We start from the raw sequence: 55,051 nt of genomic DNA, 5'->3' as shown, positions 1-55,051 counted from the left end.
CGCCCGGGTCGCGTGGGTGAAGTGTCGGTGATTGGTATTGTGCTGCTGGTTGCATCCATCTACTTCGGTGGCGTGATTGCGCACGACCCGTACTGGGGCCCGGCGCTGACCTTCAAGGACACCACCATCACCTTCGCGTTGATTGGGTATGCGTTTGTCTCCGCTCTGCTGCCGGTCTGGCTGATCCTGGCACCGCGTGACTACCTGGCGACCTTCCTGAAAATCGGCGTTATCGTCGGTCTGGCGATCGGCATCCTGGTGATTAACCCGGATCTGAAAATGCCGGCAGTGACCCAGTACATCGACGGTACCGGTCCTCTGTGGAAAGGTGCGCTGTTCCCGTTCCTGTTTATCACCATCGCCTGCGGTGCGGTCTCTGGCTTCCACGCCCTGATTGCTTCCGGTACCACACCGAAGCTGCTGGCTAACGAAAAAGACGCGCGTCTGATTGGCTACGGCGCAATGCTGATGGAGTCTTTCGTGGCGATCATGGCGCTGGTTGCCGCGTCCATCATCGAACCGGGTCTCTACTTCGCGATGAACACCCCTCCCGCAGGCCTGGGCATTACCATGCCAAACCTGCATGAGATGGGCGGTGATAACGCGGCGCTGATCATGGCGCAGCTGAAAGATGCGAGCGCACATGCTGCCGCAACCGTTAGCTCCTGGGGCTTCGTGATTTCGCCTGAGCAGATCATGCAGACCGCGAAAGACATTGGCGAACCGTCAGTCCTGAACCGCGCCGGTGGCGCACCGACGCTGGCAGTGGGTATCGCACACGTGTTCCACAAAGTGCTGCCGTGGGCGGACATGGGCTTCTGGTACCACTTCGGTATTCTCTTTGAAGCGCTGTTCATCCTCACCGCGCTGGACGCCGGTACCCGTGCGGGACGCTTTATGCTGCAGGACCTGCTGGGTAACTTCGTGCCGTTCCTGAAGAAAACCGACTCTCTGGTGGCGGGTATTCTGGGAACCGCGGGCTGCGTGGGTCTGTGGGGTTACCTGCTGTATCAGGGCGTTGTCGACCCGCTGGGCGGCGTGAAGAGCCTGTGGCCGCTGTTCGGTATCTCTAACCAGATGCTGGCCGCTGTCGCCCTGGTTCTTGGCACCGTTGTACTGGTGAAGATGAAACGCACCAAATACATCTGGGTCACCGTGATCCCTGCGCTGTGGCTGCTGCTCTGCACCACCTGGGCGCTTGGTCTGAAACTGTTCAGCGCCAATCCGCAGCTGGAAGGCTTCTTCTTCATGGCTAACCAGTACAAAGAGAAAATTGCCGCAGGCGGCGCGGACCTCACTGCCCAGCAGATTGCCAACATGAACCACATCGTGGTGAACAACTACACCAACGCAGGTCTGAGCATTCTGTTCCTGGTGGTGGTGTACAGCATCATCTTCTACGGCATCAAAACCTGGCTGAACGTGCGTAACGCCGACGGTCGTACGGATAAAGAAACCCCGTATGTCCCGGTACCGGAAGGCGGCGTGAAGACCTCTTCACACCACTAATCCGCCCTCGCAACCCTCTCCCTGCGGGAGAGGGTTAGGGTGAAGGGAAACTACGCCCGGCAGCCCCTGCCGGGCTTTTTCTATCTGGAAGGCACAATGTTTGGTAACTTAGGCGAAGCGAAAAAATACCTCGGTCAGGCGGCGAAAATGCTGATTGGCATTCCGGACTATGACAACTACGTTGAGCATATGAAGACCAACCATCCGGATAAACCGTACATGACCTATACCGAATTCTTCCGCGAGCGTCAGGAAGCGCGCTACGGCGGGAGTGGAGAAGGCGGCGTACGCTGCTGCTAAAGGAGAGACCATGACCCCGATTGCCGTCACCCTGCTGACCGGTTTCCTTGGCGCCGGTAAAACCACCCTGCTGCGCCACATTCTGAACGCGCAGCACGGCTTCAAAATCGCCGTGATCGAAAACGAATTCGGCGAAGTCTCGGTCGACGATCAGCTGATTGGCGATCGCGCCACGCAGATCAAAACCCTGACTAACGGCTGCATCTGCTGCACCCGCTCAAATGAATTAGAAGACGCCCTGCTGGATCTGCTCGACAGCCGCGATCGCGGTGAAATCGATTTTGACCGCCTGGTGATTGAATGCACCGGTATGGCTGACCCCGGCCCGATTATTCAGACCTTTTTCGCCCATGAGATCCTCTGCCAGCGCTACCTGCTGGATGGCGTCATTGCGCTGGTCGACGCGGTTCATGCCGACGAACAGATGAACCAGTTCACCCTCGCCCAGTCGCAGGTGGGCTACGCCGATCGCATCCTGCTGACCAAAACCGACGTGTCGGGCGACAGCGAAAAACTGCGCGAGCGCCTGACGCGTATCAACTCGCGGGCGCCGATTTACATCGCGACGCACGGTGATATCGACCTCTCGCAGCTGTTCAACACCAACGGCTTTATGCTGGAAGAGCATGTCACCTCAACGCCGCGCTTCCACTTTATGGCAGATAAACAAAACGACGTCTCGTCGATTGTGGTCGAGCTGGATTACCCGGTGGACATCAGCGACGTCTCCCGCGTCATGGAAAACCTGCTGCTCTCTTTTGCCGACAGGCTGCTGCGCTACAAAGGGATGCTGTGGATTGATGGCGAACCGAACCGCCTGCTGTTCCAGGGCGTACAGCGGCTGTACAGCGCGGACTGGGACAGACCGTGGGGAGATGAAACGCCGCGAAGCGTCATGGTGTTTATTGGGCTACAGCTGCCGGAAGACGAGATCCGGACAGCGTTTGCAGCACTGCGCAAATAACCGTACGAACGCAGCCCTCTCCGCAGTTGCGGAGAGGGCTGTGAGATTATTTCAGCGCCTCGGGCAGCGTCACAATCCACAGTTCGCTTTCTGACGCCGGCTTCGCCAGCGGCTTCACGGCGAGGGTGGTCGCAACCGGTTTATCATCAATCGTGAGCGCACCTTGCGAATTCACCCGATAATCCTTGAGCTTCTTGCCCTCAACCGGATTTTCCATCGCCACCTTCACGCCAAAGTCGTTATCGTTCGCGACCGCCAGCGTGTTGTTGTCAATCAGCGCTAGCCCTTCGGCCTTTTCCTGCTGCCAGCCAAGCGCGCGCAAATCCACTACCTGGGTTTTAGCCGCCAGCGTAATGCCGCGCTGGGCCAGCGTCTTCTCGTCATCAAACTCCGGGTATTCGCCCGGCTTATCGAAGCGTGTCAGATCGCTCGCCTTGCTGAGGTCCACCTTGTAGATGAGGTTGCGCATGCCATCGTTTTTATCGCTGCCCTGCTCAATCAGCAGCAGGTGCTGGTTATCAAGCGCCACAATATCGCCAATTTTGGCGTCACTGTTTTTGCTGTAGGCCGCGCTGTCGATGGGATAACCGTACATCGCGGTTTTCCCGGTCGCCGGGTCGAAGCTCACCAGGCGGGTAAACAGCGCCTGTTTTTTGCTTTTGCCGTCGATATCCAGCGTGCTTTGCACCGCGGCAATGATACGCCCGTCCGGCATACGGGTCAGGCCTTCAAAGCCCCGGTTTGGTTGACGCCATTTAATAATATTCGGCAAGCCGCCCGCGATGGATTTCTCGCCTTGCGCCGCCTGCGGACCGTGAATCGCCAGGATCTTGCCTTTGCTGTCGACGTTAATCAGGAACGGACCGTATTCGTCACACAGCCAGTAACCGCCTTTACCGTCCGGCGTGATACCTTCCGTATCCAGCCCGCGATTGTCGCCCTTCAGCACCTTTAACGTGTCACTGAACGCCACTTCATTGGTCGAGCCAATCACGCCGCTTTGCAGCGGCAGACCGTTGATCTCGCCTTTATCGTCATGCAGAGGGCGTGCATCGACGGCCTCCGCTTTGCCATTTTGTACGCGAATCGTCATCAGCAGCGGAGCGAAATCGGGCGTGACAAAGATTTTGGCTTCATCTTTCCCCACTTTCGGCGAATCCGCATTCGGACCGCGATCGGTCACGGTCGCAAACGTCAGGGTATCGCCCTGTTTACCGGTAAACAGCAGGCCAGAGCCGATCCCGACCGGGAGCCCCTTCGGGAACGCACCGGCAAACGCGCCGCTGTAGCTCACGCGCGTGCCTTCGGGGAAGCTGACAACATAGTGTTCGGCCGTGGGCTGCGCCGCCAGGCCAGAGAAAGAGAGCGCACAACCGATAAGCACAGGAATAATTTTTCTTTTCATATTGTTAGTATCCAGAAAGTGAAGCCAACAACGTAAAGAACAAACGTGTCAGTAAAATGACACCGCAGAGATACGCGGGCAGGCAATTGCAGGAGCATGAACCGCCAGAAATGTAAAACTAAACCACAAAGTGTAAAATTTGAAATGTTTCTGGAAATTATTAGAAAGCCAATTAATTCATGTCAAACGGTTATCCTCTGTCTCGTTCAGTGTCTATTTAGTCAAAAAACTAAACCTGTCCTAAACGTCCAGGCAATACATATTGACCCGGCGATAACTAAACATGAAAGCAACATTTCAAAAGCCAGCCATTAACAAAAACAGCATAAAAACACGATCTTAATCACATTTGCAGTCATAAACATCGCTTGTTAAGGTGGCCTCAGATGAAATTAATGACGAGGCACAAAACATGAAAAAACTGAATGTTCTTCTTCTTTCTGCTCTGACCGTCCTGTCGGGTTCCGCGCTGGCTATGGGCGGCACGATTGAGCAAGGTAAAAACTTTACTAACCTTAATCTGGAAATGGGTAAATCCTCATCCGGTGTGTACCTTGAAAGCAACTGGCTCAAAAACACCGATGACGGCACGCAAACAGGTGGCGTTGGCGCCGGTTACAACCTGGAAGTGGGCCCGGTGATGCTGAATGCCGGTGCCAAAGCAATCTACCTTGGCCCGAAAAAAGGCGATAACGGCGTGGCATTCCCCATCGGTGGCGGTATTAACGTTGCGCTGACGGACAGCATCCACGTGTTTGGCGAAGGGTATGCCGCACCAGAAGGTCTGAACAACAGCGTGAAAAATTACGTGGAAGCCAACGGCGGTGTGAGCTGGACGCCAATCACGCCTGTGACGCTGAAAGTGGGTTATCGTCACGTAAGCGTTGACGGCAAAGACGGTCGTCCTGGCCACACGCTGATCGACGGCGCATATGTAGGCGGTGGAGTCACCTTCTGATGAAACACCGCATTACCGCGCTTTGCGTTCTGAGCATCACGCTTCTGCTCACCGGTTGCGTCCAGTATAAATGGGTGAAACCGGGAGTCAGTGACGCTGAGATGAATAAAAAGCTCACGGAATGCGAAGCACAGGCCCTGATTGATCTGCCCCCGGACAATGTTGTGACCGGTTCGAGCTCGGAAAAAATGGACAAATCGAAAAAGAAAAAGGATATTTCCACGAGCTACACGGTTGAAGACGCGAATGAATATCGCCGGGATACCTTAGTCGACAGCTGCATGTTCAAAAGCGGCTGGGATAAGATTGAAGTGCAATAACCCCAAAAAAAACCTGCCGAATGGCAGGTTTTTTATTCGCGAAGTTACTTACGCACCACCACCAGCTTCTGGTTCACAAACTCTTTGATCCCCAGGTCCGACAGTTCGCGTCCGTAACCGGATCGCTTCACGCCGCCAAACGGCAGCTCTGGCGCGGTATCGGTGAGCCAGTTGATATACACCATGCCGGTCTCAATACGCGACGCCATTTTCTTCGCCCGCTCGATATCCTTGCTGAACACCGCGCCGCCCAGACCATAGTGGGAATCGTTCGCCAGTGCGACCGCTTCGTCATCATTTTTCACCACATAGATCTGCGCCACCGGGCCGAAGAACTCCTCAAAGTAGGCCGGGTTGTCGCGCGAGATATGCGTCAGGATCGTCGGCTCAAAGAAGCACCCGTCACGCTGCACCGGTTTGCCACCGTAATGCAGCGTCGCGCCGTTTTTCACCGCCTCATTGACCTGTCTGGTCAACGTGTTCAGCGCATCCTGAGAGGACAGCGGCCCCAGGGTGGTGCTCTCGTCCAGCGGATCGCCAATCTTCACCTGCTTAAATGCCTCGGTGAATTTCGCGAGGAAGGCATCCGCAATCTTCTCATGCAGGATGAAACGCTTCGCCGCCGTACAGACCTGGCCGGCGTTATTGAGTCGGGCATTCACGCCCGTCTTCACGGCCTTCTCCAGATCGGCATCATCCAGCACCACAAAGACGTCATTACCGCCCAACTCCAGGGTCGATTTTTTGATGTGCTTCGCCGCCTGCGCCGCGACCACGCTACCCGCTTTTTCGGAACCGGTCAGCGCGGCACCCTGTACACGATCGTCGGCGATGATGTTCGCCACCTGATCCGACGAAATAAACAGGTTGGTCCATGCCCCTTCCGGTGCACCGGCCTCGCGCACCAGATGTGCAAACGTCTCTGCACAGTGCGGCACGATGCTGGCGTGTTTGGCGATCACCGGGTTACCGGCCGCCAGGTTCGGGGCGAGGACACGCATCAGCTGGTAATAAGGGAAGTTCCACGGCTCAACGGCCATCAGCACGCCAATAGGGTGGTGCTCGACCCACGCTTCCCCGAGTTCGGAGTCGTACTTCACCGGGGCGAGGAACCGTTGGGCATTATCCGCGTAGTAGCGGGCGATTTGCGCGCACAGTTTCACTTCACCGCGGCTCTGCTCAATGAGCTTACCCATCTCCTTGCTGGCAATTTTGGCCAGATCCTCCGTACGTTCGTCGATGAGGTCCGCAAGTTTACGCAGTACCGGCAGGCGCTGGTTAATGTCGCCTTTTGCCCAGTCCGAATGGTAAAGCGCATCGGCCGCCTTCAGCGCCGCTTCAACATCCGCGTCGGTATGGGAGGGATATTCTTTGATGAGCTGGTTTGTGGCAGGATTTACTGTCTGGTAAGCCATGTCGAATCTCCTTGTTTTACCGCTTAGGGTATTAAGGGTAGACAATATGACTGGCGATGGACGTAAAGTTGGGTATATCCGGAAGGTTCTTAGCGTGGTACTGCAACATGTCGCGCGGGCATGGTATAAAAAACGTTCCTGACAGGAGTTCCCCATGACCGAGACCCGACACATCCGCCAGACCTTTCATCGCGCCTGCGGCCACGAGCTGCGCAGCACGTGGCAGAGCACCCAGGCGTATAAACGTCATTGTCACCCACAGCTCTCTATTGGCGCGATCCTGGAAGGCCAGACGTGCTGCACAGTCCATGACAGGGAGTATATCCTGACCCCTGGCGACATCATCGTCATTCCGGCGCATGCGCCCCACAGCTGCAACCCGGTGGCGGGACAGCCACGCAGCTACCACATGCTGTATATCGACACTGACCTTTCGCTGGCACTGCAGGTCATTCGCGACCAAACGCTGTTTAATCACTATCTTGGAGTGGTTGAGAACATGACCGCGGCCTCCCTGAACGCACTGCTTTGCGCCCTTCCCCCCTCTACAGGCCGCATAGATAAGCCCCATTCACTGAGTCAGCAGGTGCAAGAGGCGTTTCTGTCGAACCTCACCGCTCCGCCTTCCCTTGACGACCTTGCCCGGCGATTTTCACTGCGCAAAGAGACGTTAATCCGCACCTTTAAACAGGACACCGGCCTGACGCCAGGACGCTTTCTCAGCATCTCTCGCGTGGAATACGCCAAAGCGCGACTGCGTGCGGGAGATGATCTCGCCGATGTCGGTTACCAGAGCGGGTTTGCCGACCAGAGCCATTTCCATAAAACCTTCGTCAGCTACACGGCCGCCACGCCTCGCCAGTACGCGACGGGCCGATCAATATCAGACAATAATCAGGATACGTAACGCCGTAAGGTGATCTCCGTTTTTGCTCTGGAGGTCACGATGGAACTGTTCTTCCCTTCCGCTTTTCTCGCCCTGGCGCTGGCGCATTTTGTAGCCCTGTTAAGCCCCGGTCCGGATTTCTTTTTGCTGGTCGGTTACGCCGCGCGTTACCGGCTGCGCGGCAGTGCCGGGTTGTGCCTCGGTATCGCCGCGGGTAACGCGCTCTATATTGTGCTGGTGATTATCGGCTGGAGTGCCCTGCGCACGTTTTCGTGGCTGTTCACCCTTATCGAATTATCCGGCGCGCTCTACCTGCTCTGGATTGGATCGCGGCTGGCGCGCAGCCGCCCGCAGACGCTTGCGCTCAATGAGACTCATCAGCGGTGCCCCTCATTGCGTAAGCAAATCCTGCTGGGGCTCGGTTCGGCACTGTTAAACCCGAAGAATGCACTTTTTTATCTGGCGCTCATGACGGCGCTGTTAGGGCCGGATGTCACGCTGCTTCAGCAGTCAACCTGCGGTGTCTGGATGGTAATGGTGGTGCTGGTCTGGGATTTAGCGCTGGTGTCGCTGATGGGCTTGCCCGTGGTTCAGCGGACGCTCAGCCGTTCACTCTGGCTGATTGAGCGAACCGCTGGCGTGGTACTGATGGCGTTTGGTGGGTGGGTCGTGTGGCGTTTTTTGCATTTTCTTCCCGCCTCCCTCTATTCTTAAGCCATGGAAAAAATAGCTGAACTTAAACGCGCCAAGCTGCTGGCGCTGTCGCTGCTGCTGATTGCCGCCGCGGCGTTTATCACCACCCTGTTCCTGCCGCAAACCTTCTGGGTGCGCGGCGTAAAGGCCATTGCCGAGGCGGCAATGGTCGGCGCACTGGCGGACTGGTTTGCCGTCGTCGCGCTGTTTCGCCGGGTGCCCATTCCGTTTATCTCACGCCATACGGCGATCATTCCGCGCAACAAAGACCGCATTGGCGACAATCTGGGTCAGTTCGTGCAGGAAAAGTTTCTCGATACCCAGTCGCTGGTGGCATTGATCCGCCGCTATGAACCGGCACAGATGATTGGCACCTGGTTCAGCCAGCCCGACAACGCCCGGCGCGTCGGGCTGCATCTGATTCAGGTAATGAGCGGTTTTCTTGAACTGACCGACGACGGACGCATTCAGCGGCTGCTCAAACGAGCGGTGCACAAGGCCATCGACAAGGTCGACTTCACCGAAACCAGCGCGGTGATGCTGGAGAGCATGACCCGGAACAATCGCCATCAGGTGCTGCTGGACGCCATCATCAACCGCCTGATCGCGCTTATCCAGCGTGACAGCACGCGGGACTTTATCGCCGACCAGATTGTGCACTGGCTGAAGACCGAGCATCCGCGCAAGGCCATGGTGCTGCCTACCGAGTGGCTCGGCGATCAGAGTGCGGAGATGGTGTCGAATGCGGTGAATACGCTGCTGGATGATATCAGCCACGACCGCACGCACCAGATCCGCCAGGCGTTTGACCGCGCCACGCTGAAGTTTATCGACAACCTGAAAAACGATCCGGAAATGGCCGCCAAAGCCGATAACATCAAGCACTACCTGAAGAACGACGAGGCGTTTAACCGTTATCTGGGCGAGATGTGGGCCGACCTGCGTCAGTGGCTGAAAGCGGATATGCAAAGCGAGGACTCGCGCGTCAGGCAGCGCATCGCCAACGCCGGACTGTGGTTTGGTGAAACGCTGTCGAACGATGCCAGCCTGCAGGCATCGCTGAACGAGCATCTGGAGCAGGCGGCGCACCGCGTAGCACCGGATTTTGCCGCGTTCCTCACGCGGCATATCAGCGACACGGTCAAGAGCTGGGATGCCAAAGATATGTCGCGCCAGATTGAGCTTAACATCGGCAAAGACCTGCAGTTCATCCGTGTGAACGGCACGCTGGTGGGCGGGACCATTGGCCTGATCCTGTTTTTACTCTCGCAATTGCCTGCCGTGCTCGCGCATTAATTCGCCTCAGGCGGCGCGATCACATAGCGCGTAGGGGCAAAGCGATTGAGGATCAAATGCACCAGAAAGACCATTGTCAGGGTCGCCACCAGCGCAAAGGTCACCGAGGTAATGCGATAGAGATCGCTGAACACCAGGTCGCTGTCCGGGTGCATGTTCTGCCCGAACATAATGCCGATGGTGGTGATGCTGGAAAACCCGACCCCGGCGCCAACCTTCTCCATCACGTGCAGCCGCGCGCCAAATGCCAGCCCAAGGCCGATAAGCGGCATCATCAGCAGCATATGGCTGCTGTGATCGTAAAGGATAAGCTGGACGACCAGAATGTAGAGGCAGCCCAGCACCACGCCGACCACGCGCCAGAGGGAACTCATCACGGCGCCGCGATAGTGCATGGGAAACAGAATCAATACCCCGGCCATCAGCGCGGAAAGTGAGTCGCTCAGGTCGCTTATCTGGAAGATGACGAAAATCAGGGTGGCAACGGTCCCGGAAAGCAGCGACTCGTGGCGCACACGGGCGTCATCTTTTTCAATCAGCGGCGGCGGCTTGCGCGGCTCCACGTCCGGCAGCAGGTAATTCATCAGCGCGCTCAGGCACACCGCCATAACGCTCGCTTCGATATTGGAAAACAGCAACGTATGCCAGTCGGTGGTGGGATAGCTCATAAAGTTGAGCATCACGCTCTGGCAGACCACGCCCATCGAACCAAACAGAAACAGCGGTCCCTTACTCATAAAGCGAAAACGCATGACGTACAGGGCGAACACGACTAACGTCATGATCACCGGCCATTGCGACAGATAGCCGATGATAATGACCATTTCAACGCAGTTAAGCGAGGCGCTAAAGATAAATTGCTTCGCCACGTGGCGGTTAAAGACCGGTACCAGCGACAGCAGCATGATGGGGTAGACCACGAAAAACACGCCGTAGTGAGTGTTGTAAAAACTCGAAATGCTCAGCGCAATCATGCCGGCAAAGACGATGCGCAGGGTCTGGCGAAAGTCGTTTGCCGTATAGACGATGTTGCCGTGCGGGGTAAACACCCGCGCCAGAGTGTTAATAGACATAGTGCAGCAGGCTCACCAGGTGGATCTGCATCCCGGAGAAGAAGCGCGCAAACGGCCCTTCGCTGTTATAGAGCTGCACGGTGGCACGCGCACCGGTCGGAAGCTGCTTCGGCAGCGCCTCGTCCAGCGCCACGTGGATTCGCATACGCTGGGCATCACGAACCCACCGGTTGGAGGTTTCTGGCTCGGACAGCTCGCCGTTCACCGCTTCCTGTCCGGCGAGGATCCCCGCATCGCTGCTGGTCACATGCGCACGGAAGACGTGTCCCGGGAAGGCGTCAAACACCACGGCGGCATCGGTTCCCTGATGGGTATGGCGCAGGCTCTTCTCGCGGAAGTCGGCCACGATATCGGCCTGATTATTCACCAGCGCCAGCGCGGCCGAGCCGGAGGAGGCGTAATAGCCGGGGCTGAGCTGCAGGTTACTGACCGTGCCGTCCGCCTGGGCGTAAACCTTCGTCCAGCCAAGATTCAGTTCCGCTTCATCCAGCGCGTTGCGGTATTTCTGCAGGGTGACGTTGCGGTGTTCTTCCCGCTCACCGCGCTGAATGCGCAGGTTACGGATGTTCGCCTGCAGCGAACTGACGGACTGCTCGCTGCTCTGCCAGGTGGTCCGGACTTTATCCAGATCCGCCTGCGACACGTTCTGCAGCGTGCTGAGTTTCTGATAACGATCGTAGGTCACCTTGTCGTTACGCGCGGTCAGCACGGCGGTTTTCAGGCTGGCCTGTGCGGCTGCGATCTGCGCATCCAGCTGTTCGTTAGAAAGACGTGCCTGCTCCAGCGCGATTTGCGCTGCTTCCACTTTATTGCGAAACGGCGTGTCATCCAGCTCAAACAGCAGGTCGCCTCGCTTCACCTGGCTGTTGTTGTGTACATGGACAGCCGCCACGTAGCCGGAAACGCGCGGAGAAACCGGTGTCACCACGCGCATGACGGTGGAGTCCGGCGTCAGCGGGATCCAGATGTCCGCGACGACAAAGTAGACAAACATCAGCAGGAAAGAGGCAATACTTACCCTTACCCAGCGGGCAAACTTTTGTTCAGGAGTCATTATTTTTCGGTCTTGTTATCTTCTTCGCGGATTTTCCGCAAATTGCAGGCGATTTGATTCAATGTGGCGCTGAAAATATCGAGATGCTCCGGCGCGATGTTTTGCGATACGCGCGCCTGAAATGTCTCGATCACCCGGGAGAGCGTCCTGAGTACGGCGTTCCCCGCCGGCGTCAGCGTGAGTAGCCGGATACGCTTGTCATAAGGCGATACAGTGCGTAACAGGTAACCCTGTTTTTCCAGCTGTGTCAGCGTGCGCATCAGCGGCGGCAGTTCAATACCCTGCACCTCCGCCAGTTCACTCACCGAGACGTTATCCCCAAGCTGTTGAAGCTGCATCATCACCGTCCAGCTCGACTGGGTTAACCCGGTCTCGAGAATGGCGTCGTCAATCACGGCGCGCCACTGACGCACGATCATGGCCATCCGCATCCCCATCGGTCTGCGGCTAAACAGTTCTTCTTCACGCATGGGATATCCTCTCGTAACACGCGGTCAAGATAATAGTTACCAGGGTAAGTATCAAGAAACGAGAGACAAAAGAGCAGGAATTGCGAAAGACGAATGCCCTCTCCCGGTGGGAAAGGGCATCAAACCGCGGAGAATTTAGCGGCTAAAACGTTTTTTAATGGCAACGTTTCCCGACGCGGTGACCACCACGTCCCGATATCCCGTCACCCGCTGGATCCAGCCGTTGCTGTCCAGGTACGCGAGGAGCGCCGCGCCCGCCTCGCCCCCAAGGTGAAACCGCCGCTCGCTCCAGTCAAGACAGGCACAGCAGGCCTTACGGCGCGGATTGGCGCTTAATGAAATACCGAGCGTCAGGAACTGTTCGCGTCCATACACGGTCAGGGCTGATCCGTCCGTCTCCAGCCAGCCCTGCGCCTGCATAAAATCGTAGATTTGAACGGCCACCGTCCCTGCCAGATGGTCGTAACAGGTGCGGGCTTCACGCAGGGCTTTCGGGGCGGAGGTTTCCGGCGGGGTGATACGGCTCCACGACAGCCCCATCATCTGCTCGACCAGTTCCGCCACGTCGTGTCCTGCCAGGCGGTAATAGCGATGCCGCCCCTGTGACAGGCAGGTAATCAGCTTGCCGTCCAGCAGACGGGTCAGGTGCCCGCTGGCAGTGGAGGGGGCGACATCCGCCGCCGCGCTCAACTCGGTGGCGGTCCATGCCCGGCCATCCATCAGCGCACAGAGCATTTTCACACGCGACGGATCCGCCATGGCGGCGGCCACTGCCGCCATGGCCTGCTCCAGCAGCGCGCTGTTGTCAGGGGGTAAACGGGTCTTAAGCATGGACTGCCCATGGTCTGGTGATCTCTGCCGCCAGCTTATCATTATCCGTCAGCAGAATGAGGTGATTCGCATGGTCGCTGTACTGGGTCAGTACAGACACACCGTGAGCCGCTAACGCCGCGGCAATCTCGCCCAGCTCACCGGGGCGCGCCTGCTGCAGTTTTCTGATCAGCGGTTTACGGACTGATCGGACGTTAAACCCGCCCTCAAGCAGCACGCGATGGGCTTTTTCGCCCTCTTCCACCAGGAAATGGGCTTCGGTACCAAACACGCCGCCGCCCTCCAGCCCCACACCATTACACCCCAGCAGCTGGCCAAATCGCGCCAGTTCCCCTGGCGTAGCGTCGAAAATCACATGAACGTCATACATCCGCATGCCCTCCGGTTTCTGAGGCGTATTCCCGCACCACCTGCGCCACCCGAATGCGGTAGTAGGTAAAGATGGCCTCCCGCCCCTCCCTCTGCGCCGCCTGATGAAAGACGTTCTGCTTCCAGCGGCGGACCGCTTCTTCATCCCGCCACCAGGAGAGGGAGAGAATTTTGCCGTCGGTGGTCAGGCTCTGAAAACGCTCGATATCAATAAACCCGTCGATATCCGCCAGCAGGGGCTTGAGTTCGGCTGCGAGCTGCAGGTAACGCGCCTGGTGGGCAGGCGCGGCCTGGGCTTCGAAAAGGACTGCAATCATGGTTGTCTCTCCGTTGTGAGGGTGCGAAGAGCATGCAGGAAAGAAAATGCGGATGCTTCGGTGAAGGGCGAAGTATTGTCGCCCTCTTCCCGGGAGGGCGACAAACGGTTATCCCAGAATCGACTTCGGCTCCATAAACGCGCGGATCCCCCATTCGCCCATCTCACGCCCCACGCCGGAGTGCCTGAACCCGCCAAACGGCGCTTTAGGCTCATGGGCCAGCGTGTTCACCAGCACGCGGCCCGCGACAATCTGCTGCGCCACGCGACGCGCACGTTCGACATCCCTGCCCAGCACCATCGCACTCAGGCCATACTCGGTGTCGTTGGCAATAGCGACGGCTTCGGCCTCGTCCTGATAAGGGATCACACACAGTACCGGGCCGAAGATCTCTTCCCGGGCAATCGCCATCTGATTTGTGACATCAGTAAACAGCGTCGGGCGCACAAACCAGCCGTCCTGCGTGCCTTCCGGACGCCCTTCGCCCCCCACCAGCAGGTTTGCCCCCTCGTCGAGACCTTTACGAATATAGCCCTGCACCCGCAGCCACTGTTTTTCACTGACCATCGGGCCAATTTCTGTCGCATTATCGCGCGGATCGCCGGATTTCACGGCCGCGACGGCCTGCGCCAGCGCAGTTTCGATTTCCGCCTTACGCGACTGCGGTACCAGAATGCGCGTTCCGGCCACGCACGCCTGCCCGCTGTTCATAAACCCGGCCTGCACCACCAGCGGGATAGCCTGCGCCAAATCGACATCATCAAGCAGGATCGTCGGCGATTTACCGCCTAACTCCAGCGTCACCCGCTTAACACTCTGCGCCGCGTTGCGCAGTATCGCTTTGCCGGTAACGGTCGAACCGGTAAACGAAATTTTCGCCACGTCCGGATGGCGGCTGATGGTCTCACCGACCGTATCACCCCGTCCGGTGACAATGTTAAACACGCCCGGCGGTAACCCGGCATCGCGCAGCGCCTCGGTGACAATGCGGGTTTGCAGCGCGCTCATCTCGCTCGGTTTAATCACCGCCGTGCAGCCCGCCGCGAGCGCAGCCGCCAGTTTGCCGCAGATAAACCCCGCGTCGCTGTTCCACGGGGTAATAAGCCCGGCGACACCAAGCGGCGTCATCTGCACCGTTGCCGCCCCCGCCGTGGTCACAAACTCAAAGGCTTCCAGCGCTTCGATGGCCTGGGCAATGACATCTGCCGGGTAGCGGGCCATCCACGCCGAGCGCGAGGCTGGCGCGCCGTACTCTTCAATCACCGCGTCCAGCAGCGCGTCATGACGGGCGGCCACGGCGGCATGCATGCGTTTCAGCGCGGCAATACGTTCCTGTCGGGGGGTTTGCGACCATGCCGGAAATGCCGCTTTCGCGGCCGCGATGGCATGCTCAGCGTCTACCTCATCGGCCAGGCGAACCTGGCCAATCACCCGCGCCGTCGCCGGATTGTATAAATCAAAACGTTCGGTGCCGTGCGGGGTAACAAATTCGCCGTTGATAAAGATCTGTTCGATGTTGTGCATATAAACCTCCTCAGGCTGTATGGACACAGTCTGGCACGGCTTCTCCGTTGCGATAATCCACGCTATGCTGCAAGGGTTGTTTCGATTTTCAGGATAATCTATGCATCGTTCGGGTCTGACAGAGCTGGAAGTGGTTATGGCGGTGGTGCGGCGCGGCAGTTTTCGCGGTGCGGCACAGGAGCTGGGCATGTCCGCCACGGCGGTAAGTAACGCTATCGCCGGGCTGGAGAGCCGCCTGGAGACGCGCCTGTTTAACCGCACGACCCGCAGCGTGGCGCTTACCGACGCCGGGCAGCGCTACGTGGCCCGTATCGGCCCGGCACTGCAGGCGATACGCCAGGCCAGCGAAGAGATCCACAGTGATACCGGCGAACCTGCCGGCACCCTGCGCTTAAACGTACCGAACCATATCGGTGCGCTCTTTCTGGATCAATTGCTGATCGACTTTATGATCCGCTACCCGAAAATGCGCGTCGAGACGCTAAGCGAAGCACGGATGATCGACATCGTCGCAGAAGGTTACGACGCCGGGATCCGTCTTGAAGAATCCGTGCCACAGGACATGATCGCCGTGCCGCTGACCGGTGAAATCCGCCAGCTTGTCACCGCCACGCCGGATTACTTTGCCCGCCACGGCACGCCGCACACGCCGGAGGATCTGCTCTTACATCAGGGGATCGGTATGCGCATGGCGCACGGTGGGATCTACCGCTGGGAGCTGGCGCGTCGCGGGGAACAGTACGCCCTGGCGGTACCGCCGCGCTTTGCCACGTCCGATCTCTTCGCCTCGATCCGGGCCGTGAAGGCGGGATTAGGGATAGGGTTTTTACCGGAACTGTATATCCGGGAAGAGCTTGAAAGCGGGGAACTGGTGAGCGTGTTAAACGACTGGACGCAGCCGTTTGCCGGGCTGCGTTTGTACTATCCGGGGCATCGCCACGTCCCGCCAGGGTTACGGGCGCTGGTGGCGATGATCCGTGAGCGCGGGGTTATTCGAGGTTAGCTTTGTTCAGCCCGTAAGCCGCGTCCAGCGAGCCCGGCGCCATGCGGGACGTGATCCCCAGACGGTTCCAGGCGTTGATCGCCACAATGGCAAAGTTCAGCTCTGAAATCTCCACGTCCGAGAAGTGCTCCGCCACGCTGCGGTAGAGCGCATCGCTCACGCCATGCACGCTAATTTGCGTCAGCGCTTCAGCGAAGGCCAGCGCCGCTTTCTCACGGGCGCTGAACAGCGGGGACTCGCGCCATGCCGCGAGATGGTACAGACGCAGCTCGCGCTCTCCGGCGATTTTGGCCTCTTTCGAATGCATATCCAGGCAGAAGGTACAGCCGTTCAGCTGTGAGACACGAATGTCAATCAGGTGCTTCAGCGCCGGGTCGAGGGAGGTTTTCGCCACTTCCATGCTCAGGTTGGACAGCGCGTTGGCGAGGGCAGGTGTGATCTTATGGTGGTTTACGCGAGTGCTCATTGTCTTTCCTCTTTTTTGTGCGGCATATGTCATGCGATGAGGACAATGTACGCGGATAATGACATAGTAAAAAGACACAAAAATCGTCAAACGAGGTAGGACATGAAACCGGGCTATCACGCTATTTATACCCGCTATCGCGACAACATCACGCGTGGCGTGCTAAAGCCTGGCGACAAAGTCCCCGCCATTCGCGTGCTGGCGGAAGAGCTGAAGGTGGCGCGCAAAACCGTTGAAACCGCTTACGCCATCCTGACGGGCGAAGGGTATCTGGTAAGCCAGGGGGCACGCGGCACGCGGGTCAATCCGGACCTGTTACTGCCTGCACAGCACGCCCCTGCGGAGCAGACCACCGGCACGCTTCCGGCCTCGCTGATCGGCCAGCGCGAACGGGCAGGCTTTCTGCGCCCCGGCATTCCCTCCCTCGACAGCTTTCCCTATAAAAAATGGCTGCTGCTTTCAGGCCAGGCGACGCGCGCCATGCGCCAGGAAGAGATGCTAAATCCGCCCGTGCTGGGCTGGTATCCGCTGCGCCAGGCGATTGCCAGCTACCTTAATATTTCACGCGGACTCGCCTGCACTGCCGAGCAGGTGCTGATCACCAGCGGCTACAGCGGTAGCCTGCGCCTGATCCTCGATACGCTGGCCAGCCGCAGCGACAAGGTGGTGTTTGAAGATCCGGGCTACTTTATGGGCCAGCAGTTGCTCAAGCGGATCGTGCCGCGCCTGCACACCGTGCCGGTCGATCGCGCCGGGATCGATACGGAATACCTGCTGCGCCACCATCGCGATGCCCGCTTCGCCATCGTCACCCCGTCGCACCAGAGCCCGCTGGCGGTCACCCTTTCTCTGCCGCGTAAACAACAGCTTCTCGACTGGGCGAGTCAGAACGAGGCCTGGATTATTGAGGATGACTACGACGGGGAATTTCACTACACCCGCAAGGTGCTGCCGTCGCTAAAAAGCCTCGACCGGCACGACCGGGTCATTTTTATGGGTACCTTCAGCAAAACCATTATGCCGTCGCTGCGCATGGGCTACGTGGTGATGCCCGCCAGCACCCTCGGGGCCTTTACCGACTGCGCGGACATCGTCACCAGCGGCCAGCCGGTGCTGACGCAAAAGATCCTCACCGCCTTTCTCAACGAAGGCCATTTTTTTCGACATCTTAAGAAGATGCGGGCCCTGTATCAGACCCGGCGGGAGTGGATGATTAAGGCTTTACAGGAGGTGTATGGCGACCTGTTTTTCACCGAGCAAAACGACGGTGGGATGCACATCGTGGCATTCCTTTCGAAGGGGAGTTGTGACCGGGAAATCGCGCACTGCTGGCAAGCGCAGCAGCTGCAGGTTAACGCGCTCTCGGAGTGGTATCGCGGCTCCGGCAAGCGTTACGGACTGGTGATGGGCTATAACAACGTGCGCACGTATCAGGAGGCGGTGGCACTACTTGAAAGGCCAAAACAAGAAACGCTGGAATTACTACTCTGAAATCAGATAGCTATCCACGCCATAAAAGAACGTGATAAAGATACAATCTTGAGCCTTTTTTATATTTCTAAGGAAAAGAAAATGAAAGCCATTCTGGGATTTGACTACTTATTAACGCCACGCGTGCTGGTCTTCTTCTACTGGATCGTCATGCTGGTGATTTTGATTGCCGGCGTGTATTCCATGTTTACCGACCATCTGATCACCGGATTTATCGGGATGATTTTCAGCCTGATCGGCTGTCGCGTGACGTTCGAACTGATCATGGTCGCGTTTAAGAATAACGAATATCTGCGCCGCATCGCTGAAAACACCGCGGTGAAATCAGTCGAATAATCTCTCCGTTGCGCCGGGTAGGGGTTTCTCCTTACCCGGCCAGCGCCGACCCTGCCCGCTTACACATCATAGCGCGACAACCCGACATCCTTGAGCTGCTCGTCACTCATCTTGCTCAGGATGCGACGGGTGCGGTGAATACGGTACCAATTGCGTAGCGTTTTGCCGATCCAGACAAAAACAATAAACGGACGTTTTGAACGGTTCTCGTAAAATTCCATGATGCTCTCCTCACTGTGCCAGTAGCGTTATCATCGTGGAATTCAGGGCGTACAATACAGATTCAAAAACATCTTTTGTTTAACATACAGATCCGCTAAAAGTGTATCTGCATGCCGTTTTTTGCGGCAATCTGTACTGGTTTTACAATCTGTATGGTGAAAACAAAGGATACAGCATGACGCGCTACCAACATCTCGCCAACCTTCTGGCGGAACGCATTCAACAAGGGCTGTATCGCAGCGGTGAACGTCTGCCGTCGGTGCGCGCGCTGAGCCAGGAGCATGGCGTTAGCATCAGCACCATACAGCAGGCCTACCAGATCCTCGAAAATCTGCAGCTGATCACGCCTCAGCCACGCTCCGGCTATTTTGTCTCGCAACGTAAGGCCATGCCGCCCGTACCGGCAATGACGCGTCCGGTGCAGCGTCCGGTAGACGTCACCCAGTGGGATGAAGTGATGATGCTGCTGGATGCCCGTGCCGACAAAGAGATGATCTCCTTTGGCGGCGGCTCGCCGGACGTCAATCAACCGAGCCTGAAACCGCTATGGCGTGAAATGAGCCGCATCGCGCAGCACAACCCGGGCGAGATGCTGAGCTATGACGTGCTCGACGGTCGGCTCGAGCTGCGCGAGCAGATCGCACGGCTGATGCTGGACGGCGGCTCTACCGTGGCCGCGAATGAGATTGTCATCACCAATGGCTGCCACGGCGCGCTGTCGATTGCCCTGCTCTCGATATGCAAACCGGGCGATATTGTGGCCGTGGAATCCCCGTCGTTTCACGGCACCATGCAGATGCTGCGCGGGTTCAACATCAAAGCCATCGAAATTCCCACCGATCCCGAAACCGGGATCAGCATTGAAGCGTTAGAGCTGGCGCTGGAGCAGTGGCCCATTAAAGCGGTGATCCTGGTGCCCAACTGCAATAACCCGCTGGGTTTTATCATGCCGGAAGCGCGGAAGAAGCAGGTGCTGGCTCTCGCCCAGCGGCACGATATCGTGATCGTGGAGGATGATATTTACGGCGAGCTGGCGGCGGAATACCCGCGCCCGCGCACCATTCACTCCATGGACATTGATGGCCGCGTACTCCTGTGCAGCTCGTTTACCAAGACCGTGGCACCGGGCCTGCGCGTCGGCTGGATTGTGCCGGGGCGCTATTACGACCGGGTGATGCACATGAAATACGCTGCAGGCGGCTTTAACGTGCCGGGAACGCAGATGGCGGTGGCGGCGTTTATTCGCGACGGCCATTATCATCGTCACGTTCGCCGTATGCGCCAGATTTATCAGCAGAATATGGAAACCTATACCTGCTGGGTGCGGCAGTATTTCCCGGCGGAGATCTGCGTGACGCGCCCGCAGGGCAGTTTTTTACTGTGGGTGGAGTTACCGGAAAACGTCGACATGGTGTGCGTCAGCAAGCAGCTGTGCCGGCTGAAGATCCAGGCGGCAGCCGGGTCGCTGTTCTCTGCGTCCGGCAAGTACCGCAACTGCCTGCGGATCAACGTTGCGTTACCGCCAACGGAGAAGCATCGCGAGGCGCTGAAGAAGATGGGTGAGGCAATTGTGATTGCGATGGAGGAGTAGTGCGGCCTGATGCCCTCCTCCACCAGGCCGGGCAAGGCGTCACCGCCGCCCGGCACTGTCACCGACTCAAAACGTCCATGAAACGCTGCCAACGATACTGCGTTCCGCGCCGAAATAGCAGTAGGAGAGCGAGTTACACGCCGCCACATAGCGTTTATCGGTCAGATTATTGACGTTCAGCTGCGCGCTCATACCCGTGAGCCCCACCTTCGACAGGTCATACCCCACCACCATATCCACCAGCGTATACGACGGCAGCGTATGGGTGTTCTGGCGATCGCTGGTAATGCCGTTGACGTAACGAACGCCGGAGCCGACGGTCAGGCCGTCCAGCGGGCCCGTTTTCACGTCGTAGCTGAGCCAGGCACTGGCCATATTCCGCGGCGCATAGACGGCGCGCTTGCCCTCCTCTTCCGGGCTGCTCTTCTTGTAACGAATGTCGGTATAGGTGTACGCCGCCTGCATGCGCAGGCTGTCGGTCAGTTGACCCACCGCTTCCAGCTCAACGCCCTCGGACTCGATTTCACCGATGGAACGGTACGGATCGGTCGGCTCCTCTTTGGTGGCGATATTCTTCTGGTTGATGCGGAACACCGAGGCGCTGAACTGGCTGTTCATCCCCTCGGGTTCATACTTCACGCCCGCTTCCCACTGCTTGCCTTTCATCGGGTCCAGAATGTTGCCCTGCTCATCGGCGAAGCTGGTCGGTGTAAAGGCCGTGGAGTAGCTGACGTACGGCGCGACACCGTTATCAAACAGATACAGCAACGCCGCGCGGCTGCTGACGTTGTTCTTATCCAGGTCGCTGCGGGTATGGTTAACGTTATCAACGTTCGACACGCTTACCTGGTCATAACGCCCGCCCAGCGTCAGGCGCCAGCGGTCAATGGACATCTGATCCTGCAGGTAGTACCCGGTCTGGCGCAGCTTATGTTTTTCCTTGCTGTACTGGGTGATGTAATCCGGTTTCGCACCGTAAACCGGGTGGAACGCGTCGATGGGCGGGAAACCGCCGTAGTAGCCGGTCACGTTATTGGTACGGTCCTGATAATCCAGGCCGATCAGCACGCGGTGGTTAACTGCTCCGGTATCGAAACTGCCGTCGACCTGGTTATCCAGCGTGATGGCATTCATCTTCTCGTCAGAACCGGAATAGCCGCGGTTGAGTTCGGTATCGTTCAGCCAGCCCGCGGCATATACCTGATTCAGCGCCACTTTGGTGTGCAGATAGCGCAGCTTCTGGCGCACCGTCCAGCCGCTGTCGAACATGTGCTCAATGTTGTAGCCCACCATGTTTTCCCGACGATCGTACTTGTCGTAGTCATCCTCACCTTCAAAGAAGGTGTTGGTGATTTTCTTACCGTTATGCGGCACCACGGTGCCGTCATAAGGCAGGCCGGAGTGGCTCCCCCCTTCCGGATCGCGGTGCAGATAGGCCATCAGATCCAGACGCGTGTTATCAGTGATGCGCCAGGTCAGGCTCGGCATCAGCGCGTAGCGCGCTTCCTTCAGCGGATCAAACTGGGAATCGGCATAGCGGGTCATCCCGCTGAGGCGCACCGCCACGCGGTCGTTATCATCGACCGGACCGGTAACGTCGAACATCGCCCCGCGCTGGTTATTGTTCCCGGCAAATAGCTTAATCTCCCCGCCCGGATCGAACGAGGGCTTGCGGGAGGTCAGCGCCACGATACCGCCCGGCGATGAACGGCCGTACAGCACGGAGGCCGGGCCACGCACCACCTCGATATTGTCGAGGAACCAGGGATCCACCACCAGCGAGCTGTGAGAGTTGGTGTCTCCCATCATCTTCAGGCCGTCGAGGTAGACGTTATCCAGACTGCCGTCGGAGAAACCGCGCAGCACCATGTAGTCGAAGCGGTTTGACGCGCCAATCTGGTTGCTGTAAACCCCCGGCGTGTAACTCACTGCCTGGCGCACGCTGGTCGCGCCCTGCTCTTCAAACTGCTCGCGGGTAACGATAGAGACCGACTGCGGAGTCTCTATATCCGGCGTTTCAAGCTTGGTGGCAGCAGATTGCATCTGCGACGTGACCACAACGGTGTCCGTTTTTTGGGCATCCTGCGCCAGTAAAGGAAAAGCGACGCTACCGGTAACCCATCCCACCAGCAGTGCCAGACGTGACTTAGCAAACATAACCCTCTCCAAAGGTATTTCTTATTGTTAATAAGAATTATTACCTTTTTGAGAGGGCAAACAGCTATGCGCGCCGCCAGGATACGTATGCGCGGTGCTAAACCGCACGGGTTGCGTTCGCGCGAAGAGAGAAAGTAGGTTAGCGGCGTTTGCGCACGTCGCCCGGTGCAATACCGTAATGGCGACGAAACGCGGTAGCGAAATTGGTGGCGTGCTGATAGCCACACATCCACGCCGCCTGCTGCACGCTATAGCCTTCAAGCAGATAGCGACGCGCCAGCGCGAGCCGACACTCGCGCAGGTAATCGAAAAGGGTGCAGCCGTAGCGTTGACGAAATTTGCTGCGCAGGCTGCTCGGGCTCATGGCGGCGAGGGCGGCCAGCTGCGCAAGAGTATGATCCTGCTCCGGAGACTGTTCCAGCCTGCTGCGCACGCGTTCAAGACGCGCATGCTCTGGCCGGCACGGGAAGGATTGCTGGCGCTGCGCCAAACCCTGGCCCAGAAGCTGATACATCAGCCCTTCCAGCAACAGCTGACGGGATAACGCGCTTAGACCCTGCTGCTGAGCATGCTGGATCCCCGCAAGGACAAACTCAGGAACGTGCCAGACCAGAGTGGGCGCATTCAGGCTTTGCCATTCCTGGAGCAGCGACTCAAGCAGGGTCTCGCGCCTGGCATCGTGTGGGAATAGACCAAACGAGAGCGTTTTCAGCGTGCTGTCGGCATCGTGACGCGCGCACATTATCTGCTCTTCACTCAGGCGGGAGCTGAAGGCCATGCCGGATCGTACGACATATTCAACGCCATTAAGCACGATCGTGACGCCCCCTTCCAGCACCACCAGCATATAAAGTGGGCTGCTATGGCGAGAGGTGGTTTCGTAAGGTTGTAAAACGCGAACGTTGGAGTGGGTCAGTGAAATGCCGGATGAAAGCGTCATCTCTTCCACATTCCCCTGCAGCACGGCGCGGTTGTTGACCTGCGCATCTTTTAACTGCGGGAACCGGTAGTCGATGCCGTAGCGCTCACCGAATATCTGAAAATCCTCAACAAAAAACAGGCGTTTCGCTGATCTATTTTCACGCTGGAGCATATGACGGTGCCTGCATCGGGGAAAGGGCAAACGAAACAGTACCATTCATTGGTGGTGGCAGCAATCACTGGACATAAAACGTATTATGCTCCGGCCTGAGCCGGAGCGAAGAAATATATTTCAGTTAAAGAGATATATTTATGCTTGCTGCCACTCAGCAAAAACCTCTTTATGGTTTTTGGTCAGGACAACTTTATTATCATCCACTTTGTCCACCCAACCGAGCGGTATAAAGTGGTGCTTCCCACCGGATTCCAGATCGCTTTTCGCAAGCTTGATGCGCTCACCATCCAGATGGTCCACAACACCGACGTGTGTTCCGCAGCTGGCGACAACCTGAGCGTGATCCATAATTGCGTTTTTATCTACCATAATAATTCTCCCGTTTTGGTTATTTGGCCGTTGCACGGAATTAACTGTAGCGCATAAATTTGGCTTACGGGCGCTTATTAGCATTTTGAAACATCATTGACACAACAGGATATTATGGCTACCGCGAGGCATAGCGAAGCATAATGAAAAAATAAGAATAAGATGAATTATTCTCGCAGTTTATTTTTTATTTCATAATTACATTATCGCAACCAGCGAGGAGGCATTAATGACGATTCGTAATATTCGTAATAATCGTACAGAAATTTCACTGGCTCTTGGTGAAGCGGTTTTAGACATTGTGCAAAAAGGCCACGAGCTGTCACGTGAAAATCTGGCACAGGCGATGAAAACAAAAGCAGAGAAGGAGCGCGACGATGAGCGGCTCCTGAATTACTGGAAAGCCTGTAATATGCTGGTCTGAACGAGGCGGCGTTTAGCCTGGCTAAACGCCGCCAGCCATTACTCGTCGAAGAACCAGTAGCCCTGGTTAATCAGTCCGGTCAGTTCGTCAATAAACGCCGGATTGTTCAGCGCCTCGCCCAGCTCAGCCTGGCCGAGTTCCGTGTAGCGACACAGCACGTCCGCAGCCTTCGCATCTACCGTTTCCAGCAGTTCGCTGTTGATGAAGACGCTGCCGTTGATATTCAACACGCGCAGACCGCTCAGGCGAGACAGCGTTTCGCCACCCTGCAATGCATCAAGCACTTCTTCTGCCGTGTACGGCGGTTCCGCGGTGGCAATATCCAGCTCATGGCGCGGCGTCGAGACAAAGCTACCGAACCATTTCGTGAAATCATCAGGCTTGCTGATCATGTCGATCATCATCTGGCGAATACGATCCAGCTCGTACTGTTCCACGCGTCCTGGATGTTCGCGGCAGGTCAGATCCGGATCGCTGTAGTGCTCGCCGCCCAGATCGTTTTCCAGCGCGTAATCGGCAAAGCTGCTGATCAGATCGCGACCGTTCGGCCCACGGAAACCGACGGAGTAGTTGAGCGCCGTTTCGTGGGTAAAGCCGTCGTGCGGGAAGCCAGGTGGAATGTAGAGGATATCGCCCGGGGCCAGATCTTCGTCGATGATCGGCTCAAACGGATCAACGTGCAGCAGCGCCGGATGCGGGCAGAACTGGCGCATTGGCAGCTTGTCACCCACGCGCCAGCGGCGGCTTCCCATCCCCTGAATGATAAACACATCGTACTGATCGATATGCGGGCCCACGCCGCCGCCAGGGACAGAGAAGGAGATCATCAGGTCATCCAGACGCCAGTCTGGCAAGACGCGGAACGGGCGCACCAGCTCCGCTGCAGGCATGTGCCAGTGGTTTACCGCCTGCGCCAGCAGCGACCAGCCGGTTTCGCCCAGGCCATCGAAGTGCTCAAACGGACCATTGCTGGCCTGCCATTTACCGTTGGAATGGCTGACCAGACGGCTATCGACTTCAGGCTCCATCGCCAGCCCTGCCAGTTCGTCTGGGGTAATCGGGTCAACAAAATTGGGGAAGGCATTTTTCAGCACTACGGGTTGTTTCTGCCAGTATTTTTCAAGAAATTCCGGCCAGTTCAGGTTCAGTTGATACGCCATGGGTAGCACCAGTGAGAGGGTAAACAGGCGCGATTATAGGGGAGACGGTCAAGGGGGAACTTGTCATGGGTCAAACGAGAGGAGAAGGCCGGCGCAAACGTCCGGCCCTGAGGGATCAATCCAGCTTCAGATCGTCATAATGCGTAATCAGTTTACCCACAATGCCGTAGTCCAGCGCTTCTGCCGGAGACATCCAGAAGTTGCGGTCGGTGTCTTTTTTCACTTTTTCCAGCGGCTGGCCGGTGGCGTCAGCAATCAGCTTGTTCACGCGATCCAGCATGCGGATGATCTCGCGCGCTTCAATCTCAATATCCGTCGCCTGACCACGCACGCCACCCAGCGGCTGGTGGATCATAAAGCGGGTGTTGGGCAGAGAGTAGCGATGTTCTTTTTTCGCCGCCAGGAAGATGGTGATCCCGGCGCTCGCCACCCAGCCGGTGCCGATGATGTGTACGTCCGGACGGATGAACTTGATGAAGTCATGGATGGTATCACCCGCTTCCACGTGGCCACCCTGGCTGTTGATGTACAGCTTGATCGGATCGTTGCTCACGCTTTGCAGCAGGATCAGTTGGGTAATGACTTTTTGCGCCAGTTCCTGGTTGATCTCACCGGAGATAACAATCGAGCGGGACTCGAGCAGTTTTTGCTGCAGCGCGCCCGCGCCGTTTGACCCTTCCGCTTTATCCTTATCGCCTTCTTTCAGTGTGTAGTGCATTGTTATGTCCTCAGCATTTAGCGCTCAAAACCAGAGTGTAGCCTGTTTTACCGGTCAAAGTCCTCAGGCGCACACAATGCGAACATCCTGCGCCGCAAACGCGTCGATAACGTCCTGTTTAATATTCGCGTCCACCACCAGCACATCAATGTCCCGGCTCTTTGCCACGACAAAGCGCGCCACGCCGGGAAGCTTGTCAGCAGTCAACGCCACGATGGTCTGGTTGCTCTGGGCGATCACCGCTTTTTTGAACGCACAGTCGGCAAAATCAAAGCCGGTCAGCCCCATCTCAGGATCCATCGCACAGCCACCGATAAAGGCCTGATCAAAGATAATCCCCTCAAGCTGGCTTGCAGCCGTGGCACCCACCGTCGCGCCGGACGCCCGCTGGATCTGCCCGCCGGTGATGATCACCTCGCACAGCGGATGTTGCAGCAGCGCGGTCGCGATGGCCGGGGAGTTGGTCACCACCGTCACGCTGAGTTCGGCAGGAAGGGCTTTCGCCAGCGCCAGATTGGTGGTGCCCGTATCCATAAAGATACAGCCACCTGCCTTGATCAGCGTTGCCGCTTTCTGCGCGATTGTGGCTTTTTGTGCACTGTTTTCCTGCTCGCGGCGGCTAAATGTCCCCGCATCCGGCAGCTGAAGTACCGCGCCACCGTAGACCTTTTTACAGAAGCCCTCTTTGCTAAGCTCATGTAAATCACGGCGAATGGTGTGCTCGGAGACCTTCATTTGTGTCGCCAGTTCGGTGCACACCACCCTTCCGCTCTCCTGAAGGATCTGACGGATCAGCGCTTGTCGTTGCTCCGGAAAAGCAGCATAATCGAGCATTATAAATCCTTTAAAATAACAAAACCGAGCATCAAAGCGCATAATGTTGCACTGCGCGTGCTCTGTCAATCAGCACTCACCGCGAGGATAACAATGAACATTGCCCATGTTGCACTCTGGACCCGACACCTTGATGCACAGGTACAGTTCTGGGAAACGGTTTTTGGCGGACGCCGTAATGAACGCTACCTCAGCAAAAATCGCCCGGGCTTTGCGTCACATTTTATTACCCTGGATGGCGGGCCAACCCTTGAACTGATGACGGTGCCGGACCTGCCCGACGCCCCGGCTCATCCGGAGTTTATTGGCTGGGCGCATATCGCCATTCACGTCGGCAGCCAGGCTGATGTGGACCGTATGGCGGCGCAGGCGCAGTCAAACGGCACCCTGCTCAGCGCCCCCCGCAAGACCGGGGATGGGTTTTATGAGGCGGTGATTGCGGACCCGGACGGCAACCGGATTGAGCTCACAGGAGAGTAAAAGACATAACGCCTGCCATGCAGGCGTTAATGTTTAATTCACCGTGGCCGGGCGCGCCAGATTTTCCTCGCCCTCACGTTGCTGCGCTTTCTCGTGCTGACGTTCCGCCAGTAACCGACAAATCTCCGCATGCTTCTCCTCGGTAAAGGTAAAGCGCGACATAAACCCAAGCCGGATCAGCGAGCCGATGGCGGGCAGCAGACAGATACCAAAGAACAGCCCCGACAGCACGCCGTCACTCTGGGTTTGCGCCTGCGGGACATAGCCGATCATCGTCAAAAACACGCCGATTAACCCACCGCCGACCGCCACCGACATCTTGCCGGTAAAGGTCTGTCCGGAGAAAGTGATCGCCGCACAGCGCTTGTGGGTGTGGTACTCCGCATACTCGATGGTGTCGGCAATCATCGACGAGGTGAGAATGTTGGACATCATCACAAACAGCGTACTCAGGCCAAGCAGGATAAACAGCATCGCCGTCTGCTGATAGCCCACAAACCACATCACCACGCGTACCGCGACATCCAGTCCGCAGAGGATCATAAACAGCTTCCGCTTCTGCATTCTGCGCGTCAGCATCGGGGCGACGAGACACACCACCGCCGCCATAATCCCCATCACACCGATCGCCATCTGCAGGCTGCCGTCACCCATATTGTTGATAAAGAAGTAGATGTAGAGGCCGCCAGCCACGTTATGGAACACGCAGAAGAAGAACGACAGCAGAACGATAAACAGCGGCTTGTTCTGGCGCAGGTTATGAAAAGTGTCACGTATCGTCACCTTTTCCGGGCTGGGCGGCACACGCTCCTTAATCTGCATAAAGCCGTTGAGCATCAGCGGCAGGCCGACCAGCATCATCACCAGCGCCGCCATAAAATAGCCTTTGTCGTTGCTGTACTGGGCGAAGAACGCCGCCAGTTTCGGAAAGAAAATGTTGGCGCAGGCGATCCCGGCGTTAACCCCCAGCATGGCCGCCGTCACCGCGCGGGTGCGCTGGCCGGAGTCGTTAGTCATCACCGACGACATCGACCAGAACGGGATATCAGAGATGGCGTACAGCGTTCCCCACAGAATGTACGTCACCCCGGCGTAGAGAATTTTGGTGGTCATGTCCGCTTCGATTTTATAGAACGACAGCAGCGTGACGCCGGTAATGAGTAACGGGGCGATCAGCAAAAAGTGGCGAAACTTTCCGAACCGGGTGTTAATGGTGTCCATTATGCTGGCAAATAGCGGGTCGTGAACCGCATCCCACGCGCGGGCAATCAGGAAGATGGTACTCGCCGCCAGCGCCGAAATCCCGAGCACGTCGGTGTAAAAATAGTTAATAAACGAACCCACTAAACCAAAGCTAAAACACTGACCTAATCCATAACCAAAATAAGACCACAACTCGCGAGACGGTATTTTCATTGTCATTGCCATAGTGCGTACCTGGTTGCCCGGCGGCAGGCCGCCGGGTCGATATTATTAGCCCTGCGCTTTCGGGGCGATCTTACGGAGCTTCTTCATTAAGGCCATTTCACTGCGCGAGAACGGGATACCGTTCTCCTCAAAGACGTCGTGAAACCAGAGGCGGCAGTAGTCCGTAGACTCCTTCATCACCACCGGCCACGGCAGCCACGTCTGGGTTTTACCGCGCACCAGCCCCCACTGATACGGCGCGACCTTCGCCGTGTACATCAGCGGGAGCTGCTCCTCAAGGGTGCTGCCCACGTGGCGGGCCAGCCATTCGGTGCAGAAGATTGGCCGCCCAAGCGCCTGCAGCTGCTGGATAATCGCGGTCATACGTCCGGTGTTGGTGTAAGCGTGGAAGCTCACCACGTCGGATAGCGCCAGCGCGGTTTGATCCAGCGGATGCTGATAAAACGTCTCGCCCTCCTCTTCCGCCGGCAGACGCCACGCGCAGACGGTGAGCGGCTGAGTGGGATCCTCTTCACGCACCCACCGGAACGCCAGCTTCATCAGCTCATGCGCGCAGGTCTCCAGCTTCGCGTCGTACTGCACCTCCTGCGTACCGGTCGCAAAAATGCCGCGGTTGCCCGGCTCGTTATACAGATCCCACAGCAGTACGCGCTCATCGTCGCGGAACTGGCGGATAACGTCGCGGATATAGCGCTCAATCTGCGGCCAGCAGTCGGGATTGCAGACTTTATCGCGCCCCGGGCTCGCTGCCGCCTGGCTGTTGTGCTTGCCCGGCACCGGCGGCTTTTGCGGGCCGAGGTACGGCTCGTCGCCGGAGAAACCGCAATCGTCCATCAGGGTCAGCATGGTGCTGAACCCGTGGCTGTCGGCCATCGCCAGAAACGCGTCGATGCGCGCCATCAGGCCGTCGCGGTCGTGTTCCCAGACAATAAACGGCAGGTTGATGCGCAGGGTGTTGTAGCCCGCCTCCGCCGCCCAGCCCAGTTCGCGGTCAATGGTATCGGCATCGAAGGTCTCTTCCTGCCAGATATCGGTCCAGTTCACCGCCGTCGACGGTAAATAGTTAAACCCACACAGCCAGCCTTTTTGCTGATACCACGCCTGCGCCTGCTCCCTGCTCCACTGCTCTTTCATTACGCGTCCTCTTACTGATAATATTTAGCTAATAAATATTAGTTGCGGGATAAATGCGCAATTCATGACGCTCCGAAAAGCGACAGCCTTCACAAAGTTCACGCAGGCGCGAATAAGAAACGTGATCGACGGCGCGTAAGCGAACAGTTAGGGTATGATGCGGTGTCGCGAGAGGGAGAGGACGGATGAAGCGAAAAACAAAAGTCACGATGAACGATATTGCGCGGGCGGCGGGGGTGTCGCAGGCGACGGTATCGCTGGTGCTCAACCAGTCCCGTAACATCAAGCTCAGCGACGACACCCGCCAGCGGGTGATCGGCGTGGCGACCGAGCTCGGTTATGACCGCCTGCCTGCCATTCACGCCCCGCGCAACCAGGAGGAAATCGCCCTGCTGGTCAGTTCCCTGCAAAGCTTTGATCCCTTTATCGATGCCATCAGTCAGGCGCGGGAAGCCGCATGGCGCAACGAAGCGCTGCTGACGGTGTACGACTACGGTGATGACGTAGAGCTGGCGCTGAACATTATCCGCCAGCTGGAGAAGCGCAACTGCGTGGGGATTATCCTCGCCTCCCCCGTTACCACCCTTGTCGACATGACCGCTTTTCAGGACTGCACCCGCATTCCACTGGTGCTGCTCAATCAGCGCGACCCCGGTTCGCCGCTGCTGCCGTCGTTTATTCCGGACGACTACGCCAACGCCTTCCATGTGACCAAACACCTGATCGCCTGCGGTGCAACGCGTATCGCTCACATCACCGGCGAGAGCTGGATGGAGGCCTCCCGCCAGCGGCTGGCCGGCTATCAGGCCGCTTTACAGCAGGCCGGTTTAGCCTGTGACGAGAGTCTGGTGCGCCAGACCAACTGGCAGTTCAGCGAATCCTTTACCGCCACCACCTCTCTGCTGGCGCTGGACGAACGCCCGGACGCCATCTTCTGCGCCAGCGACTGGCTGGCGATCGGCAGCTATCAGGCGCTGGCGGTAAACGGCGTGCGCATCCCGCAGGATATGCTGCTGGCGGGCTACGACGACCAGAAGATCTCCGAGCAACTCACCCCACCGCTGACCAGTATCCAGCTCCCCTACAGCGAGCTGGGACGGCTGGCGGTGGAGTACCTGTGCAATCAGGAAGATGCCGCCACCCACGTGACGCTGGCGGGCAGGCTGAAGGTACGGACATCAAGCCTCGTCTGAGGTGAAGACCATTCCGGCATAGGGTTTCTCCCGGCACGCCGCCAGCCGCGCGGCGAGGCTGCCCACGTGCAGTTCCAGCTTGTGCCCGTCCGGGTCGAGAAAATAGAACGATGCCCCCTCGCTTTTGTTTTGCTTCCAGACGGTAACGCCCGCCTGCTCCAGCTTGTGCGAGAACGGCTCAAAATCTTCCGCCGCAACGGTAAACGCGTAATGGGTATAGTCGCTCTCCTGCGGCGGCACGTAACCGCGCGCCTCGTCATAGGACAGGCAGACCCACAGATCGCCGCAGGTAAGATAGGCCCCGGTATTCCAGCGGGCGTGCAGCGTCAGCCCCAGCAGCTCGTGCCAGAAGGTAACGCTTTTTTGCAGGTCGCTGACCGCGAGGGTCAGATGGTTGAGTGATTGCAGCATGACGTGCCCTTTTGTTTTTTGCGCCAGACGTGGTACGGTAACTTCATGAACATAAACCACGCCGTGCTCACCGTAAACCGCTGGTGGCTGCCTTCTTAAAGGCGGCACGGAGTAGTTTTCCCCATTTTCAGATAGCCGCCGAAAGGCGGCTTTCGCATTTCTAAGACCCCTTTCGGCACTTGCACATTAAGGAGTCTTTATGAACGTTCAAACCATCCTCACCGGCGACCGCCCAACCGGCCCGCTGCACCTGGGCCATTTCGTCGGTTCGCTGCGCCAGCGCGTGGCGCTACAGCAGACGCATAACCAGTATGTCTTGATTGCCGACCTGCAGGGGCTGACCGACAACGGCAGCAACCCGCAAAAAATCCGCGACAACATCCCTGAAGTGCTCGCCGACTACCTCGCCGCCGGCATCGACCCGAACCTGACGACACTCTGCCTGCAGTCCGCCCTGCCCGCTCTCGCCGAGCTGACAATGTTGTATATGAATATCGTCACCGTCGCCCGCGTCGAGCGTAACCCGACGGTGAAAAACGAGATTGCGCAGAAAGGCTTTGCCCGCTCGCTGCCGGTCGGTTTTATGGCCTACCCCATCAGCCAGGCGGCGGACATCACTGCGTTCAAAGCCGAGTGCGTCCCCGTCGGCGACGACCAGCTGCCGATGATTGAGCAGACCAATGAGATTGTGCACAAGATGAACAGCCTCTTGCCTGCCCCGGTGCTGCGCCACTGCAAAGCGATGCTCAGCGACACCGGCCGCCTGCCCGGTATCGACGGCAGCGCCAAGATGTCGAAATCACTGGGCAACACCCTGCACCTTTCCGCCAGTGAAGAGACGATTCACCGTGCGGTCAGCGCCATGTACACCGACCCGAACCACCTGAAGGTGAGCGACCCGGGGCAGATTGAGGGAAACGTGGTGTTTACCTACCTCGACGCGTTTCATCCGGACAAAGCCAAAGTGGCAGCGATGAAGGCGCATTATCAGGCGGGCGGACTGGGTGACCGGCCATGCAAGAACGAGCTGGAGGCGTGCCTGCAGGAGCTGATTGCACCGATGCGGGAACGGAGGGCGATGTACATGCAGGATAAAGGGGAGTTGATGGCGATGCTGAAGCGCGGCACGGAACGGGCGCAGGCGGTGACGCAGGGAACGCTGAGGGAGGTGAAGGTTGGGCTGGGGGTGCCGGTGTTTTGAACTCGCGATTACAGTCGTCTTCTCCTCAGTCGACGCCTGCATCTGTGGCCTTCACAACCAGAACCACCGCACTCTCGCAGCGGTGGCGGCGGTAGTGAGTCTGGAGGGATGGCGTCAGGGGATATCTCTACCGATGCGGCTAGCCGCCCTGCTCAATGGTCTGGACGGCGCTGATATCCAGGATGTGAACAAAACATGTTCTCACCCTGTTTAGCCCTTTTTCACCTCGTAATCCGGTAGCGAGAATCGAGTGATAAAGTTATTAAGTGCGTTGGTATCAGGTAACGCGGTCAGCGCCCCTTTGCGCGTTGTCGCGAGGGCACCGCAGGCGCTGGCCTGAGCAATGGACTGGTGGAGTTGTTCAACATTCTGCGGCATCCCGCGATGTGCAATCCAGGCCAGCAACCCTGCGACAAACGCGTCGCCAGCCCCGGTTGTATCAATACTGTTGACGGTATAACCGTCGAAATGAATAACGCTGTCGCGCCACAGCACCATGGCACCTTGCTCACCGTAGGTCACGACTTTAAGTTGCGCGGGCAGAGCATTGAGAGCATTAAGCGCATGGGAAAAATCGTGAGAGCCTGTCATCCAGTGCCATTCTTCTTCCGAGAGTTTAAGAATGTCGGCCTGGGCGGCGAAATGACGCACCGTCTCGAGCATTTCATGCTTATCGGGCCACATTTGCTCCCGTAAATTCACGTCGAAACTCAGTAATCCCCCACGCTGTTTTACATGGCTGATGGCGGTGACGAGCGTATGACGACACGTTTCGGCGACCAGGGCCAGAGAGCAGAAGTGCAGAATATCGTCTCTAAAACCGGGCAGCGCATCGGGCGTTAAAAATTGATCCGCGGAGGGGTTGGTTAAAAACGTAAATCCACGCTCGCCAGCGCGGCCCAGAGAGACCAATACCGTGCTGGTTCTGTGCTGATTATCCAACTGCAGACTTTCGGTTGAAACGCCTGCGTCAGACAACGTTTTCTTCAGAAAATAACCAAAGTCATCCTCACCGACCCGGCCAATAAAACCACTCTGGCAGCCCAGACGCGCAGCGCCAATTGCCACATTGAACGGGGCACCTCCTGCGCAGGCCTGATATTGCATGTCTGAAAGCGGTAGAAGATCCACCACTGCATCGCCAAGAGTCCAGATATTCATGACATTTCCTCAATAATAATTAACTTTTTAAATGCGACCTGCGGGAAGGTCAGTTTTTTAATAGTGCTTAAGCGTGAACAGGTGCCATGGATTATCCAGGCATACGGTTTAAAAGTTATAATCCAGCATCAGCTTATATTCGGTGGTAATAGCCTCACCGTGGGTCACCCAGCTTCCGTCCTGTTTTATCAACGAGCCAGTAACTTCTCCGGACACGGTAAAACGAGAGGTCAACGGATAATTTGCCGATACCTTCAGGAAGCGGTTGCGGGTATTCTGGAAGACTTCGCCATCTTCAGGCTGCGCATTATATTTCTTATAATGGCCATACCCGCCGCTGAGCGTTGTGGATAATTTCCCCCAGTTGCGCCAGACGCCGACAGACGTGGTCCAGCTTTTTTCGTCAATATCGCCCCACTGCGCCCTGTCTAAAATGGCAGAGGCAAATTGCTGGCGGAACCAGACGCCGGTGGTGTTATTAATAATATATTGCACGCCAGGCTCAATCTGAAATGAACGCACGTCGCGGTCATTTTGCGATCCACCGCTGCGGCGGTGATCGATCTGCTGATACAAATAGTTAAAGAATGAGAAATTGTCCGTAACCCGAAGATCGGTAAAGAACTTAACGCGGCCTTGCCAGCGGTCCTCGATTGAAGCGCTTCCCCCCATGACATCCCAGCCATAGCGCAGACGTTTATAAAAATATTCATGGCCGATGATCAACTGAGTCCACTGGTTTTGGCTGAGGTAAGACTGATCCTCCCACGTCCCGTTATAGTGGGTGGTTCTGCCCTCAGAAAAAGCCAGATACCAACCGGGTAACGCATCGTGTCGCATCACGCCTTGTACAAACGTCAGTGAATCATTCCCGTTGTGGAAATGGCTGTTACGCCAGTTATTGTCCTCAATGGCATATTTCATCTTCAGTTGGCCATGAACGCGGCCACCGGCAGGATTGGAGGAGCGGGCTGAGGTCCACATAACCTCTTCATCCAGATAGGACCACGGGTCCACGGCAACAACCTTTCCCGAGGGGTCCTTCATGATGCTCATGCTCGCATTCGCCAGCGCGGGAAACAGAAGAGCAAAAATAACAGACAGAGCATGATAGTTTTTCATAATAATATCCCGTTAAATCATTTCTTTTATTTTCAACGTTGCGTGAAAATGGTCGTTTTGAGGCAGGCTAATACTCCACGGCTTCTCCTGCATGGAATACATCCGGGTACTGAATGCCGCTTTATTGTTTATATAAAAGACAGCAATTGAGTTTTGAATGAGAACGCGTAACTCAATTTTTTCCCCGATCGGAACATCCACCCAGGATTCCGCGTTAGCCTGATGAATCGACGCGAGCGGCGCGTTGAAAAAATAGACTTTTCCTTTGCTTTTATTGAACACAACGTTCAGCATCGCATCACTGACTCTGTCGTCGGTCAGACCAAAGCTCATCACCATTCCGGCAGAAGGAACATCGATGGTTGCGCTCAACTCACCGCGTTCAGGCAAGGCCGGGTACAGCGCCGACTGTAAGGGGCCGAACGACGTGGCCGTTTTAAGCGTTTTGATGCTCGTTAAGGTGGTTACCGGACCAGGATTCTCACTGATGACCTTCTGAAGCTCCTGGGGCAGGATGCTGTTGAGCTGGCCCTGATCATCTGCGGTGAGCTCATGAGCAACCAGATTCCCTGCCCAGTCAATGTTGCCGCTGTCACGGTTACCGGCTTTCGTCGGGATCCAGCCGAAAACAAACAGCCGATCGTTTTTGAGTACCAGTTTACCCGCGTAAAAACCCGAGCCGTCGACCACATAATTGCCCGGTTTCCGCCACGGCCCCTCCGGATTATCCGCAACCCGATATTGTGTCAGGCGTAACGGCCATTGGTCGCTAAAGCTGAGATACCAGCGTCCGTTGAAGTAAACCAGTGTCGGGCATTCGAGGTTGGCATTGCTGGTGATGGTGTCGTTATCAAAAAATACGCCGCGATCTTCCCAGTGCGTTAAATCCGTTGAACTGTACCGGGCAATAACCCCACGACCGTTACTGCGGGTAGTAATTAACATCCAGTATTCTTTCTTTTCCTCAACCCAAACGACGTGAGGGTCCCGGAAATCATTACCCCGATAGTTACCGCCGGGTAAAATGGTGTCCTGCGGGTGTTTCACCCAGTGAAGGCGGTCCTTACTGGTCGCGTGCATAATAGACTCAACCGGGAACACATTTTCATTGTGTGCGGTGTACCAGGCATGCCAGGTATCGCCGACTTTAATAATCGAACCGGTTCCCAATAACAGTTCAGGATCGTCAACGTCGTTAACGTAGGGGATCACTTCGGAATGGTTTTGATAATCATACAAGTTGGCACTCGACAAGAGATGAAAAGCATGTACCCCCAGATCGCTGCCGCCGCGGACATCATTAAGATAATAAATATCAAATTTACCATCGTTAAACACGGGCATGGGGTCGCCCACGAATGAACCGTCAACCCGCGGGAAAAAGCCATTAATATGGGTAATACTTTTATTCTGTAATGTTTCTTTCGAAGGTTGCGACCAGGCAGGATTATTGCCGAGTGAAAGTGCAAGCAGCGCGACAGATGCCGCAACTATTAATTTTTTCATGCTACACCTGAATGTCAGAAGTTATAATTCACGCCAACCACGGTAAACGGGTTCCATGAGTGACCGGTCGATGTCCAAAGCCCGGTTTCTTTCGTAAATTGTGCTTTGAATTCACCGTATAATCGCACTTCACCAAATACCGGATAACTCAGCGTGCCACCGATAAACTTATACCGACCGTCATAGAAAACTTCGCTGGCATTGCTGGCGTTATCTATTTTGTCCTGGCCAAATCCAACATACAGGGAGGTTAATAATGGATACCAGTTTCGCCAGAGTCCGGCCGTGACTTTCCATTCTTCTTCGACAATATCGCCCCAGCTCTGACGCTCCTGGCGATTATGGTAATAATAGGGTCGCAAATAGAGTCCGAGATCCGGATTCACGCGGTATTGAATGGCTGGCTCAATTTCGAAAATGTACTGCTCCAGATCGCCATTCCCCGGTTCGTTACCCTGAGGCTGATATTCGCCATACGCGTATCCGGCCAGGCTCCATTTGCTGGACAGTCGCAGGTCCTGCCAGACCTTGAACCGGTTTTTCCAGCGTTTCGTTGCCGTTTCGGAGCCGACCATAACTTCCGTACCGATATTACCTCGCCAGGTTTCGAAAATATGGCCCACAAAAAATTCATTGATAGTATTGGTGCCTTGATAGTCCTGATTACTGAACTGTCCTTTATAACTGTCTTCTCTGGCATTCCAGAAACCGAAATACCAGTTAGGCAATTCATCGTGCCTTAAAAAAGCCTGAATGGTGGCGAGTTTAAACTTGCCGCTGTTTTTCTTATTATTGCTCCAGCGAACATCGTCAATTTCTATCTGAGACCCGATGTTTCCGTGCAGGCCACCCACTTCCATGTTACGACCGATACTGTTCCAGTGAACCGGCGGATCTTCCTGCCTTAAACGCAACAGACTGACGTCTTCGGGGTTATCCCCTTCAGGACGCTTTTTCACTTCAGCTTTTTTATTCTCCGTTTGCGCCGATAACGTCACGGGCTTTGACGAGGTCGTGTGTTCAGGTTTTTGACCTGCAGCAACCGGAGAAGACGAAGCACGAAGGGACGATTGTTCATTACCGTTATTGGCTGATGATACACTCGTACCGTTGGTGTCTGATTCATCCTGAAAATAGCTTTGATAGTTTCCTGTAACGTCTTCAGCAATGGCAGGAAATGCCGCTAATGTCACCATTAATACCAGCGTCTGTTTTCCTGGAACAAATATGTTTTTATCTTTCGCGGTAATGCAATTTTGAGGTATTACGCTTTCATCCATTTTGCTCTCTCATTATTCCAGACAATAACATGCCAGCCAGAGACTGGCAGAAATAAAAACTCACCCTGCAAGAAACAGGTCGGAACGGAGAATTATTTATCTAAAGACCAGTATCCCGCATCGTATAATGAGGCCACACCCTGATTTGCAAACAATGAAATATCGCGCTCGCCCGGCTGCGGATAAATACGACTGCTTAAGCAAGCGTCACCATCGTTAACAAAAACTTCCACCGATGAGCGGTCAATAAAAATTCGCAGTGACAGAACGCTGTCCGCTGGTAGCGGAATACTGCGCGTGCCTTCCAGCGAATATTGCGGATAGCGACGCTCCACCACCAGACGCCCGGCCTGATCGTCGACGTAAATTCTCAGCCCGTCGCCCAACGCGATACCAAACTGTTCAGCCGTCGATGCGCTCAAATCCCATGCCAGCTGTACTTCGACCGCATCGGCATCTGCCGCGACAAAGACGTTCTGATTGTTCAGGCAGCGGACGGGCGTGGGATAATAGCTGCCACGCAGCGCGGTCACTTCGGCAGCCGGTTTCATTCTCACCCGGCCATCGACAAGGCTTAATTCGCGTGGAAGCGAGAGCATTCCGGCCCAGCCATCCTGCTGTTCGGGCATCGGTGATTCCCACATATCCAGCCACCCGATGACAATGCGTCGGCCATCCGGGGTCACGAAACTCTGCGGGGCATAAAAGTCGTGGCCGTGGTCCAGCTCAGTAAATTGTCCGCTGTGGGTGAACGGTTGACCTGGCTGCCAGTCCCCAAGTAAATAGCCACTCTGGAACAGGTTGCGATAGTGATACCCTTCCGCCGCCATGCCCTGCGGCGAGAACATCAGGACACGCTTCTCTCCCAGGGTAAAGAAATCCGGGCATTCCCACATAAAGCCCTTGCCTTCATCAGCCTCGGCGAAAATACCTTCGTCATGCCATTCGCGGAGATCGGTGGAACGGCACAGGCGCACCTGGCCGGTATTCTCCACGCGGGAGCCGACAACCATGTACCAGAACTCACCTTCGCGCCACACCTTCGGATCGCGAAAGTGATGCAGTCCGGGCGGTGTATCAATCACCCTGCCGTGCCGTTCAAAATGGATGCCGTCACGACTGGTCGCCAGACACTGCACCTGGTAGAGGTTGTCGTCTGTGTCCGACGGGCCGTGAAATTTATGTCCGGTGTAGATGAGCGCCAGCGTATCGCCGTCTACCACGGCGGAGCCGGAGAAACAGCCGTCTTTGTCCGCCGGGCCTTCTGGTGCTAGCGCGACGGGCAGATGTTCCCAATGCACCAGATCTTTGCTTCGGGCGTGCCCCCAGTGCATCGGTCCCCATTTCGGGGAGTAGGGATGGTGTTGATAAAAGGCGTGATACCAGCCGTCAAACCATACCAGGCCATTAGGATCATTCATCCAGCCTGCGCGAGGGGCGAGGTGATAGCGCGGATACCAGCGCGGATTAATCCCCGATTGTGCTTTTTCAAGCACCTGTTCAGCCTGTTCTAATAAGGATGTCATCGTCTTTACTCTCAGTACATTACACAGCGTTTTGCTGCAGAAAAGATGGCTCAGATGAGGATTTAGTTGAGCGCAAAAGGAAAATGGAAATAAACGTGGTGCTGAACACCATGATGCCCATGATCAGATAGGATTGGGCGAAGCCAAATCTCTCATAGCTAAAGCCTGCCAGCGGGGACAAGACGGTGCCAATGACGGAGCTGGTGCAGGCAAATCCCACCAGATAAATGGTGGAGGAGAGACGTTTGTCGAAATTCAGGCTGTTGTATTTAAATATGGCAACTAACAATATTGGCAGTTCGACCGCGTGAAGCAGTTTGGTAATGGAGATAAGCAAGGGGCCTTCCACCAGCCCGGAAGCAATCATGCGCAGCGCCATCACCATTCCTGCGAATATCAGGCCATTTTTAGCGCCAATGCGATTAACCAGCCACGGCGCACAAAACATACCCGCGGCCTCGAGAAAGACCTGGAAAGAGTTTAAATAGCCAAACATCTCGTTCCCTTCTCGTAATGTCGGGAACTGTGACGAGAAATAGACCGGGAATTGCTGATCGTATACGCCGTAAATGCAGGTTCCGACCACGAAGAATATCAGCGCCCAGAAGCGCGGCAGAGTCAGCAGGCGCAGGGCGTCTTCCAGAGAAACTTTTTTAGCGCCAATTTCGAGTTTCTCCATGCTTGCCGGCGCGGCCACCTTTAAGCGGGCCAGCAGACAGAAGAAGATTAACCCTGAGCATGACGCCACCAGGAAGTTAAGGTCAGGGTTGATATTAAACAATAACCCGGCAAAAAACGTGGCGACCGCCCAGCCCAGAGACCCCCACATGCGTGCCCGCCCAAACTCAAACGTACTCTGACGCGCAACGCGCTCGGTATAGGACTCCAGAACGCCGATACCGCCATTAAACGTCAGCCCGATAAATAAGCCCCCGAATACGCTGCCCAGCAGAATATTAACGCTCAGCAGGTAGCTAAAAAGCAGATACGCCGGGCCGGAGAGGATCAACAACGCGGTGATAAACCATAACAAATGTTTGCGCAGACCGAGTCGGTCCTGGATAAAGCCATAACAGACCTGCGCGAAGAGCGCGGAGACGGATAATACGGAAAAAATAATGCCGGTTTCCGATGCCTTTAGCCCCACTTCCTGGTGAAGCCAGATTGAGAGAAGTGAACTTGATGAGGACCAGGTCACAAAGAAAAAGAACAGCAGAGCGCTGAGCAGCATGTAACTTCGAGTAGGCCGTTTTTTCATCTACGTAATCTCGCAAGAAGGATATACTAAGATGGTAACGTTAACATTTCAGGCGTACACTCGATTTTGATGTGATACTCGATGTTAATCACAAAAGTTAACGTTAACATTAATGTGTTGAGATCGCGCTCAAACTTTTGAGTGTGACTTGCGTAACCCTGGGCGTCGGTGCCTAGAATAGGACATTCGCATTGGCTCACAACACCTTACCGGGTCGAATGCATTCAGATAATGGAAAGCTATGGCGTCTTTAAAAGATGTGGCCAAACTGGCCAATGTATCGCTCATGACGGTTTCCCGGGTGCTCAATGACCCGAAACGCGTAAAGCCTGAAACCCTGGCCCGGGTGCAGGAGGCGATCCTGCAGTTAAATTACGTGCCTGACCTCTCAGCCCGGCAGGTTCGTCGTGTCGGCTCCCGCAACAAAACCATCGGCGTACTGGCGCTGGATACCGTCACCACCCCTTTTTCGGTAGAAATCACGCTGTCTATCGAGGAAACCGCGCGGGCGTATGGCTGGAACAGCTTCGTGGTGAATATGTTTACCGATGATAACCCTGACGATATTGTCGACCTGCTGCTCGCCCACCGGCCCGGGGGGATCATTTTCACCACCATGGGGCTGCGTGAAGTGAGCATCCCGCCCCGGCTACTGGAGCACCCTTGCGTTCTGGCCAACTGCGAGAACACGGGAGAACCGGTTGCCAGCTATATACCTGACGATGAACAAGGCCAGTATACGGCCGTACAGGCCTTGCTGGCGGCGGGATACAGCCGCCCTCTCTGCCTGCATTTACCTGTCAACCATCTGGCGACGCGTCGCCGCCGTCAGGGACTGGATCGCGCCTGCCGTGAAGCCGGTATCGATCCTGATACGCTTGAGCACTGCTATATGCAATTTGGCGATGAGCACTACCGGGATATTCCGGAGATGCTGCTGGCGCATATCGTTCAGGGGAAACCGCAATTTGATTCAGTCATCTGTGGTAACGACCGTATTGCCTTCATGGTGTATCAGACGCTGTTAACGCAGGGTATCCGAATCCCACAGGATATTGCCGTTCTTGGCTACGATAATCTTGTCGGCATCGGAAATTTGTTTTTACCCCCGCTATCCACGGTCCAGCTGCCGCATTATGAGATTGGGCGCTTAAGTACACTGCACATTATCAATGGCGACACCCACCGGGATAAGGTGCTGGTCGAGAGCCCCTGGCTCAGGCGCGAATCCTGTTGAGCAAGGGAGGCCGCATACCGACGACCTTTTGACAGTCACCTGGGGACATTATGCAAAACGAATTTTACTGGATAAACGAACCTGCCGAATGGCATAGCGAGAACAACACGTTATCGGTCGTGACAGACGACCACACCGATTTCTGGCGCCATACGTGGTACGGATTCGAGCGTTTCTCGGGCCACATCTACGCGACTGACGCGGCGGGTGATTTCACGTTTCAGACTCAAATCCGCGCTGATTTCAGCACGCTCTATGACCAGGCGGGAATCATGCTGATGTCGGACGAGCAACATTGGCTCAAGGCCGGGATTGAATACAATGATGGCGCGCCGGCCATTGGCAGCGTACTGACGTTACAGGCCTCCGACTGGGCAACCGGTATCTTCCCGGGTAACCCCCGGGAGTTCTGGCTTCGCCTGACCCGTAAGGGAGACGCGTTGCGGTTACAGTACTCAGCAGACGGGCTGTCGTGGCCTTTGCTGCGTTTATGCCATTTCCCGTCGGGGCCAGTGAAAGTCGGTGTCATGTGCTGCACGCCCGAACGCAGCGGCTTAGCCGTCGAGTTTCGTGATTTCAGTCTCGCTCCGGCCATGGATAAAGCGCTGCACGATCTCAGCTGATTTACATCGCGCCATCCGGTTCTACGATCCGTTGATGGCGCTGCCTGAGCTTCCACCTGGATCACACTTTTCCCACCCGACCATTCCCTTAAAATAAACAGGTGATATTATTCACCCCGTAAATACCTCTCAACTCAACCCGAGGCTTTGATGCTGGAGAATGTCATCATCCGATAATCAGCTCCCCGACCTTTCAGGCCGGACTGATTATCAATGCGCCGAAATCGAATGCGGACACCGCGGTGTGTTTGCACGTTTTGCACATGATGATTAAACAGGTTTTCCAGTATGAATTTATCCCGTCAGGAACAACGTACCTTACACGTTCTCGCCAAAGGTGGACGTATTGCGCACGTCCGCGATAGCTCAGGCCGCGTCACCGCCGTTGAATGCTACAGCCGCGAAGGGCTGTTGCTCGCCGACTGCACGCTCGCCGTCTTCAAAAAACTCAAAACCAAAAAGCTGATCAAGTCCGTCAACGGTCAGCCCTACCGCATTAACACGACCGGGCTGAACAGCGTTCGTGCCCAGCCAGATAATCGTTAAGGAGAGGATGATGGATATCCCACGTATTTTTACCGTCAGCGAAAGCGAACACCGCATTCATAACCCGTTCACCCCGGAAAAGTACGCCACGCTGGGCCGCGTGTTACGCATGAAGCCAGGCAGGCGCATTCTCGATCTCGGCAGCGGCTCGGGGGAGATGCTCTGCACCTGGGCGCGCGATCACGGCATTACCGGCACCGGCATCGACATGAGCCGACTTTTCACCGAACAGGCAACGCGCCGTGCTGACGAACTCGGCGTCAGCGATCACGTGCGCTTTATTCATGACGACGCGGCCGGATACATTGCAGATGAAAAATGTGATGTGGCGGCCTGCGTAGGCGCCACCTGGATTGCCGGCGGCGTCGCCGGAACAATGGCGCTGCTGGCAAAAAGCCTCCGGCCTGGCGGAATGATACTCATCGGTGAACCCTACTGGCGTCAGGTTCCTGCGAGCGATGAGGTAGCCCAGGCCTGCGGCGTCTCGTCCATCGCAGACTTTCTCACCCTGCCCGACCTGGTCGCCTCGTTCGACGCACAGGGCTATGACCTGGTGGAAATGGTCCTCGCAGACCAGGAAGGCTGGGACAGATACGAAGCGGCGAAATGGATGACCCTGCGTCGCTGGCTGGCGGAAAACCCTGACGATGACTTTGCACAAGAAGTTCGCGCGGAGCTGACAATTGCGCCCAAACGCCACGTCACCTACACACGAGAGTACTTTGGCTGGGGGGTGTTTGCGTTGATTGCCCGATAGCCTGAAACAGGCGGTATAGCCTTAACGACTATACCGCCTACACGCATCAGATATTAAGACGGCTCAGGATAATATGAACGCGGATTCCGTCACGTTCACCCGCGTTTAATCACCGGGATATCGCCCGTATCATTTAACGCCCCTGGAAATGTTTTTAACCACTGAGCGACTTTTTGTTTATTGATATTCACCACACTCATTCCTTCCAGGCATCCCCATAATTCTCTTGTATGCTGCGGCGTGATCACAATACAGTCTTTCATCACCCGGATTTTAACCGGCATACCGCTGATAAACCCTGCTCGTGTTAGCCAGTCTCCCCCCAGCGGAAGATATTTATTATCTATCCGGGCATAGAGTTCGCAGCAGGCAGAGCTTGCTTCCGGCGTTTCTGCGCGGGGATGGACGGGCGCTGCACTGGTCTGGTTGCCGTGAAGTCGGCGGGTACTGTTTTTGCGTACCAGCTCGCGGTTTTCAATCATGCCGGTGAAAGCGTCTGATTCTGTTTTGCAAACCGTAAACTCTGGCATAAAATTCGGCGCAGCCATTTTCAACTCCTTTTCAGTTGCTTGTGGTTAGCGGTATGGGGGTGTTGCAGCACCTTCATATCGCGTCTCGTTGTAAATAATTCCTGTGAAACTCACTCTGCCGTTCGGCGTTATTTCTGATGCGTATTATACCAGGCTGAATATAAATACAGCGGTTTGGCGTGGGGTAAATTTGGAATTTGCGAGGGGGATTCAGGAAACATCAAAAAAACCACAAGACACATTTACGCATCAATCAGCATTGGAATCAACGCTGTCTAATTATACTTACCATATTATTCTAAAAAATTGACAACATAAAAACCACATCAATGGTTACCCTTGTAATTTACATAAACTTAACCCCCCTCTAAAAACCAATACATGCATTTGTTTAGTAAGAAAACCCACGTACTGAGTGTAATTAAGAAAATCAACATCACCGACCAATTAATAATATTAGCATAAGTGATATTGTAAACTATAAATCAAATAATTGAATTGCAGCAATTTTCTTTGCTGCAATACTTCACTATGTTATTCATCTAGAATGCGAGCGACATGCCGGAATTTTTTACAATAATCCTTTTATCGTTAATCTCCAATAAAGACGTACTACCTATCCCGGTAAAAAGAGCATCACATTTAAAGTGAGTTTGATTTTTATTTCCTGTTAGATACCTAGCCATTTCCAAGTCGCTACCTTCAAGAGTAACCGTAACATCATATTTCCGAAAACCAATATAGCTCATACTTGTATCGTTGAGAATAGGTGGCATACCAGACAGAGTAAAAAATATAAAAATTGAGAATACGACAAGAGAAATTAGATGATTTTTTTTATGGCCTCGTTTGATCCTTCGGTCTGTATAAGCATGAGGAACTAATGATATACAGATTGACATTATCATTATGGACAGGGTAACTGATAATGTGTCAATCTTTCCAGAATTAATCCCAGAAAAAATAACCAACCCGCCAGTTAAAGCAATAAAATAATGGTAAGGCATATAACTATAAATTTTCATCCTCTCTGCAATTAAATTTATGCCTTTGAATTGGCGAAGCAACCTCTTATCCTTTATTTTCCGCATCTGAAGAACGAAAATTATAAACTTCATTGCAAAATTAGAAATTACAACTGAAATGGAATACCAGCAAAGCAAGAAAAATAACAAAAACAGTGAAAAGGACATAATAACCATGAAAAAGAAAATCACATCTGAAAGTGATAAACCTGTAGGAAAAAAACCAATTCGCACACAATAATACACGAAAACAGCCACACCTGAAGAAAATAAACCATAATATATACGTTTTAGAACTTCTAACTTCAAAAAACGATTTAATAATTCCACATTATATCCCCAGTAATAATCGCACAAAAATGATATCCCTAAGATGGATAGTCAGTCTATTAATTTTAAAAGATCTACTGGGATAAATTACAGATCTTCCTCTTCAAATTTAAGGGCCATGACGGAGGTACTAAAAATGAGTGGGAAAAGCGTTCTCCGTCGACGTATTGTGGTTGATAGTGACACATTGGTGGGTTGAACAAGTGCGAATTTTCGAGCATCATCGCAATTATTTACCTTCTTCCGTAACGCGATGGCTTCCAGCAAAACACTCGAACAGGCAATTGCCAACATCACCATCTGGCGCAAGGGCGAACAACGTGCGCCACATAAGCCTTTATTGCTTCTGTACGTGCTGGCGAACTATCAGCAGGGGCATGCACGTCTGTTTGACTACGGTACCGAGGTACATGCTCAACTGCTAAGCCTGTTAGAACGCTTTGGTCCAGACAGGAAAGAACATTACCCGAACATGCCCTTCTGGCGGCTCAAAGGGGATGGATTCTGGGATCTTGAGAACAGTGAACTCTGTTCCACCACTGGCAGCAAACAGCCACCGGTAAAAGAGCTGGTTGAACATAAGGTCGCTGGCGGTTTTGATGAAGAACACTATGCGCTACTGAGAAAGAACAAGAAGCTGATCGGCTCGCTGGCACAGAAGATCCTTGAGGCGCATTTCCCGGAAAGCATCCAGGAAGAGATCGCAGATGAGATGGGTTTTGATATTCAACAGATCCGTAAGGTTCGCGATCCGTTGTTTCGCCAGCAGGTGCTTCGCGCCTATAACTATGAATGTGCAATCTGCGGATTCAACATGCGACATGATAACACCTCCGTTGCGCTTGAAGCCGCGCATATCAAATGGAAACAGTTTGGCGGGCCGTGTGAAATCCCGAACGGGCTGGCGCTGTGTGCAATTCATCATAAAGCGTTTGATAAGGGATCGATTGGGCTGGATGACAGTTTGCGGGTTCTGGTCTCTGAGGCGGTAAATGGCAACGGGAATGGGATTGTAGGAAGACTGTTCTGGGATTTCGCCGGGAAGCAGATAGCACTGCCGATGGTGAAAGGGAATTATCCAGGGGAGGGGTTTGTGGAATGGCATCGGAGGGAGGTGTATAGGGGGGAGTCGAAGGCCGGACTCGCACATGATGACTAACCCTATGATTTAAAATAAATAAAAAATAACATTTAGATAATGTACCAACATCGATACCAACACATTAAATCGTTGATTTTGGGACTCGAATCGGGGCAAGAGTTACCTCGAAGATTATCACAATCAAGCATATCTCTGGCGCTATTCATCAACTATAGCTACCTGCGACGAAGATAATATCAGTCCCCCCATCATCTCGAAGCCAGCATTCCCGGAAAGTGTTTCGCAATGATGTCATTCATTCGCTCAATCAATTCCAGACGCTTGAAGGCCAAGTGCGCAGTGCCTTTCTGATAGTAACGAATGCGGAAGAACTCATCTTCGTAAACGTCCTTAGCCGGATTATCCCGGATATGCTCCATCAACCGGGTGGAGATATCACTCCGGTTATCAGGGATGGGTTTACCATCCAGCAGAAATAGCATTCTCTCTAGGTCTGCCAACTGATCCCGTCGCCAACCCCAGTTCAGACTAAATCCCCAGCGGTTATACGTCACCAGATTGTTAATGATGATCTTCTTACCGAAACTGCAGGGACTGTTGGTTTTGTAGTCCCACGACAGGCCTTTGAAGACGTTGATGATGCCACGTTCAAACACATCCATTTTGTTGAGATGTAACTGTTCAAAAGTACTGAGAATATTCGCCTCGCTGATAGCAGGTAGATCGCCCTCCTCCAGGTTCTTATGCCACTGGTCACGAGCCTGCGCATCCATCAAGGCCATCATGCCGGACTTCAACATCAAATCGCGCCAGATACTGCGGTCAATATTGCGGAGGATAGCAGGCAGCGCTTTATCAGCCTTTTCAGTTAGCCAGCTATCGTAGCGATGCCCAGCTTTCATAGCCCAGTCTTGCGCTGTGCCACCGCCAATTTCGGAGGTCAGCCCTGAAATTGCATCAAGCTGCTGAATGAGTTGTTCGATCCGTTTTAGTGCGGTATCGCGGCCCGTGACAACACGCTCGATACTGGTCGAAAGGATGAGTTCATTGTGTTCCGTTAACACGTCGGGTTCTGTTTGCATCGTTAATCGTCCATAAAAGCAAACACGCCTGCCGGGAGTGGCAGGCGCATTATGCGATGAATAAAAAAGGTTGGAAGTTCAGAGGTAAAAATCAGGAATGAGGCTCGAAGAATTCAGGTATTTATTAATCCGGTAGCTCGCCTGGCTCTGAGAATATCAGTCGCGGTCAGAAATGGCGTCTGCTCCTGCCAGGTAAATCCTTTACGGTCGATGCGGACCAGTTCATAACGTTCCACCAGGAAATTAACAGCATCGGCAAGCGTGATTCCCGCGTCGATATGCTCCTCAATGGCCGTATCGTCGTGGAATGGCGTGTCGTTGAGAGTCAGGCCGTAATGGTGTTCCAGCAGATACGTTAACAATTGCTGCCAGACCTGTATGGGCGACAGGCGTGACGAAACCGGCACCGTGGCCGGTACAGTTGAAATTTGCATGAGTTGGGTCCTGATAAAAGAAGAGAAGGTGTTATTGGCTAGCAGGTATCTGAGGATAAATAGCGATGTAAACCGCTCTGTACGGCATAACGCATTATTGCGGTAGTTCTCTGTTGCAGCCGTGACGCGACCTCAAGACGTCCAGACAACTCTACGGCTTTTATCGGGGCTAACAAATCCCGTGTTTTAAGTTCGGCAATATTACGTTTGCCAATGGCTGGAAAGAGATTGTCCTCCAGGCTTTTCAGCACTCGTCGGCTATGTTCTTCCGACCACTTTTTATTCGTGGCATGCCACTCAACAGCAAGCTCCTCAAAAGTGCGCGCTTCTTCCTGCTCAACCTTATCATTTTTCTTTTTGTATCCCGGGTCGATGCCGTTTGCCAAAAGCTTACGAGCATCGTCACGACGAGCCCTGGCATCTGCAAGAGACACTTCAGGATATACACCCAAAGCCAACATCTTTTGCTTTCCACCAAAGCGGTATTGGAGACGCCAGTATCTTGAACCATTTGGATGGACAAGCAGGTGCATACCGCTGCCATCGGTCAGCTTATATTGCTTATCCATTGGCTTGGCTGTTCTGACTTTGATATCTGTTAGAGCCATGCTTATCCCCTCCCTGTTGGTACAAGCATTATCGAACCGGAAATACCATCATCTGTACCAACATCTGTTGATAGATGTACGTTGAAGTCGGTTGACCTTGAGAGAGTTAATATAGCGGGAATGACAGGTAAATACTGGATTTCAGGCACAAAAAAAGACGTCCGTTGACGTCTATTGATGTTCCGATGGTGCCGAAGGCCGGACTCGAATTTCACACCCAATAGACTGAAATCAATGTAGTTTATAAGCAGGAATAAATGGTTATACCCGCACTTGTACCCACAAGTAGTAATTCGTATAAAAAATAGACATTTCGAGTGGGTATAAAGCCATACCAGTAGAACACCGATATGGCTATCAAAGCAATATTCAGGCAGGCAGGAAAGTTTTCTTCAGAGGCACCAAAAGTTTGGTCTCGATATCGACTTGCTCGTAGTTCTCAATAAGCGCACGGACGAGATCATCAAGTGTCCAGAGCGTCAGAGGTATCGTCGAACGGTCGGCTTCATAGCGAGCATCTTTTGTAAAACCACCGGTACTGACATAAAGCCCGCGATCGTCTTTATGACGACCACCGATAAAGCTACGGATCTGTTGGCTTCCCATTTGTTCTCTACGATGTTTTACCTCAACGACAATACGTGGATTCTCAAATCCAAACCCATCAGGTGAAGCGATGATATCCTTCCCACGATCTGGACCCACAGGAGACACCTGTGTTTTATATCCCATGCTGCGTAAAACACCTGCAACTAGATACTCCATCTCCTTTGGATCGAGCCCATTAACTCGATCTTTAATACCTTCACGCGCCAACGACTCCACATCGCGAAGCGGATCAGAAACGACCTCATCTTCATCTGTCGCTGTTGGATTATGAGTAATAGCGTCTACAGTGGGTTTCTTATCCTGCAAAAGCTCTTCTAGAGCATATTCTGGAAGCTGGAAAACCGTCAGCGTAGAACCCAATGTGTTTTTGGTAGCAACAGACAGTCTATCGCGGTCGATATCTTGAGTATTCCATTTAACCTGCCGAGCGATCCCCATCCCCTCTTCCACCCATTCAGGATGATATTGGAAGTCTGAAGTAACTTTGCCTAGCAAATAAGTACGGTTGGCTGGAGAATAGGTAATAACCCAATCACCCTTTTGGATCTCATTCACAAAACGCCAGACCTGCGATGCACCAGAACGCGCAGTTCCCAGCTTTGTTAAGGGATCTGCCTCCTGGTATAAGGCGAGTAACTGGGCTCGGGACAGGCCGGGTTTGACTAATGGAGCCAGCTGAGACCAACCGATGCCTACTATTTGCTTATCGCGAAAATCATCATAGAGTTTGCCGCCGTCGCCGCGAATCATCCACATTCTGTTGCCCATACTCATCCCTTCAATAGGAAAAGAAATTAAACTGGATCATATGCTTGTTTTACCTCAGGCGTCAAAATCCTCAACAACGACTACCTAACATTCCAGGATAATGTTTTGCAATGATTTCATTCAGCTTATCGACCAGTTCAGGTCGCTTGAACGTGATATGTGCTGTTCCTTTCTGAAAGTATTTAATCACAAATATCTCATCTTCATAGTGAGTGCTGTACCTATTATCATTGATATGATCGCCCAGACGGCGAGTCACGTCGGTGCGATTATCGGGAATGGGTTTTCCATCGAGTAGCATCAGCATCCGTTCCAGATCCGACAGTCGATCACGCTGCCAACACCAGTTAAGACCAAATCCCCACTGGTCGTATTTGATCAGCCCTGCCACGATAATTTTCCTGCCAAACTTGCAGGGGCTGTTCGTCTTAAAATCCCACGATAAGCTTTTGAAGACGTTAATGACGCCGCGCTCAAACACCTCTCCTTTATTCAGATGCAGTTGCTCGAACGTGCTGAGAATATTTGCTTCACTGACTGCCGGAATATCCTCCTTTTCCAGACTGTTGTACCACTCCTCACGCGCCTGAGCGTCCATAATTGCAAGCATCCCGGACTTTTGCATCAAATCTCGCCATATACCGCGATCGATATTGCGTGTAATGGCCTTCATCGCCACGTTTGTTTTCTCCATCAGCCAGCAATCGTAACGGTATTGCCGTACTCCCCATTCATTGGCTTTGCCGCCACCGATGCTGCCGGTCAGCGTTGAGATATCGGCAAGTTGCTGAATGAATGCTTCAATCTGTGCCAGCGCGGTATTACGTCTGGTGACGATGCGCTCAATACTGGTAGAGCAAATCACGTCTGTATGGCCGGTTACTACTTCGGCTTCAGTGTGCATGTTGAATCTCCATAAGTAAAAAAAGCCCGCAACAGATGCGGGCCGGGTGTGGTGCGTTGGTTGGTTCAGATAATTATCTGAGTGGCGGGTGAAACGGACCGGGAATCACCGATCGATGAAACCGATCGATTTTCGAAAATTGATCTGCAAAATGAATTATCCCGCCAGACTGGCCCTGTGCCAGAATCCCGTAAATGAATTTAACTGATTGTTTACCAATCTATTTCCTGTCTTAGCGAGGGGCAGTCGCCTTTTGTTCTGCGAACATGGCAGCGAAATATCGTAACGGATGATGTGATGAAAAGATGCGCACGCTGTAATAAGAAAAGGTGTGTTCTGGAGCGGGTTTTCGGGCTCGATACAGAATTCTGCGACGAGTGCTTATTTGATACTGAGCAGGAAATCAGGGAAAAACACATTCTCCCCATCAGGCGTCGGAAAGATGACAGCGAAGGGAAAGCGTAGCCCCGTATGAAGCCTAAAATTGATGTCAGCGTCATTATCCCGGCCTTCAATGCGCAGGCCTCCATCGGTCTCCTGGTGTATAAACTCCTCAGCGAGCAAACGCTCAGCATTGAGGTGATTATCGTGGATGATGGTTCCACTGACGAAACGTGGTCCATACTCAGTGCCATCACCGATGAGCGGCTGATGCTTATTCATCAGGAAAATCAGGGAGTATATGCCGCACGTAACGCCGCACTGGCGGTGCACAGCGGTGAGTGGGTGGTGTTTCTGGATGCAGATGACCTGATAGATGACGGATTTTTGCAGGAACGACTACGGACTGCTCATGAAGCACAGGCCGATGTTGCCGTGTTCAATGGCTGGCGAGCCGACAGTACCGGGTACCATCTTGCCTCCGTGCACCGCCAGCAACCATACGGTCAGACGCTCACAGGCCAGGAGTGGATATGCTACTGTGTGAAGCAGCGCGAATGGCCGCATTACCTGTGGCTGCAGATAACCCGTTCGGCGTATATCCGCGAGCATGGCCTGAGATTCCAGGTAGGCAAAAGCCACAAAGACATTCTCTGGACCATCCACCTCGCGGCTGGAAATGGCAGGTTTTATTTTGCCGACCGCAGGGACTACACCTACATCAGCAACCCTGCGTCAATTACCCACCGGCAGGATTATTACGATATCCGCGCGACCAGCTATATTGACGTGATTGCCGACACTCTTACCCTGAGCGAACAACAGCAACAACGCGCAGTCAGACGCGCACTGGTCAGACATGCGCTGGTGGAGTGCCGCCATTTTCTCGGACTGTACCGTCGCAAAGTCAGTAACCAGCAAGCGCTGCGTATCAGCTTTTACGCACGGATAACCTTTCGCCAGTTACTGCCCGGTATAAGCAGCCTGAGCGATGTTTTTTTCCTCCTGAAGCTGGCTCGTAAAATTTATTACTCTCCCGTTTCGTCTGGACAGCAACGATCGATATAAATCAAAGCGCCAGCCGTTGTGCTGGCGCTCAGGCGTGGGCGATGAGTATAGTCTGGTAGCTAATCTGTCCTCGACTGTTGCAGAAGCTGCAGATGGCGGAGATCGCGAACGTCCTGTAGTGCCTGTTCAATCCAAGGCAACAGGGCTGCTGAGTCGGTGTTGTCTTCGTCGTTATCGAAGATGATCTCCGTATCGCAACTGATACTGTCACGCAGCCACTCAATCAGAATGTTGAGAACGGCTTCAGTGGTTAATTCTGGCATTCGAACTCCTTGTGGTGATTGATGTTGGGTTACCAGTCGAAGGTGGCAAAGCCCGGCAGTACTTCGCCAAAGGCATCCAGATGAATAATGCCAGCAGCGTAGCGATGGATAAGCGTTACCACTAGGCGACGACAGGCTTTCGACAGGCCGAGGCGTTTGAGGCGTAAGACCGGAAACGACCATGCGCCGAGGTGGAGCAGATAACCCGACCCGGTGTACAGAATCCATTCCGACTCGCCAAAGTCTTCATGCTGGTGCGAAAGGGTAAACAGCAGAGTGTTGTCAGCTTCGGTAATGTGTGCGGTGCTGCACTGAATGCCGTTAACACGGGCGATGGGTGGCAGAGGATCTTCAACGACCAGCTTTCCTGTAGCTTCAGCAACACGAAGTGAATAACCGTTGTCACAGACCATATTGATCAGGTCAGCCAGTTCAATACCGTCGATATCAACAGCGATCCGGCCCAGGTTAAGGGCCAGTACGTTGATGGAATCGGCTTCCACGGTCAGGGACAGCTTCATGGCTGCATCTCGCGGTATTTGCCGGTGGTGATATCGGTTACCATTCTGTAGCCGTTGCGCGTCATCAGCCCGGTGGCTTTGCGGGCGCGGAGAATATCGATACTGGAGAGAAGCGGCGACTGAGTTTCTGCGTTAAAACCACGACGATCGATGCGCACCAGGGTGTACTTTTCCACGATAAAATTCACGGCGTCGCACAGTGAGATACCGGCTTCGATATGTTCCTGGATCACACCATCATTACCGAAAGGCGTGTCGTTGAGCGTCAGGCCGTAGTGACGATCCAGCACGTGGCTAAGAAGCCGTTGCCAGATCTCCAGCGGTGACGGACGTGGTGAGGTCTCCCCTGTTGAGGATAGTCGTTGAGTTTGCATAGCTGGATCTCTTTGTTGATGGGTTAAAACGAAGATAAGTAGTAAGAAGATTTACGCGGTTGTTGCAGGTGTTGGGTAAAGCGCAATATAGACATAGCCGCAACTACCCAGGGTGTCGGCATCGCATGTCAGCCCTTTTGCGTAGAGCGTAACGCAGTGCTGGTGGTAGGGATTGAGTTCACCGGAAACCAGCATCAGTTCAAGCTGTTTGAGCAGCAGCGGAAACGCATGGTCGAGATGGCGTAAATCCGCGTCACTGAATGTGCCGGTGATACTGGCGCGGTCAGCCAGGTAATGCAGGCAATTGCCTTCCTGCACCAGGCGTGCGCCAAAACACGGCGTGACGGTGGGTTTAAGTCCCCACAAGGGTCCGGCAATATCATGGTTTGCGACATTTGTTGTGTTCTGCATTTAAGTAATCCTCAACTATGCGTTAATTCAGGGTAACGCAGCGCAATACGACATAGGGACCGTTACGGTCCTGGCGGCGTTCGGCAAAGATGGCCAGCACACCACTGATATCCTGCACCTCCCGACTGGCATAATGGCAGATGCTGCCGGACCATTTGTATTTGCCGGTACAGAAGCGAAATAACCGGGACTGAGGATGCTGGCGGTATATCGCCATTGCCTGACGTTTGCTGATGATTTTCATGGTTATTCTCTCCCTAAAGCCAGCCACGCTCGGCAAACGAGACGATATCCATGCCTCCCACGACCAGGTGGTCCAGCAGGCAGATATCCACGAGTTTAAGTGCCTGCTTCATATGGTCAGTGAGCCGTCGGTCAGCATGGCCGGGTTCCGCATAACCTGACGGATGATTGTGTGAAAGCACGATGGCAGCCGCGTTGTATTTCAGTGCTGCCTTTATCACTTCACGTAGATGTACCTGCGTATGGTTGATGGTCCCGGTGAAGAGCGTTTCGTGGGCTATCAG

General features: G+C 54.6%; 60 protein-coding genes and 1 pseudogene (1 of these 61 cut by a window edge). 22 read left to right on the top strand and 39 right to left on the bottom strand.

The window, feature by feature from the left end:
- The 3 genes from AAIR21_RS18035 to yjiA form a co-directional block, all read left to right on the top strand.
- Positions 1–1,509: the 3' portion of a carbon starvation CstA family protein gene (locus AAIR21_RS18035; protein ID WP_014168479.1), read on the top strand. The gene continues 645 nt to the left of window position 1, outside the view; only the last 1,509 of its 2,154 coding nucleotides appear in the window; its start codon lies off the left edge, out of view; its stop codon occupies positions 1,507–1,509.
- A gap of 96 nt (positions 1,510–1,605) precedes the next feature.
- Positions 1,606–1,809 (top strand): YbdD/YjiX family protein, encoded by a 204-nt coding sequence (locus AAIR21_RS18030; RefSeq protein ID WP_003856610.1) that lies wholly within the window; start codon positions 1,606–1,608, stop codon positions 1,807–1,809.
- A gap of 10 nt (positions 1,810–1,819) precedes the next feature.
- On the top strand, positions 1,820–2,773 hold the full coding sequence (gene yjiA, locus AAIR21_RS18025) for a GTPase (protein WP_183516785.1): 954 nt from the start codon (positions 1,820–1,822) through the stop codon (positions 2,771–2,773).
- A 46-nt stretch (positions 2,774–2,819) separates the two neighbouring features.
- On the opposite strand, the gene AAIR21_RS18020 is transcribed toward yjiA, so the two are convergent.
- Positions 2,820–4,178, bottom strand: a complete 1,359-nt coding sequence (locus AAIR21_RS18020; protein WP_183516786.1) for an esterase-like activity of phytase family protein — start codon at positions 4,176–4,178, stop codon at positions 2,820–2,822.
- A 412-nt stretch (positions 4,179–4,590) separates the two neighbouring features.
- Between AAIR21_RS18020 and AAIR21_RS18015 the strand changes: the two genes are divergently transcribed.
- On the top strand, positions 4,591–5,136 hold the full coding sequence (locus tag AAIR21_RS18015; RefSeq protein WP_014168475.1) for a YfaZ family outer membrane protein: 546 nt from the start codon (positions 4,591–4,593) through the stop codon (positions 5,134–5,136).
- Complete coding sequence (locus tag AAIR21_RS18010; protein WP_020885318.1) at positions 5,136–5,456, top strand: hypothetical protein; 321 nt, start codon at positions 5,136–5,138, stop codon at positions 5,454–5,456. The genes AAIR21_RS18015 and AAIR21_RS18010 overlap by 1 nt, the downstream gene beginning before the upstream one ends.
- Before the next feature lie 44 nt (positions 5,457–5,500).
- Here the strand turns inward: AAIR21_RS18010 and AAIR21_RS18005 are convergent, their stop codons facing one another.
- A complete protein-coding gene (locus AAIR21_RS18005; RefSeq protein WP_183516787.1) occupies positions 5,501–6,871 on the bottom strand; it encodes an NAD-dependent succinate-semialdehyde dehydrogenase in 1,371 nt (456 codons plus the stop codon).
- A gap of 154 nt (positions 6,872–7,025) precedes the next feature.
- Here AAIR21_RS18005 and AAIR21_RS18000 point away from each other — a divergent pair, with 154 nt between their 5' ends.
- From AAIR21_RS18000 to AAIR21_RS17990, 3 genes are read left to right on the top strand one after another with little or no spacing between them, the layout of a single operon-like run.
- On the top strand, positions 7,026–7,778 hold the full coding sequence (locus AAIR21_RS18000; RefSeq protein ID WP_183516788.1) for an AraC family transcriptional regulator: 753 nt from the start codon (positions 7,026–7,028) through the stop codon (positions 7,776–7,778).
- A 39-nt stretch (positions 7,779–7,817) separates the two neighbouring features.
- Positions 7,818–8,471 (top strand): LysE family translocator, encoded by a 654-nt coding sequence (locus AAIR21_RS17995; protein WP_020885321.1) that lies wholly within the window; start codon positions 7,818–7,820, stop codon positions 8,469–8,471.
- A gap of 3 nt (positions 8,472–8,474) precedes the next feature.
- The gene (locus AAIR21_RS17990) at positions 8,475–9,746 is read left to right on the top strand and encodes a DUF445 domain-containing protein (protein ID WP_014168469.1); all 1,272 of its coding nucleotides are present in this window, start codon (positions 8,475–8,477) and stop codon (positions 9,744–9,746) included.
- On the opposite strand, the gene AAIR21_RS17985 is transcribed toward AAIR21_RS17990, so the two are convergent.
- The 7 genes from AAIR21_RS17985 to AAIR21_RS17955 form a co-directional block, all read right to left on the bottom strand.
- Positions 9,743–10,819, bottom strand: a complete 1,077-nt coding sequence (locus tag AAIR21_RS17985) for a DUF2955 domain-containing protein (protein WP_014168468.1) — start codon at positions 10,817–10,819, stop codon at positions 9,743–9,745. The two genes, AAIR21_RS17990 and AAIR21_RS17985, sit on opposite strands and share 4 nt — an antisense overlap.
- Entirely contained in the window at positions 10,809–11,876 is a 1,068-nt protein-coding gene (locus AAIR21_RS17980) for an HlyD family secretion protein (RefSeq protein ID WP_086533213.1), read from the bottom strand. The genes AAIR21_RS17985 and AAIR21_RS17980 overlap by 11 nt, the downstream gene beginning before the upstream one ends.
- Positions 11,873–12,343, bottom strand: coding sequence for a MarR family winged helix-turn-helix transcriptional regulator (locus tag AAIR21_RS17975; RefSeq protein ID WP_121339948.1), 471 nt, complete (start codon positions 12,341–12,343; stop codon positions 11,873–11,875). Before AAIR21_RS17975 ends, AAIR21_RS17980 begins: the two co-directional genes overlap by 4 nt.
- A 135-nt stretch (positions 12,344–12,478) precedes the next feature.
- Positions 12,479–13,174 carry an ArsR/SmtB family transcription factor gene (locus AAIR21_RS17970; protein WP_183516789.1) on the bottom strand — a complete coding sequence of 232 codons (696 nt, stop codon included), beginning with the start codon at positions 13,172–13,174 and terminating at the stop codon, positions 12,479–12,481.
- Complete coding sequence (locus AAIR21_RS17965; protein WP_106503696.1) at positions 13,167–13,544, bottom strand: amino acid-binding protein; 378 nt, start codon at positions 13,542–13,544, stop codon at positions 13,167–13,169. The genes AAIR21_RS17970 and AAIR21_RS17965 overlap by 8 nt, the downstream gene beginning before the upstream one ends.
- Positions 13,537–13,860, bottom strand: coding sequence for an antibiotic biosynthesis monooxygenase family protein (locus AAIR21_RS17960; RefSeq protein WP_014168463.1), 324 nt, complete (start codon positions 13,858–13,860; stop codon positions 13,537–13,539). The genes AAIR21_RS17965 and AAIR21_RS17960 overlap by 8 nt, the downstream gene beginning before the upstream one ends.
- Positions 13,861–13,968: 108 nt before the next feature.
- A complete protein-coding gene (locus AAIR21_RS17955) occupies positions 13,969–15,384 on the bottom strand; it encodes an aldehyde dehydrogenase family protein (protein ID WP_183516790.1) in 1,416 nt (471 codons plus the stop codon).
- Between the two features lie 100 nt (positions 15,385–15,484).
- Between AAIR21_RS17955 and AAIR21_RS17950 the strand changes: the two genes are divergently transcribed.
- On the top strand, positions 15,485–16,387 hold the full coding sequence (locus AAIR21_RS17950; RefSeq protein ID WP_068795246.1) for a LysR family transcriptional regulator: 903 nt from the start codon (positions 15,485–15,487) through the stop codon (positions 16,385–16,387).
- Here the strand turns inward: AAIR21_RS17950 and AAIR21_RS17945 are convergent.
- Positions 16,374–16,853, bottom strand: a complete 480-nt coding sequence (locus AAIR21_RS17945) for a carboxymuconolactone decarboxylase family protein (protein WP_032679560.1) — start codon at positions 16,851–16,853, stop codon at positions 16,374–16,376. The genes AAIR21_RS17950 and AAIR21_RS17945 overlap by 14 nt on opposite strands.
- 102 nt (positions 16,854–16,955) lie before the next feature.
- On the opposite strand from AAIR21_RS17945, the gene AAIR21_RS17940 reads away from it, so the two are divergent.
- Complete coding sequence (locus AAIR21_RS17940; RefSeq protein WP_014168459.1) at positions 16,956–18,344, top strand: PLP-dependent aminotransferase family protein; 1,389 nt, start codon at positions 16,956–16,958, stop codon at positions 18,342–18,344.
- An 81-nt stretch (positions 18,345–18,425) separates the two neighbouring features.
- The gene (locus tag AAIR21_RS17935) at positions 18,426–18,680 is read left to right on the top strand and encodes a DUF4282 domain-containing protein (protein ID WP_020885330.1); all 255 of its coding nucleotides are present in this window, start codon (positions 18,426–18,428) and stop codon (positions 18,678–18,680) included.
- Between the two features lie 59 nt (positions 18,681–18,739).
- Here AAIR21_RS17935 and AAIR21_RS17930 read toward each other — a convergent pair whose 3' ends face one another.
- A complete protein-coding gene (locus tag AAIR21_RS17930; RefSeq protein WP_014168457.1) occupies positions 18,740–18,901 on the bottom strand; it encodes a DUF1127 domain-containing protein in 162 nt (53 codons plus the stop codon).
- Positions 18,902–19,077: 176 nt separating this feature from the next.
- On the opposite strand from AAIR21_RS17930, the gene AAIR21_RS17925 reads away from it, so the two are divergent.
- On the top strand, positions 19,078–20,493 hold the full coding sequence (locus tag AAIR21_RS17925; RefSeq protein ID WP_014168456.1) for a PLP-dependent aminotransferase family protein: 1,416 nt from the start codon (positions 19,078–19,080) through the stop codon (positions 20,491–20,493).
- Between the two features lie 66 nt (positions 20,494–20,559).
- On the opposite strand, the gene foxA is transcribed toward AAIR21_RS17925, so the two are convergent.
- The 3 genes from foxA to AAIR21_RS17910 form a co-directional block, all read right to left on the bottom strand.
- Entirely contained in the window at positions 20,560–22,668 is a 2,109-nt protein-coding gene (gene foxA / locus AAIR21_RS17920) for a ferrioxamine B receptor FoxA (RefSeq protein ID WP_183516826.1), read from the bottom strand.
- A gap of 121 nt (positions 22,669–22,789) precedes the next feature.
- A complete protein-coding gene (locus tag AAIR21_RS17915) occupies positions 22,790–23,743 on the bottom strand; it encodes an AraC family transcriptional regulator (protein WP_073397106.1) in 954 nt (317 codons plus the stop codon).
- A gap of 138 nt (positions 23,744–23,881) precedes the next feature.
- Positions 23,882–24,115, bottom strand: a complete 234-nt coding sequence (locus tag AAIR21_RS17910) for a DUF2171 domain-containing protein (protein ID WP_183516791.1) — start codon at positions 24,113–24,115, stop codon at positions 23,882–23,884.
- Between the two features lie 229 nt (positions 24,116–24,344).
- Here AAIR21_RS17910 and AAIR21_RS17905 point away from each other — a divergent pair, with 229 nt between their 5' ends.
- The gene (locus tag AAIR21_RS17905) at positions 24,345–24,539 is read left to right on the top strand and encodes a DUF2767 family protein (protein ID WP_020885335.1); all 195 of its coding nucleotides are present in this window, start codon (positions 24,345–24,347) and stop codon (positions 24,537–24,539) included.
- Positions 24,540–24,577: 38 nt separating this feature from the next.
- Here AAIR21_RS17905 and AAIR21_RS17900 read toward each other — a convergent pair whose 3' ends face one another.
- The 3 genes from AAIR21_RS17900 to AAIR21_RS17890 form a co-directional block, all read right to left on the bottom strand.
- Positions 24,578–25,699: a cupin domain-containing protein gene (locus tag AAIR21_RS17900; RefSeq protein WP_032679556.1), complete on the bottom strand. Its 1,122-nt coding sequence runs from the start codon at positions 25,697–25,699 to the stop codon at positions 24,578–24,580.
- A 115-nt stretch (positions 25,700–25,814) separates the two neighbouring features.
- On the bottom strand, positions 25,815–26,417 hold the full coding sequence (locus AAIR21_RS17895) for an ATP-dependent Clp protease proteolytic subunit (RefSeq protein ID WP_014168451.1): 603 nt from the start codon (positions 26,415–26,417) through the stop codon (positions 25,815–25,817).
- Positions 26,418–26,480: 63 nt separating this feature from the next.
- Complete coding sequence (locus AAIR21_RS17890; RefSeq protein ID WP_020885337.1) at positions 26,481–27,251, bottom strand: DeoR/GlpR family DNA-binding transcription regulator; 771 nt, start codon at positions 27,249–27,251, stop codon at positions 26,481–26,483.
- A gap of 93 nt (positions 27,252–27,344) precedes the next feature.
- Here AAIR21_RS17890 and AAIR21_RS17885 point away from each other — a divergent pair, with 93 nt between their 5' ends.
- Positions 27,345–27,731 carry a VOC family protein gene (locus tag AAIR21_RS17885; RefSeq protein ID WP_183516792.1) on the top strand — a complete coding sequence of 129 codons (387 nt, stop codon included), beginning with the start codon at positions 27,345–27,347 and terminating at the stop codon, positions 27,729–27,731.
- A 33-nt stretch (positions 27,732–27,764) separates the two neighbouring features.
- Here AAIR21_RS17885 and AAIR21_RS17880 read toward each other — a convergent pair whose 3' ends face one another.
- Both AAIR21_RS17880 and AAIR21_RS17875 read right to left on the bottom strand, forming a co-directional pair.
- Positions 27,765–29,159, bottom strand: a complete 1,395-nt coding sequence (locus AAIR21_RS17880; RefSeq protein ID WP_020885339.1) for an MFS transporter — start codon at positions 29,157–29,159, stop codon at positions 27,765–27,767.
- Between the two features lie 45 nt (positions 29,160–29,204).
- Complete coding sequence (locus AAIR21_RS17875; RefSeq protein WP_020885340.1) at positions 29,205–30,293, bottom strand: cellulase family glycosylhydrolase; 1,089 nt, start codon at positions 30,291–30,293, stop codon at positions 29,205–29,207.
- A 185-nt stretch (positions 30,294–30,478) separates the two neighbouring features.
- Between AAIR21_RS17875 and AAIR21_RS17870 the strand changes: the two genes are divergently transcribed.
- A complete protein-coding gene (locus tag AAIR21_RS17870) occupies positions 30,479–31,486 on the top strand; it encodes a LacI family DNA-binding transcriptional regulator (protein WP_183516793.1) in 1,008 nt (335 codons plus the stop codon).
- On the opposite strand, the gene AAIR21_RS17865 is transcribed toward AAIR21_RS17870, so the two are convergent.
- Positions 31,472–31,897 carry a fosfomycin resistance glutathione transferase FosA2 gene (locus tag AAIR21_RS17865; protein ID WP_025205684.1) on the bottom strand — a complete coding sequence of 142 codons (426 nt, stop codon included), beginning with the start codon at positions 31,895–31,897 and terminating at the stop codon, positions 31,472–31,474. The genes AAIR21_RS17870 and AAIR21_RS17865 overlap by 15 nt on opposite strands.
- A 199-nt stretch (positions 31,898–32,096) precedes the next feature.
- On the opposite strand from AAIR21_RS17865, the gene trpS reads away from it, so the two are divergent.
- On the top strand, positions 32,097–33,098 hold the full coding sequence (gene trpS, locus AAIR21_RS17860; protein WP_047366563.1) for a tryptophan--tRNA ligase: 1,002 nt from the start codon (positions 32,097–32,099) through the stop codon (positions 33,096–33,098).
- 210 nt (positions 33,099–33,308) lie between these two features.
- Here trpS and AAIR21_RS17855 read toward each other — a convergent pair whose 3' ends face one another.
- The 6 genes from AAIR21_RS17855 to AAIR21_RS17830 all read right to left on the bottom strand — a co-directional run bounded on the left by AAIR21_RS17855 (position 33,309) and on the right by AAIR21_RS17830 (position 40,951).
- Complete coding sequence (locus tag AAIR21_RS17855; protein WP_183516794.1) at positions 33,309–34,259, bottom strand: aminoimidazole riboside kinase; 951 nt, start codon at positions 34,257–34,259, stop codon at positions 33,309–33,311.
- A gap of 108 nt (positions 34,260–34,367) precedes the next feature.
- Entirely contained in the window at positions 34,368–35,381 is a 1,014-nt protein-coding gene (locus AAIR21_RS17850) for an OmpG porin family protein (protein ID WP_063925699.1), read from the bottom strand.
- Between the two features lie 12 nt (positions 35,382–35,393).
- Entirely contained in the window at positions 35,394–36,887 is a 1,494-nt protein-coding gene (locus AAIR21_RS17845) for a glycoside hydrolase family 32 protein (RefSeq protein ID WP_183516795.1), read from the bottom strand.
- Positions 36,888–36,901: 14 nt separating this feature from the next.
- Positions 36,902–38,167: an OmpG porin family protein gene (locus AAIR21_RS17840; protein WP_183516796.1), complete on the bottom strand. Its 1,266-nt coding sequence runs from the start codon at positions 38,165–38,167 to the stop codon at positions 36,902–36,904.
- 92 nt (positions 38,168–38,259) lie between these two features.
- Positions 38,260–39,693 carry a glycoside hydrolase family 32 protein gene (locus AAIR21_RS17835; protein ID WP_183516797.1) on the bottom strand — a complete coding sequence of 478 codons (1,434 nt, stop codon included), beginning with the start codon at positions 39,691–39,693 and terminating at the stop codon, positions 38,260–38,262.
- Positions 39,694–39,712: 19 nt separating this feature from the next.
- Positions 39,713–40,951, bottom strand: coding sequence for an MFS transporter (locus tag AAIR21_RS17830; RefSeq protein WP_014168436.1), 1,239 nt, complete (start codon positions 40,949–40,951; stop codon positions 39,713–39,715).
- A gap of 241 nt (positions 40,952–41,192) precedes the next feature.
- Here AAIR21_RS17830 and AAIR21_RS17825 point away from each other — a divergent pair, with 241 nt between their 5' ends.
- From AAIR21_RS17825 to AAIR21_RS17810, 4 genes are all read left to right on the top strand, one after another.
- The gene (locus AAIR21_RS17825; RefSeq protein ID WP_183516798.1) at positions 41,193–42,188 is read left to right on the top strand and encodes a LacI family DNA-binding transcriptional regulator; all 996 of its coding nucleotides are present in this window, start codon (positions 41,193–41,195) and stop codon (positions 42,186–42,188) included.
- Positions 42,189–42,238: 50 nt separating this feature from the next.
- Positions 42,239–42,811 carry a DUF1349 domain-containing protein gene (locus tag AAIR21_RS17820; protein ID WP_183516799.1) on the top strand — a complete coding sequence of 191 codons (573 nt, stop codon included), beginning with the start codon at positions 42,239–42,241 and terminating at the stop codon, positions 42,809–42,811.
- A gap of 288 nt (positions 42,812–43,099) precedes the next feature.
- Complete coding sequence (locus tag AAIR21_RS17815; protein WP_014168433.1) at positions 43,100–43,357, top strand: YjhX family toxin; 258 nt, start codon at positions 43,100–43,102, stop codon at positions 43,355–43,357.
- 10 nt (positions 43,358–43,367) lie between these two features.
- Complete coding sequence (locus AAIR21_RS17810; RefSeq protein WP_183516827.1) at positions 43,368–44,114, top strand: SAM-dependent methyltransferase; 747 nt, start codon at positions 43,368–43,370, stop codon at positions 44,112–44,114.
- Positions 44,115–44,209: 95 nt separating this feature from the next.
- Here the strand turns inward: AAIR21_RS17810 and AAIR21_RS17805 are convergent, their stop codons facing one another.
- Together AAIR21_RS17805 and AAIR21_RS17800 are read right to left on the bottom strand one after the other, a co-directional pair.
- Entirely contained in the window at positions 44,210–44,662 is a 453-nt protein-coding gene (locus AAIR21_RS17805; protein WP_074147066.1) for a SymE family type I addiction module toxin, read from the bottom strand.
- 524 nt (positions 44,663–45,186) lie between these two features.
- Positions 45,187–45,999 carry a hypothetical protein gene (locus tag AAIR21_RS17800; protein WP_020885353.1) on the bottom strand — a complete coding sequence of 271 codons (813 nt, stop codon included), beginning with the start codon at positions 45,997–45,999 and terminating at the stop codon, positions 45,187–45,189.
- A gap of 253 nt (positions 46,000–46,252) precedes the next feature.
- Between AAIR21_RS17800 and AAIR21_RS17795 the strand changes: the two genes are divergently transcribed.
- Complete coding sequence (locus AAIR21_RS17795; RefSeq protein ID WP_434681786.1) at positions 46,253–47,158, top strand: phosphorothioated DNA-binding restriction endonuclease; 906 nt, start codon at positions 46,253–46,255, stop codon at positions 47,156–47,158.
- Positions 47,159–47,349: 191 nt separating this feature from the next.
- On the opposite strand, the gene AAIR21_RS17790 is transcribed toward AAIR21_RS17795, so the two are convergent.
- The 5 genes and pseudogenes from AAIR21_RS17790 to AAIR21_RS17770 form a co-directional block, all read right to left on the bottom strand.
- A complete protein-coding gene (locus AAIR21_RS17790) occupies positions 47,350–48,183 on the bottom strand; it encodes a DUF4942 domain-containing protein (RefSeq protein WP_417632956.1) in 834 nt (277 codons plus the stop codon).
- 113 nt (positions 48,184–48,296) lie between these two features.
- A complete protein-coding gene (locus tag AAIR21_RS17785) occupies positions 48,297–48,617 on the bottom strand; it encodes a TA system toxin CbtA family protein (RefSeq protein ID WP_105597436.1) in 321 nt (106 codons plus the stop codon).
- Between the two features lie 59 nt (positions 48,618–48,676).
- Positions 48,677–49,225: pseudogene (locus tag AAIR21_RS17780) on the bottom strand (tyrosine-type recombinase/integrase); the annotation flags it as partial.
- Between the two features lie 369 nt (positions 49,226–49,594).
- Complete coding sequence (locus AAIR21_RS17775; protein WP_434681783.1) at positions 49,595–50,602, bottom strand: restriction endonuclease; 1,008 nt, start codon at positions 50,600–50,602, stop codon at positions 49,595–49,597.
- Positions 50,603–50,672: 70 nt separating this feature from the next.
- A complete protein-coding gene (locus AAIR21_RS17770; protein WP_434681781.1) occupies positions 50,673–51,506 on the bottom strand; it encodes a DUF4942 domain-containing protein in 834 nt (277 codons plus the stop codon).
- A 471-nt stretch (positions 51,507–51,977) separates the two neighbouring features.
- Between AAIR21_RS17770 and AAIR21_RS17765 the strand changes: the two genes are divergently transcribed.
- A complete protein-coding gene (locus AAIR21_RS17765; protein WP_434681779.1) occupies positions 51,978–52,955 on the top strand; it encodes a glycosyltransferase in 978 nt (325 codons plus the stop codon).
- 59 nt (positions 52,956–53,014) lie between these two features.
- On the opposite strand, the gene AAIR21_RS17760 is transcribed toward AAIR21_RS17765, so the two are convergent.
- The 6 genes from AAIR21_RS17760 to AAIR21_RS17735 all read right to left on the bottom strand — a co-directional run.
- Entirely contained in the window at positions 53,015–53,218 is a 204-nt protein-coding gene (locus AAIR21_RS17760) for a hypothetical protein (RefSeq protein WP_434681777.1), read from the bottom strand.
- Between the two features lie 29 nt (positions 53,219–53,247).
- On the bottom strand, positions 53,248–53,739 hold the full coding sequence (locus AAIR21_RS17755; RefSeq protein ID WP_434681775.1) for a DUF5983 family protein: 492 nt from the start codon (positions 53,737–53,739) through the stop codon (positions 53,248–53,250).
- Complete coding sequence (locus AAIR21_RS17750; protein WP_434681773.1) at positions 53,736–54,113, bottom strand: TA system toxin CbtA family protein; 378 nt, start codon at positions 54,111–54,113, stop codon at positions 53,736–53,738. The genes AAIR21_RS17755 and AAIR21_RS17750 overlap by 4 nt, the downstream gene beginning before the upstream one ends.
- A 51-nt stretch (positions 54,114–54,164) precedes the next feature.
- A complete protein-coding gene (locus tag AAIR21_RS17745; protein ID WP_434681771.1) occupies positions 54,165–54,524 on the bottom strand; it encodes a type IV toxin-antitoxin system YeeU family antitoxin in 360 nt (119 codons plus the stop codon).
- A gap of 22 nt (positions 54,525–54,546) precedes the next feature.
- A complete protein-coding gene (locus tag AAIR21_RS17740; RefSeq protein WP_434681769.1) occupies positions 54,547–54,768 on the bottom strand; it encodes a DUF987 domain-containing protein in 222 nt (73 codons plus the stop codon).
- Positions 54,769–54,781: 13 nt separating this feature from the next.
- The coding region (locus AAIR21_RS17735) for a JAB domain-containing protein (RefSeq protein WP_434681767.1) at positions 54,782–55,051 on the bottom strand (270 nt) is incomplete at its 5' end.

The organism is Enterobacter sp. PTB, from assembly GCF_051130085.1.
GTDB lineage: Bacteria > Pseudomonadota > Gammaproteobacteria > Enterobacterales > Enterobacteriaceae > Enterobacter > Enterobacter ludwigii.
Note: the sequence above shows the minus strand (reverse complement) of the source record. Positions and strands in the feature narration are given on the sequence as shown.

Excerpts from the sequence above, each read along its gene's own strand:
- AAIR21_RS18030 (WP_003856610.1), top strand. The coding sequence starts at position 1,606 with ATGTTTGGTAACTTAGGCGAAGCGAAAAAATACCTCGGTCAGGCGGCG.
- yjiA (WP_183516785.1), top strand. The coding sequence starts at position 1,820 with ATGACCCCGATTGCCGTCACCCTGCTGACCGGTTTCCTTGGCGCCGGT.
- AAIR21_RS18020 (WP_183516786.1), bottom strand. The coding sequence starts at position 4,178 with ATGAAAAGAAAAATTATTCCTGTGCTTATCGGTTGTGCGCTCTCTTTC.
- AAIR21_RS18015 (WP_014168475.1), top strand. The coding sequence starts at position 4,591 with ATGAAAAAACTGAATGTTCTTCTTCTTTCTGCTCTGACCGTCCTGTCG.
- AAIR21_RS18010 (WP_020885318.1), top strand. The coding sequence starts at position 5,136 with ATGAAACACCGCATTACCGCGCTTTGCGTTCTGAGCATCACGCTTCTG.
- AAIR21_RS18005 (WP_183516787.1), bottom strand. The coding sequence starts at position 6,871 with ATGGCTTACCAGACAGTAAATCCTGCCACAAACCAGCTCATCAAAGAA.
- AAIR21_RS18000 (WP_183516788.1), top strand. The coding sequence starts at position 7,026 with ATGACCGAGACCCGACACATCCGCCAGACCTTTCATCGCGCCTGCGGC.
- AAIR21_RS17995 (WP_020885321.1), top strand. The coding sequence starts at position 7,818 with ATGGAACTGTTCTTCCCTTCCGCTTTTCTCGCCCTGGCGCTGGCGCAT.
- AAIR21_RS17990 (WP_014168469.1), top strand. The coding sequence starts at position 8,475 with ATGGAAAAAATAGCTGAACTTAAACGCGCCAAGCTGCTGGCGCTGTCG.
- AAIR21_RS17985 (WP_014168468.1), bottom strand. The coding sequence starts at position 10,819 with ATGTCTATTAACACTCTGGCGCGGGTGTTTACCCCGCACGGCAACATC.
- AAIR21_RS17975 (WP_121339948.1), bottom strand. The coding sequence starts at position 12,343 with ATGCGTGAAGAAGAACTGTTTAGCCGCAGACCGATGGGGATGCGGATG.
- AAIR21_RS17970 (WP_183516789.1), bottom strand. The coding sequence starts at position 13,174 with ATGCTTAAGACCCGTTTACCCCCTGACAACAGCGCGCTGCTGGAGCAG.
- AAIR21_RS17965 (WP_106503696.1), bottom strand. The coding sequence starts at position 13,544 with ATGTATGACGTTCATGTGATTTTCGACGCTACGCCAGGGGAACTGGCG.
- AAIR21_RS17960 (WP_014168463.1), bottom strand. The coding sequence starts at position 13,860 with ATGATTGCAGTCCTTTTCGAAGCCCAGGCCGCGCCTGCCCACCAGGCG.
- AAIR21_RS17955 (WP_183516790.1), bottom strand. The coding sequence starts at position 15,384 with ATGCACAACATCGAACAGATCTTTATCAACGGCGAATTTGTTACCCCG.
- AAIR21_RS17950 (WP_068795246.1), top strand. The coding sequence starts at position 15,485 with ATGCATCGTTCGGGTCTGACAGAGCTGGAAGTGGTTATGGCGGTGGTG.
- AAIR21_RS17945 (WP_032679560.1), bottom strand. The coding sequence starts at position 16,853 with ATGAGCACTCGCGTAAACCACCATAAGATCACACCTGCCCTCGCCAAC.
- AAIR21_RS17940 (WP_014168459.1), top strand. The coding sequence starts at position 16,956 with ATGAAACCGGGCTATCACGCTATTTATACCCGCTATCGCGACAACATC.
- AAIR21_RS17935 (WP_020885330.1), top strand. The coding sequence starts at position 18,426 with ATGAAAGCCATTCTGGGATTTGACTACTTATTAACGCCACGCGTGCTG.
- AAIR21_RS17930 (WP_014168457.1), bottom strand. The coding sequence starts at position 18,901 with ATGGAATTTTACGAGAACCGTTCAAAACGTCCGTTTATTGTTTTTGTC.
- AAIR21_RS17925 (WP_014168456.1), top strand. The coding sequence starts at position 19,078 with ATGACGCGCTACCAACATCTCGCCAACCTTCTGGCGGAACGCATTCAA.
- AAIR21_RS17915 (WP_073397106.1), bottom strand. The coding sequence starts at position 23,743 with ATGCTCCAGCGTGAAAATAGATCAGCGAAACGCCTGTTTTTTGTTGAG.
- AAIR21_RS17910 (WP_183516791.1), bottom strand. The coding sequence starts at position 24,115 with ATGGTAGATAAAAACGCAATTATGGATCACGCTCAGGTTGTCGCCAGC.
- AAIR21_RS17905 (WP_020885335.1), top strand. The coding sequence starts at position 24,345 with ATGACGATTCGTAATATTCGTAATAATCGTACAGAAATTTCACTGGCT.
- AAIR21_RS17900 (WP_032679556.1), bottom strand. The coding sequence starts at position 25,699 with ATGGCGTATCAACTGAACCTGAACTGGCCGGAATTTCTTGAAAAATAC.
- AAIR21_RS17895 (WP_014168451.1), bottom strand. The coding sequence starts at position 26,417 with ATGCACTACACACTGAAAGAAGGCGATAAGGATAAAGCGGAAGGGTCA.
- AAIR21_RS17890 (WP_020885337.1), bottom strand. The coding sequence starts at position 27,251 with ATGCTCGATTATGCTGCTTTTCCGGAGCAACGACAAGCGCTGATCCGT.
- AAIR21_RS17885 (WP_183516792.1), top strand. The coding sequence starts at position 27,345 with ATGAACATTGCCCATGTTGCACTCTGGACCCGACACCTTGATGCACAG.
- AAIR21_RS17880 (WP_020885339.1), bottom strand. The coding sequence starts at position 29,159 with ATGGCAATGACAATGAAAATACCGTCTCGCGAGTTGTGGTCTTATTTT.
- AAIR21_RS17875 (WP_020885340.1), bottom strand. The coding sequence starts at position 30,293 with ATGAAAGAGCAGTGGAGCAGGGAGCAGGCGCAGGCGTGGTATCAGCAA.
- AAIR21_RS17870 (WP_183516793.1), top strand. The coding sequence starts at position 30,479 with ATGAAGCGAAAAACAAAAGTCACGATGAACGATATTGCGCGGGCGGCG.
- AAIR21_RS17865 (WP_025205684.1), bottom strand. The coding sequence starts at position 31,897 with ATGCTGCAATCACTCAACCATCTGACCCTCGCGGTCAGCGACCTGCAA.
- trpS (WP_047366563.1), top strand. The coding sequence starts at position 32,097 with ATGAACGTTCAAACCATCCTCACCGGCGACCGCCCAACCGGCCCGCTG.
- AAIR21_RS17855 (WP_183516794.1), bottom strand. The coding sequence starts at position 34,259 with ATGAATATCTGGACTCTTGGCGATGCAGTGGTGGATCTTCTACCGCTT.
- AAIR21_RS17850 (WP_063925699.1), bottom strand. The coding sequence starts at position 35,381 with ATGAAAAACTATCATGCTCTGTCTGTTATTTTTGCTCTTCTGTTTCCC.
- AAIR21_RS17845 (WP_183516795.1), bottom strand. The coding sequence starts at position 36,887 with ATGAAAAAATTAATAGTTGCGGCATCTGTCGCGCTGCTTGCACTTTCA.
- AAIR21_RS17840 (WP_183516796.1), bottom strand. The coding sequence starts at position 38,167 with ATGGATGAAAGCGTAATACCTCAAAATTGCATTACCGCGAAAGATAAA.
- AAIR21_RS17835 (WP_183516797.1), bottom strand. The coding sequence starts at position 39,693 with ATGACATCCTTATTAGAACAGGCTGAACAGGTGCTTGAAAAAGCACAA.
- AAIR21_RS17830 (WP_014168436.1), bottom strand. The coding sequence starts at position 40,951 with ATGAAAAAACGGCCTACTCGAAGTTACATGCTGCTCAGCGCTCTGCTG.
- AAIR21_RS17825 (WP_183516798.1), top strand. The coding sequence starts at position 41,193 with ATGGCGTCTTTAAAAGATGTGGCCAAACTGGCCAATGTATCGCTCATG.
- AAIR21_RS17820 (WP_183516799.1), top strand. The coding sequence starts at position 42,239 with ATGCAAAACGAATTTTACTGGATAAACGAACCTGCCGAATGGCATAGC.
- AAIR21_RS17815 (WP_014168433.1), top strand. The coding sequence starts at position 43,100 with ATGAATTTATCCCGTCAGGAACAACGTACCTTACACGTTCTCGCCAAA.
- AAIR21_RS17810 (WP_183516827.1), top strand. The coding sequence starts at position 43,368 with ATGGATATCCCACGTATTTTTACCGTCAGCGAAAGCGAACACCGCATT.
- AAIR21_RS17805 (WP_074147066.1), bottom strand. The coding sequence starts at position 44,662 with ATGGCTGCGCCGAATTTTATGCCAGAGTTTACGGTTTGCAAAACAGAA.
- AAIR21_RS17795 (WP_434681786.1), top strand. The coding sequence starts at position 46,253 with ATGGCTTCCAGCAAAACACTCGAACAGGCAATTGCCAACATCACCATC.
- AAIR21_RS17790 (WP_417632956.1), bottom strand. The coding sequence starts at position 48,183 with ATGCAAACAGAACCCGACGTGTTAACGGAACACAATGAACTCATCCTT.
- AAIR21_RS17785 (WP_105597436.1), bottom strand. The coding sequence starts at position 48,617 with ATGCAAATTTCAACTGTACCGGCCACGGTGCCGGTTTCGTCACGCCTG.
- AAIR21_RS17775 (WP_434681783.1), bottom strand. The coding sequence starts at position 50,602 with ATGGGCAACAGAATGTGGATGATTCGCGGCGACGGCGGCAAACTCTAT.
- AAIR21_RS17770 (WP_434681781.1), bottom strand. The coding sequence starts at position 51,506 with ATGCACACTGAAGCCGAAGTAGTAACCGGCCATACAGACGTGATTTGC.
- AAIR21_RS17765 (WP_434681779.1), top strand. The coding sequence starts at position 51,978 with ATGAAGCCTAAAATTGATGTCAGCGTCATTATCCCGGCCTTCAATGCG.
- AAIR21_RS17760 (WP_434681777.1), bottom strand. The coding sequence starts at position 53,218 with ATGCCAGAATTAACCACTGAAGCCGTTCTCAACATTCTGATTGAGTGG.
- AAIR21_RS17755 (WP_434681775.1), bottom strand. The coding sequence starts at position 53,739 with ATGAAGCTGTCCCTGACCGTGGAAGCCGATTCCATCAACGTACTGGCC.
- AAIR21_RS17750 (WP_434681773.1), bottom strand. The coding sequence starts at position 54,113 with ATGCAAACTCAACGACTATCCTCAACAGGGGAGACCTCACCACGTCCG.
- AAIR21_RS17745 (WP_434681771.1), bottom strand. The coding sequence starts at position 54,524 with ATGCAGAACACAACAAATGTCGCAAACCATGATATTGCCGGACCCTTG.
- AAIR21_RS17740 (WP_434681769.1), bottom strand. The coding sequence starts at position 54,768 with ATGAAAATCATCAGCAAACGTCAGGCAATGGCGATATACCGCCAGCAT.